The following is a 48,575-nucleotide window of genomic DNA, read 5'->3' on the forward strand; positions in this document are numbered from 1 at the left end:
TGCAAATCTGTATAAGAATTGCAAAAGTTAAAATTGAAATCCGTTTAATCGAAAAACCTCTGTAACTAACTATATTTCAAATATTTCAAAGAACTATTTTAGATTTTAATGGGACAGTAATGGTTTTGGGCATTAACTCCCCTCTACCTAGCGGCACAACCCCTAGTCCTGGATGGGGAAGGTGTTAATTTGGAATTGTTGCCAAAAACCAATTTCAAGGATGCACCACAGGATGTGGTTAAAGTTACCTTCGCTTCGGGAACAGGTGATGCTCCGGACGATTATTATATTTTGTATTTGGATGCCGAAACTCATTTGTTAACGGCACTTCGATACATAGTGTCTTACCCAGGATACTTTCCCAATGGTGGAAATAACCCGGAAAAAATTATGGATTTGGTAAGCAGAAAAACTGTTAATGGGATCAATTTGCCCCTAAAATTTGATACGTATTGGTCAACCGGGGACGGGCAACCTAAAGGAGAACCTATAACAACCATTGAATTGAGCCATATCGAATTCCAAAATACCTTGGAGGAAGGTTTTTTTGAACGTCCCGAAGGGGGAAAGCTCTTGGAAGGTTTATGATAGATATAAGGGGATATCTCCAAAATGGACAATACCCTTTTTTCTTGCCCATGCACTGAAATAACAATGTATTTTTAGGGGATCTATTTAGGTGGAAAATAGGCAGTTAAAACAGCTGCTTTTATTTTAGCACGCCCTTTTTGTTATAAGCCGCGGCCGCCGCGCCAATAATCCCGGCATGATTTTGCAGTTCTGCGGGTATTACAGGGGTTTCAATATTGATATAGTCCTTAAAATCGTTCCAGTCCTTGGAGGTGCCTCCCCCGAGGATTATTAGATCTGGAGATACGATCAATTCTACGAACTCCAAGAAAACATTGAACCGCTTGCCCCATTTTTTGTAACTGAGTGATTCCCTTTCCTTGGCTGAAGCTGCGGCCCATAATTCAATTTTTTCATACTTTTTATAAGGAATCTGGCCCAATTCAAAATTTGGTATCAATTCCCCGTTGTAAAAGGCACCGCTACCTAATCCGGTTCCTATAGTGATCATCAGCACAAGGCCTTCCTTTCCCTGGCCTACACCAAAATTCATGGATGCGTATCCTGCGGCATCAGCATCGTTTACCACGGTCACTGGTAATCCCGTTACCTCACTGAACAGTTCATTTACATTTACACCGGCCCACCTTTTATGAAGATTTCCAGGTGTTTTACAGATGCCTTTTTTAATGACGGTTGGAAATCCACAGCCTATAGGTCCGCTATAATCAAAATGTTTTACAATTTTGGCAACTACTTCGGCCATAGGTTTTGGTTTTCTCGATTTCGGAGTGGGTATTCTAAACCGCTCCGATATCATTTCACCAGTTTCCATATTTACTAAGGCTCCTTTTATGCCCGAGCCACCGACATCAATTCCGAGGATTTCCATGTATAATATTAATATATTTGTGAACAAAGTAACAAAAAACTTTCGGGAGTTGTGGTATGCACACTTCTTGGTCGGATTTTCGTGCTTTTAATAGGTCTATTTATGGGCGATAACCATTTGGGTTTATACTAATTCTTTAGTTTCCTATATACAGGCCGGTATTTCCCTTTTCCAAAACAGGCATAAGTTCCATAACAAGGTCTGGATTTAGGTCGGCAATATTTTTGGTTTCATAAGGGTCTGTGCTATGGTCGTAAAGTTCAATGGTAGGTTCGTCCTGTCTATAATATTTGGTTAATCTGTACCTGTCTGTCCGCAGGGAAATACCATTTCTAAAATAGCTGTATGCCACTCCATCTTCTTTGGATGATGCCTCAGTTAAACTATCGATAAAGCTTTCGCCGTCTATTTCATGGGTCATACCAATATTGCACAGTTCCATTATCGTTGGGTAGATGTCTACCGTCTCTACAATGGTTTTTACTTTGTTGGTTTGATGCCATTTAAAAGGGGATTTGATGATCAAGGCACTTTTTAAGGCATTTTCGAAAAGGGTATGTTTTCCCCAAACCCGTTGATCTCCCAAATGCCAACCATGGTCTCCCCATATCACGATAATCGTATTCTTGTCCAAGCCCATCACTTTTAGCTCCTCCCAAATAAGGCCTATTTGGGCATCGATATAACTTATTGAGGCCAAGTAGGCATGCCTTAATTTTTTGGCGTATTCCTGGGAAACCGGTTGGGCTAGACTTGCCTTTTCCTCCCCTAGGGCATATTGGTTAAATTCGCCGCTTTCATGTAGGCTCTTTAAGCTTATGTTCTCCGGAACCCGAGGGTTGGGCGAAAGGGGTATTTGTTCCCTATCGTATAGGTCCCAATACTTTTTTGGGGCATTAAATGGTAAATGGGGTTTAAAAAAACCTACTCCCATAAAGAAAGGTTGCTTCTTATCTTTAAGCTCCCTAAGCTTTGAAATGGCCAACTTGGTGGTCAATCCATCCGGATATCCCTCATCATCTACTTCCCCCGCCTCATATGGTCTTACCTGTTTCTTTAGGCTTTGCCTATTTTCTCCGTCCGCATACCCGAAAAATGCATTCCAACCCGTTCCCCATTTTCCAGCATCAAATAATAGCTCGTTCCAGCTATGCGGCAATTCTTTTTTGGTGGAAACCGGTTCTTCATAACCGTAGACCAAACCATCTGCGGAGTGACTTATCTTCCCTATGCCAACGGTATGGTATCCATTCCTTTTAAGATGGTGGATAAAAGATTCTGGCACTTTATTTTCGGTTGCATTGGATATTTCCTTTTCAATGGCATTATTGCCCAAATGTAAAGGCTTACAGGGGCGCATACCGGTTAAAAGTGCATATCTCGATGCACCACAGGTTGGGACTTGGACAAAGTGGTTCGTAAAAATAGTTCCTTCAGAGGCCAGTGCATCCATATTGGGAGAATGGACAATGGGGTTGCCATATGCTCCTAATTCTGTTCGCAGGTCATCCACGGCAATAAACAACACATTGGGCGGTCTTTGCCCTTGCTTGCATTGTAGATTACTTCCCAGAAAAATTAGAAGAGGGAGTAGGATAAATAATCTTTTAAAACTGGTTGGCATAGGTAGTTTACATTAATGGTGTTAAAATGACTTTAAATACTATGGCAATATATAATTAAATCAATTGGCCGGTGTCTTTAAGCAAATCAAAGATAATTTTATCGACTTCGGATACCTTTTCCCTGTCCCTGTAGTTCAGCCAACATATTTCGCCTGCTTCGGGCTTAATGGCGATGGTTCCCGTATACTCGGCCGAATAATAGGTAGATCTCGCTAAAATAAAGGGTTTGCTGTCATCGGCCCTTGCTTCAAAAATCCCCAAATGATCAAAGGAAGGGATTTCTAGAATTATTCCCAGCACATTTTTTATTACCCGGGTCAGTGTCATTGCATCGGACTCTTTCGGTATTCTTTCTCCTCCTGGAAGAGAATAGGTAGTCTTTCCTGTAGGTCTAATAGCCAGTAACTTCTGGTCTACAATATGGATCCATGTTAATTGGTCTATGATTTCGTCCGAAGGTTCAATATAGTAATCAATGGAATTAAGGGAGTGGCCCTTATCTATAAGGTCCAATAGTCTATCTATGGCCGTTCCAAATTTAGTGAGGGTTCCCAATTTGTTGTTACGGCCAAGGGCGCTGGAAATAGTTTCGTCCCGATTGCCAAATTTGTAACCACCCTTTTTGACCCAGACGAGGTTTAAAAGATGCTGCATCCCAACATTGCCCAATTGGTCTATGGAAATGGCAATTTTAAGAAGGTATTCTCCCAGTCCTACAATACCCTTTTTTAATAGTCCATGGAAAAGGCCATAAACAAAGCCAAGGGGGAAGGTGAGTACAAATAAAAATATGGAGATAAGGAATAGTAGTATCCCTATCAAGGGATTCATTTTTTTGTCCGCCCTATAGACTTGTTTTTTTAAAATCATCGGTTGTAGTTGGTTGCTTAAAGGTATAAAATAATTTTAGCGGAGGGGAAGGGTTTTAAGACCGATAATGTAAATGTGTAAAATGAAATTGTGTCAATAATTAATAGTGTAGCTGCAATACTATCAAATAAATACTATATTTGAGAAATTCAAAATTTGGGGCATGGCCAATTATTTGTTAATTAAAAAATGAGCAATACCCTTTTGATATTACTACCTCTAATTCCGTTATGTAAAATTTAAGCTTCTCCGTTAATCCAAATAATCTTTTTAAAATTTTATTGATGAAAAATTACATTGCCCTTATCCTTGGTGTTTTTACATTGTTCCTTACTTCTTGTGATAGCAAGAAAAGGGAAGGCGAACCACGAATTTTGGTCTTTTCCAAGACCATGGGTTATAAGCATGCTTCCATACCCAGTGGATTGGAGGCAATTCAAAAGTTGGGAATGGACAACAAAATTGGTGTGGATACAACTAAAAATGCCGATATCTTTAATGATGACGACTTAAAAAAGTATTCGGCAATAGTATTTTTAAGTACCACGGGCAACATATTGGATGCTAAACAAGAAGCCGCCTTTGAAAGGTATATTCAGGCTGGTGGAGGTTTTGTGGGTGTACATGCCGCCACGGACACCGAATATGATTGGAATTGGTATGGAAGATTGGTGGGTGCTTATTTTGCCAGTCATCCTGCAGGTACCCCTGAGGCCGATTTTATTATTAAGGACAATACTTTTGGGGCTACCAATATGTTTGCCGACTCCATCTGGCATCGAACCGATGAACTCTATAATTTTAAGAAAATAAATCCGGAGGTGAATGTTTTGATGACGGTAGATGAAAAGAGTTATGAAGGAGGTATTAATGGAGATCATCACCCCATGAGCTGGTATCATGAATATGACGGAGGCCGTGCCTTTTATACGGCCTTGGGCCATACCGAGGAAAGTTTTTCCGAGGAATTGTACTTAAAACATTTATTAGGGGGTATCCAATATGCCATAGGAAAGAATGAAATTTTGGATTATACCAAGGTAACCACCCAAATTCCACCTGATTCCGATCGCTTTACCAAAGTTCCTCTGAAATATGGTGACTTTTTTGAGCCTACCGAAATGGTTATTTTGCCCAATAATGACATTTTGGTTTCCCAAAGACGGGGTGAAATAATGCTGTATAAAGCAGCTACCAAAGAATTGTCCCAAGTGGGGTTTTTGGATGTATATCATAAAACCCAAAATACACCAAATGTAAATGCGGAGGAAGGGTTAATGGGGTTGCAAAAGGACCCCGATTTTGAGACCAATCATTGGATATATTTGTACTACAGCCCAACAGGGGATAAGTGGGTAAACCGTTTGTCAAGATTTAAATTTGAGAACGATATTTTGGACACAACTACGGAGCAGATAATACTTGAAGTGGATAGTCAGCGTGAGATATGTTGCCATACAGGGGGGTCAATTGCATTTGGACCGGATAATATGTTGTATTTATCTACAGGGGATAATTCCACACCTTTTAGTGAAAAAGGGGTGAAATACGTGAACAGTGGCTTTGCACCCTTAAACGATATCCCAGGAAAGGAACAGTACGATGCCCGTAGATCTTCAGGAAACACCAATGACCTGAGAGGGAAAATATTGCGAATTAAGGTAAATGAGGATGGTAGTTATAGTATCCCCGAAGGAAATTTATTTCCGGAAGGAACTGCCAAGACCAGGCCTGAAATATTTACCATGGGCCACAGAAATCCGTATAGAATATCTGTAGATCCCAAAAAGGGATATGTATATTGGGGAGATGTAGGGCCAGACGCCCGGGCAGATAGTTTGGACACCAGGGGGCCAAGGGGGTATGATGAAATGAATCAGGCTAGGGAGGCCGGAAATTTTGGTTGGCCATTCTTTATTGCGGATAATAAACCCTATCGTCAATATGATTATGCTACGGGGGAGAGTGGAGATACTTTTGAACCCGAAAAACCCATAAACGACTCTAGAAACAATACGGGCCTTAGGGAACTTCCAAAAGCTATGCCTGCCTATGGTTTTTATCCATATGTAGCATCTCAGGAATTTCCCCAAACCGGTACCGGAGGTAGGAACGCTATGGCGGGTCCCGTGTATTATTCGGATCTCTACAATGGGCCCAATGCACTGCCGGAATATTATGATGGAAAAGTATTGGTCTATGATTGGATACGTGGCTGGATGATGGCCGTTAGCCTGTTCCCTGATGGGGAATTCAATAAAATGGAGCCATTTGCAGACCAAATCAAAGTAAACAATCTTATAGATATGGAGGTTGGTCCTGATGGTAGGGTATATCTATTGGAATATGGTAGTGGTTGGTTTTCCAAAAATGATGATTCTGCATTGTCTTATATAGAATACAATGGGGGCAATAGACCACCGTTGATAGAGAATATTTCTGTGGATAAAACATCTGGAAAACTTCCTTTGACTATTACTGCAAAAGTAGAGGCAAGGGATAGGGAGCAGGATGAAATGTCCTATGTGTGGCATTTCGGGAATGGTGAAACCAAGGAAACCACAACTCCCCATATTACCTATACCTATGATAATGTGGGGGACTATATTTTGTCCGCTACTGTTTTGGATAACAAGGAAGCTTCGGCCAAAAGTCAAGTTATTAATGTGGTGGCTGGAAATTCAAGGCCGGAAGTATCCATAGATATCAATGGGGGCAATTCATTATTTTTCGAGCCAGGGAGGCCTATGAACTATAAGGTCACCGTTACCGATCCAGATGGTTCCGCAATAGATGAGGACAATATTTTTGTTTCCATAGATTATCTGGAAGGCATGGATGAAGCCTCACTGTCATTGGGGCATCAAGAAGTTTCGGCGGTTGTTACCGGCAAGGCGTTAACAATGGCATTGGATTGTAAAACCTGCCACAAGGAAAAGGAAAAATCTGTTGGGCCTATGTACCGGGATATCGCTGAAAAGTACAAGAACGATAAAAAGGGATTAAGCTATCTGCAGTCTAGGATAATTTCGGGAGGTAGTGGCGTTTGGGGAGAAGTAACCATGCCTGCACATCCCAACCTTACCAAGGATGAATCTAGGCAGATAGGGCTCTATATCCAATCCCTTGCAAGTACGGCCGATAAAAAGAAATCCTTACCAGCTACGGGAAGCATAGTTCCAAACCCTACCAAGGGTGCAACTGTTATGGTAATTACGGCCAGTTATACAGATAATGGGGAAAACAATGTTAAACCCTTGACGGGTTCTAAATCGGTGGTATTGCAATTGGATGCCAATGCCGACAACGCAGGGGCCAAGTAAAAATAGTTATAGATCTGTGGAACTTCCGGCTATTGTTGTAAAAAGAACCATTCCTATGGTTAAAGTTGGTTGATGGATGCTTTATAAGGAGGTGGTGTGTTTTGGGATTCGGTAAAGGAAATTTAGGGATGACTTATGCTTATTTTTACGGTTCCAGCCAAAGATTGTTCCCGGGTCCATAAAAGGGGTAGCTACATTTTCTGGATGGAACAGGAGTAGCTAATCTAAGATATTTGGTTTTCAGGGAATTTTTATTGGTTCATCCAGTTTTTAAATTCGGAGGCTTTTGCCTTGCTTACGATTACTTGTTCCGTATGGGGTGGGATAACACCAATGATCAGCTTCCCGTTAAAATATTGTTTTATTCCGGCAATGGCATCCCTTTGCGCTATGAACTGTCTATTTAGTCGGTAAAAGTTAGACGGGTCGAGGTCGTTTTCAATATCCTCCAATTTCTGGTCAATAGTATGGGTCCGCCTGTCTTTTGTGACAGCCTTAACTATTCCGTTTTCAATGAATAGATAGGCAATTTTATCAGTTTTCAAAGGAATTAGTTCATCGCGATAATGCACTAAATACATGGATTTATAGGTCTTTTTTTGATCCTTCAATAGGCTTAGGAGTCCTTCCACTTGATTGGTGATAAGCCCCTTGCCCTTTAATTGCCCTTTGAACTGTTCCAAGCTAACTTCCAATTCGTCCTCGTCTATTGGTTTTAACAAATAATCAATGCTATTGAGTTTAAATGCCTGTAAGGCATATTGGTCATAGGCCGTGGTAAAGATAATTGGAGCATCAATTTTAACGGCATCAAAAATTTCAAAAGATAGTCCATCGGCTAGATGGATGTCCATAAAAACTAGGTCGGCTTCCTGGTTTTTGGTAAAATAATCAATAGCCGTTTTTACTGAATCCAAAACGGCCAATATCTCAAGCTTATCTTGGAGGTTTTTAAGCATGTAGGCAAGATTTTCACTTGCAGCCAATTCATCTTCTACAATTACTATTTTCATGTCATTCTGTTCAAGGGTAGTTTTACTCTAAAAATATCACTCTGCTTGTCTATGATAATTTGTTGTTTACGTATCATATAATAGCGTTTGTACAGGTTTAGAAGCCCATTTCCCGTGCCTTCTGCCAGGGTGGAGCGAGGCCGTACCTTGTTTTCCACATAAATGCATTCATCTTGCGAATAGATGTTCACTTTTAGCGGGTGCGTTTCCGAAATTTCATTGTGCTTCACGGCGTTTTCTGCCAATAATTGTAAGGCCAATGGGGGGATTTTTCTGTCGAGATAGCTTTCGTCAATGGCAATATCAATTTGAAAACGGTTCCTGTATCTTGTTTTTATTAAGTAGGTATAGCTTTCCAAAAATTTAAGCTCCTCTTTTAAAGAGACCAGATCCCTATCCCCGCTTTGTAATATATAGCGGTACATAAAGGAAAGTTTTTTAACAAACATAGTAGCCTCCTTATTGTCCCGAATAAGGGAATTGAGTGTATTAAGGGAATTGAAAAGAAAATGCGGGTTGATTTGATTCTTTAATGCAGAAAGTTCATTTTGAAGGTTCTGTTGTTTCAAATATTCATTTTCCAGAATATTTTGCCGCTGAATAATTTGAAGTCTTAAAATTCTGGATATAAATATTATGATAATGAGGACTACTATAAATACAAAAACCTGAAAATCCTCCTCCCTATTGGAAATGTCTTTGTCAACTAAAAACGGATAAATAAAATCTAACAATAGAATTGTTGATACAAGGATTCCAATATTGCCCGAGAGCCTCAGTACCCATACAATTAAACGGTTCCTTTTGGGGATACGATAAATAAAATTGGTATTGAATTGCAGTGCAGACCATGAAAAAAGGAAGAAAAACCAGAATTTAAGATCAAGATCCACAAACAGTTCACTGGAGAAAATCTCTTTATTAAAGCCGGTCGATCTGAAAAGGGATATGGTAAGCGGAAGGGTCACTAAAACAGCAATCAGGATGGCAATTTTTATTATTTCAAGCTGTTTTACCCGTTTTATAGTGTCCATATTAGCTAAGTTGTTTTAAATATACTTCATTACGTCTCCTTATCATAGTCCTCGAGATGGATTTTCTTATTCCCCCAATTTAGTGTAAAAAAAAAGCCCCTGAATAAAGTCAAGGGCTTGTTGGTGATAAACTCATGTATCTTTGTTATTGTTATTTGGCATAAGCGTCAAATCCCTTGGGTAGATAGTTCATTACTTCAAAGCCAAGATCAATTTCTTCTTCAATCTCTTCTATGATAATATTGTTTAGGTTCAGTTCCATGCCTTGGTACGCATTGAAACCAATTGGCAGGTATTGTGCAGGATCAAAGCCGAGAACAATTTCTTCTTCCATCTCCCTAACAACAATTTTGGTAAGGTCAAATCCCATGCCCCTATATGCGTTGAAGTCTAATGGTAAGTAGGGAGTAGGGTCAAAATTGAGTACAATTTCTTCCTCTTCTTCAATAAGGTCAATATCCTCCAAGCTTAAATTTCTTACTTCTTCATCCATAAGCAATCCTTCGGCAAAGGGGTTATGGGATTCAATATAACAATTAATGTCATCTGAATTTAAACATTTGTCCTTCCCTGAAAATGAGAACAATGAGAGGGATACTAACATGGTACTTAATAATAAAGCTATGTTTTTCATGATATGTAATTTTATGAATATTTGGATATGCATCTTATTTCAGGTGCAAAGATAATGGGCGTATCCACTTTTTTTAGGTAGATACTAAGTGAAGTGGACTAAATGGGGGGTGAAACGGCTATGGGGTAAACTGAACCGAACCTGATTTGGTAAACAAAGTGATAATAATGGTGCCGTATGGCCCTTTCACAACAAGATCTGCCGGTAAACGGCCAGCTGTTTATGGTTGGTTTAACGTAGGAAATGGTGGGTCTGGACTAGGGTGTCTACCCATGATCGTTAAACGGCCCTTTGTATTACTTCAAAAACCTTGTTGCCATCACACTTCAAAGTTTTGGATGGATATTTAAGAATAAGGGCGTAGTCATGGGTGGCCATTAGGATGGTCCTTCCGGTCTTGTTGATATCCTGAAGAACCTTCATTACTTCCACACTGGTCTGTGGGTCAAGATTCCCTGTAGGCTCGTCTGCCAGAATTAGGTCTGGATCATTCAGTAAAGCTCGGGCTATTGCGATACGTTGTTGTTCCCCGCCGGAAAGTTCATGGGGAAATTTAAAACCTTTCGTTTTCATTCCCACCTTATCCAGGACATCTTCAATCTTGGCGTTCATTTCGCTCCGGTCTTTCCAGCCGGTAGCCTTTAGAACAAAAAGAAGATTGTTATTTACATTGCGATCCGGTAATAATTTAAAATCCTGAAAAACTACCCCTAATTTTCTTCTCAGATAAGGAATCTCCTTTTCCTTTAAGGTGGTTAGATCGAAATCTACAATATGGCCACTTCCTTGTTTTAATGGAAGATCGCCATATAAAGTTTTCATAAAGCTGCTCTTTCCGCTGCCTGTTTTTCCAATAAGGTACACGAATTCCCCTTTTTTGATTTCAAGGCTGATATCGTTCAATACCAAATTTTCTCCCTGAAATACCGCTACATCCTTCAGCTGCAATATGCTTTCGCCCATAGTTTTTAATGTTGATATAAAAGTAATAAGTTCCTTTGGAATTAAGTCAAATCTTCTTGAAAAATCTTTTTCTTTATCATATACTTAGGGACAATATTTATCGTTATATAATTTAATTACGGTAATTCTTAACTTCTAGAGAACACTATGCTAAGAAAAAAAACCGCTGTTATACTGTGTTTTGTTGGGTCTTTGTTTTACGTAAGTGCCCAAGAATCCGAAATCTATACTTTTGACCAAAAGGACTACCAGGAAGCTTTGGCCTTGTATAACAATAAACAGTATCAGGCAGCCCAGACTATCTTTGAAAAGGTAAAAAATAATACCAGGGATGAAGAGACCCAGGCCAATAGTGCGTATTATGCCGCTACTGCGGCAATTCGCCTGAATCAGTTGGGGGCCGATAGGTTGATGGAGGACTTTGTGGAAAAGTATCCAACTTCAACCAAACGCAATTCTGCCTACCTCGATGTGGCCGATTATTATTTTGCAACCGGAAAGTATCCGTATGCCTTAAAATGGTATACCAAGGTAGATCAGAGTTCCATGTCCAGGAAGGATAAGGAGCGTTTCAATTTTAACAATGGATATGCCTTGTTCTCCTCCAACAAGCCAAAAGAGGCGGAACGATACTTAAATCAGGTGACCACCTCTCCAACCTATGGTTCCCAAGCCAAGTATTACTTGGGGTATATTGCTTATCAGCAGGACGATTATGCCCAGGCCAATCAGCGTTTTGATCAGATTACCGACCAAGAATTGTTGGAAGAAAAGCTGTCCTATTATCAGGCGGATATGAACTTTAAATTGGGCAAGTTTGAAGAGGCTATTGCCTTGGCTAAAAAACAATTGCCCAAATCTGACCGAAATGAAGTTTCGGAGCTCAATAAAATTATTGGTGAGAGTTATTTCAACCTAAAACAATATGCCAATGCCATACCCTATTTGGCCGAATACAAAGGGAAAAGAGGCAAGTGGAGCAATACCGATTATTATCTATTGGGCTACTCCTATTACATGCAGGGAGATTATGCCAATGGAATACAGCAATTCAACAAAATAATTGACGGTAACAATGAAGTTTCCCAAAATGCCTATTATCATTTGGCGGAATGTTATCTAAAGCTGGACAAAAAACAAGAGGCCTTGAATGCCTTTAGAAATGCCTCCCAAATGGATTTCAATACAGAAATTCAAAAGGATGCCTATCTCAATTATGCGCGACTGAGCTATGAAATAGGGAATGCGTACGAACCTGTACCCCAAGTTTTGACAACATATTTGGAAAAATATCCCAATGATTCCCATAAAGCGGAGATGCAGGAACTTTTGGTGGACTCCTATATTACTTCTAAAAATTTTGCCGGTGCTATGGAGTTATTGGAGAAAAACAAAAATTTTGCCAGTAAGGCTACTTATCAAAAGGTGGCGTTTTACAGGGGAGTGGAATTGTTCTTGGAGTTGAATTATGAGGAAGCATCGGCAGTGTTCAATAAATCCCTGGACAATGCGGAAGATCAATACTTCAAGGCCAGGTCTAGCTACTGGAAAGCGGAATCGGATTACAATATGAACCGCTTTGACGATGCCTTGGCCGGATATCTTCAATTCAAATCGATTCCCAGCGCCAAATCAACCCCTGAATTCAAGGATTTAAATTATAATTTGGCATACACCTATTTTAAACTGAGAAACTATACCAATGCCATTGCCGCGTTTTCCAGTTATGTGGAGACCAATAATGGCGATAGCGAAAAACTCAACGATGCATACCTACGCTTGGGGGATAGTTATTTTGTAAGCAGTAAGTATTGGCCAGCTATAGAAACCTATAACAAGGCAATTGCGCGAAATAGTCCTTCCAGCGATTATGCTGCCTACCAAAAAGCATTGAGCTACGGGTTTGTGGACAGAAGTGCTACCAAAATAGAAGAGCTTTCCAATTTTGTGTCCAGGTATCCCAATTCGACCCTAAAGGACGATGCCTTGTTTGAACTGGCCAATTCCTATGTGAGGGCCAATAATACGGAAAGAGGCTTGCAGTTATACGATCAGCTTACCATGGATTATAAAGGTAGCTCTTTGGTGCCACAGGCCATGCTGCGTCAGGGATTGGTACATTATAATGCCAACCGCAATGAACAGGCTTTGGCCAAATTTAAAACGGTAGTTAGGGACCACCCCAACACTCAGGAAGCGTTACAGGCCGTAACAACGGCCAAGCTGATATATGTAGACCTAGGTAGGGTGAATGAATATGCCCAATGGGTTAAAGGTCTCGATTTTGTTGAGGTTACCGATACAGAACTGGATAATGCTACATTTGAATCTGCGGACAAGCAATATATTGAAGGTAATCAAGATGCAGCCATAAGAGGGTATGAGGCCTATGTTAAACAATTTCCAAACGGATTGAATGCCTTAAAAGCCAATTTTAATTTGGCGCAATTATATTTTGGTAAAGGTCAGAAGGATAAAGCACTGCCCTATTTTAAAAATGTGGCAGGCAAAGGGGCCAATGAATACGCTGAACAGGCACTTACAAGGGTATGTGAGATCTATGTGGGCAAAAATGATTATACGACAGCCATTCCTTTCTTGGAAGAACTGGAATCCAAGGCGGAAATTCAACAGAATATCACCTTTGCCCGGTCCAATTTGATGAAGGGTTATTATGAGCGGTCAGACTACGCCAAGACAATTCAATATGCTACCAAGGTGTTGTCTAACACCAAGATCGATAACCGTATAAAAAGTGATGCGCAAATAATGATCGCAAGATCGGCTATTCAGACCAAGGATGAGAACAGGGCAGAAAAGGCGTATTCGGAAGTGCTTAAGATTGCAACGGGAGATTTAGCTGCCGAGGCACTTTATTATGATGCTTATTTTAAGAATAAGGCCCAAGAATACGAGGCTTCCAATGCTTCGGTACAAAAATTGGCCAAGGACTACGCAGGATATAAAGAGTGGAGTGCCAAAGGTTTGATCATTATGGCCAAAAATTTCTATGCTTTGGGTGATGCCTTCCAAGCAACCTATATTTTGGATAGTGTTATTGCCAATTTCGGGGATTATCCGGAAATAGTGGCCCAAGCCAAACAGGAGTCATCCATTATTAAGGCAAAAGAAGCACAAAGTAATTCCTCTATCAATCCAGAGGGCAATTAAAATTTCCTTGCAAAAAGAACACAATATGCACAAGCACATTAAATTATCCATATTTGCTATTCTAGGTTTTCTACAGATCGGTTTGGCACAGGACGATAAAAAGGATTTAGGTACGGAAACGGTGACCGTGGTAAAGGCATATTCCCCTACCATTTCGGACGCGTTTAAGGTGAAGTCGGTTCCTACTTTGAACGATTCCATTGTTTTACAAAAAAAACCTATCAACTACAGTATATTTTCCGTACCTGTTGCCTCTACCTTTACTCCTTCCAAGGGCAAGGCTTCCGGGGTTGAAAAGCTCCCTCCGGAAAAAATATATAATTCCTATGCCTCCATAGGTTTGGGCAATTATAATAACGCCCTTGCGGATTTTTATACCAGTAGCGCCCTCAACAGGGATGAAAGATTGGATATAAGCCTAAACCACCACTCCTCTAGGGGGGAAATAGACGGGACCGCTTTGGATAACGTATTCTACAATACCAAATTGGACGCCAATTATACTAAAAGGGACAGGGATATAAGTTGGGGCGCCAATATAGGGGCACAACATCAACTATATAATTGGTACGGAATCCCCAATGGATATTATACAGAGGAACTAGTGAACGGTATAGAGGAAAAGCAGAACTATTTTAATGCATTTGCAGGTGGTTTTGTGGAATTGGAAGATTCCTTTTTTAAGAGTGCCAGTTTATTGTATAGACGTTTTTGGGATGCTACGAAATCAGGTGAAAATAGGGCCGTACTAAAGCCTGCCTTTGAATTTCCATTGGGGGACGAGTTATTGACACTGAAGGCCAAGGTGGATTATGTAGGGGGTAAGTTTAAAAATGGCCAAGTGCGGAATGATTCCAATGTTCCCGGAATAGATTATTCGCACTTGCAAGTTGGTTTAAATCCCAATATTAACATTTTGGGAGACGATCTTTCGCTTAACCTGGGCGTTAATTTAGTGTATGGGATGGATTTGGAGAACAGTGAAGGCAATTTTTATATCTATCCCACAATAACGGCTTCCTATCGTTTGTTGGATGAGGTAGCCATAGCTTATGGAGGGGTGGAAGGAGAATTGAAACAAAACTCGTTCTATGGATTTGTAGAAGAGAATCCATATGTTTCCCCCACTTTGGACATGCAGCCTACGGACCAACAATATGATGCCTACATAGGCTTAAAAGGGCAGCTGTTACCCAATCTAAGTTATAATCTTAAAGGGTCTTATATGGCGGAAAATAGAAAACCTCTATTTTTGTTAAATCCTGAAAATACCTCTAGGACAGATGAAAAGGGGTATTATTATGGAAATAGTTTCCAAGTATTTTATGATGACGTAAAGACCTTAGGCATTTTTGGGGAGTTGAATGTAGATGTAAACCGGAATTTTAGCCTAGGGGTAAATGCCCAAGTGTATGATTATGATACGGAAACCGATAACCCTGCCTGGAATCTACCGGGTTTAACCGCCTCTATGTTTATGGATTATCAGATAGGGGAGAAGTGGTTCATGGGTGCCAATCTTTTTTATGTAGGGGAACGCGACGATCTTTATACCGTTGCCTCTCCCGGAACCTTGCCGGAAGACTTTGCAATGACTTCGGTTACCTTGGATAGCTATTTTGATGCCAATGCGCATATTGGCTATCGCATAAATGGGCAATTGTCGGTTTTTGCAAAGGCAAATAATATAGCGAACCAGAACTATATGCGCTGGAACAATTACCGGGTACAGGGATTCCAAGTGTTGGCCGGAGCCACGTACAAATTTGATCTTTAGGGCAAAAATGAATATCTAGCACAATAGGTTGGTCATAATCTTCCAAAAACCCCGTGGAATTTTATGGTCGCCAAATAGGTACCTTCTGCCTTTGGCTTTCTATTTGGAAGGCAAAAAGGCAGTAAGGTATTTTTGTTTGTAGTGGTGCCTGCCCATTGTATTTTGTAAATTATAATTTATAAAGGTGTCCCGTTCGTAACGCTTACGGTACATTTAGTCACAGAATAGAAAAAAAGACTAGTTTTTGATGTTCGATAACTTTCTTTTGTTGTCTTGTTAAATATTAATTATAAAACTTTATAAGAATGAAAAAAAATGTAAAACTGTTTTGCGCATGTATTTTATTTGTTTCCTGCAGCATGTCCCTTTTGGCAGTAAATCCAAGCAATAGTACCTTTTGTACCAGTAATGGTAACGAAGAATTTGAAATAGTGTATAAGTCCCCCATTGGTACATGGGATTATACCGTAGCTGATGTTCCTTATGAATATAGTGCCGGAGTGATGGTTATTACCAAGGACAAGGAGGGGTATAAGGTAGTTGTAAAAGTTAACTATAATACCTTGACGGCTTCCGAGGTAAAAGTGAATGGGAATAAAGTAAAATTTGCGGTTTTTATAGAGGGTAGTAAGGTTCAAGTTTCCTTGCAGGTAGAGGACGATGTTATAAAGGGCAATGCCAATTCTATGGAAGGCTCATTCACATTGAAAGGTAAAAGAAATAAATCCTAAAGGTCAAGTAAACAGGTCAGTTGTATATTTGTCATTTATTACAAACATCCCCTTTTGTGGGGATGTTTTTTTATTTTTGATAAAATGTACTTAAACTTTTTGCACAGTGGGGATTCCTTTTGTAGGAAGTTTTGCATACAATTTGGTTGGTATGGGGCACTTCATTGTAGGTTGTAGAAATTGGTTGTGGATTTTGTCCGTATTATGCCTTGGAGGGGCCATGTCCCAAAACCTTGTGGAAAATCCCAGTTTTGAATCTTTTTTGGATTGCCCGGATCATTTAGGGAACTTTGGGGAAGATCTAAAATATTGGTCCGTACCCACTTTGGGAACCACGGATTATTTTAACTCCTGTAGCCTTGGCATGGGCATACCCAAGAATTTTATGGGAGAGCAAATGGCAAAATTTGGGGAGGGCTATTCAGGATTCTATATGTATGCCCCTGAAGATTATAGGGAATATATCCAGGGTGGGTTAAAGGAGCCCCTGAAGAAGGGGGTTACCTATACCTTGTACTTTTATGTAAGCTTGGCCGAAAATTCGGATTATGTTGTTCGTGATTTCGATGTGTTATTATCCGCAAGGCCAATTGAGCTTACAATTAAAAAGGGACTTAGTAAATGGCAGCTTTCCAAAATTGAAGGTAATGAATTTACCCTGGTCGAAATTTTGGGCAACCAATTTATTTCTGATGATGCCAAGTGGACCAAGATATCCGCTACCTTCCTTGCCAATGGTGGTGAACAGTTTATAATTATCGGTAATTTTAAGAACAATGCCTCTACAAGGCGACAGCGATTGGCAAAGAAAAAAAATGTAAATGGGGCCTATTATTTCTTGGATATGGTATATGTTGGGGAAGGAATGCCGTCCTATGCCCTGGACGAGGTACATGTATTTGAGAATGTACGTTTTAATTTCGATGAGTTTCAACTAGGGGAAAAGGGTGAGCAGGAAATAAAACGCGTTTACCATTATTTGCAATCCGATAGTACTTTGAACATTGTAATAAATGGATATACAGACAATTTGGGTACCACTTCCTACAATAACACTCTTTCTGTTAAACGTGCAATGGCGGTAGCAAATAGATTGATCCAATTGGGTTTGGCCGTTCAAAGAATTACCTACAACGGTTTTGGAGCAGCGCAACCGTTAGGGAATAATGGGGATGAAGAGGGCAGGGCACGTAATAGAAGGGTGGAGTTTATAATTTCAAAAACCCCTGAAAAGTAAGCTTTTAAAGGGGCAAGCGATTTTTTTTTACAGTGGTTGGTAAAATTGTTGGCTATAAATGATTGTGGTTCAAACTTTTGGAACTATATTTGATTCACAATAAGTAATTAATTTAAATTTTAGTAATGAGTAGAGGAACAGTAAAATTTTTCAACGATGCCAAAGGATTTGGGTTCATCACAGAAGAAGGTTCTAACAAAGAACATTTTGTACACATCTCTGGTTTAATAGACGAAATTCGCGAAGGCGATGAAGTTGAGTTTGAACTAAAAGAAGGAAAAAAAGGATTAAACGCAGTAAACGTTAAAGTTATTTAATATATACTTTTTTAATTTCCTAAGACCTAAGGCCTATCATTTGATAGGCTTTTTTTTGTTCGTGAGACCCGTATTTCAAAAGCCGCGGGCGCATTGGAATACGATAGTCGAACGAACCCCGCCAAAAGGCAGGGTCTTTTGTTCTAATATCCAGATCGTTGGTTGGATTCCTTATAGGAAGCAAGTATTCGGTTAAGGTTTTAATACCAATTATTATGAAGTGAAGTTGTAAATTAACGTTTCCCCATGTGATAGGTGAAGTATTATTTTTGGACCATAGCTGGGCCAAGTTTTTATTCTCTATCTTGGTTTAAGAAACATTAATTGGTATTAGGGGTAAAGGAAAAGGCCAACCTAATATTAATGCCATTGGTTTCCATCCTTAACTTAAATTCTATAGTTCCTATGTTTGAATATTTGGATAAAATAAAATTGCTGATAGACAAAATGGCCATAGACCAGCAGGATCAATTGATCACTGCCTCAAAAATGGTAGCGGAGGTTATTAAGAACGATGGAATAATTCACACTATTGGTACAGGTCATTCCCAAATGATAGGCATGGAAATGTTCGGTAGAGCGTCCAATCTGGCCAATGTAAATGCCATTATGGATGACATGGTACTTATGTCCAGTGGGGCAAGGAGATCGGCCGCAATGGAGCAAATAGGTGGTCTTGCCGAAATTCTTTGGAACAAATATCAATTTAACAAAGGAGATGTATTGATCGTTGTATCGAACTCCGGTAGAAATGCATTGCCATTGGAAATGGCCATGAAGGCCAAGAAGGAAGGTTTAAGGACTATAGCGATCACTTCTTTGGAACAATCAGGAAAGTATGCTTCTAGGCATGAAAGTGGAAAGAAACTGTATCAGATTGCAGATTTGGTTATTGATAATTGTGTTCCGTCAGGGGACGGGGTTATTTCCATTAAAGATCTACTGATCGGTCCGGCTTCATCCGTACTTGGGATGATCATTGTAAACATAATTTCAACCGAAGCCATAAAGATTAATTTGGACAGGGGAGTGGATGTCGCTGTATTTCAAAGTCAGAACATAGATGAGGCGGACAACGAAGCACTTTATCAAAAATATGAATCCCGGGCAAAACATCTTTAGTACCCATTTGGGTTATCTAAAGAAGTCCAAAAGAGCTACGATTCCATTGTAAGAAATGATAATTGAAAAAATTAAGGCGGCATATAATCCTATATTTAGGAATTTACTTGCTTTGTGTTGCCCCATCAGCTTTTTATTATTGATCAGTAAAATAATTCCAAGTATTACCAAGGGCAGGACAAATACGTTAAATACTTGGGATAAAATCTGCATTTCTATAGGGTTGGCACCAAAAATGGGCACAATAAGTGCAAACAGACATGCAATGGCCGTAATTATCTTAAATTGTTTGGAAGTGGTATCCAATTCCCCGGATTGATAATCGGCCAAAAGAATGGGAGCTATCAATAAACAGGGGAATATAGAAGATAACCCTGCACTTAAAGTTCCAAAGAAGAAAAGGGTCAAGGCGAATTTTCCGGCCACCGGTTCCAAGGTGTTCACCATATCCAAAACTTTGGTCACCGGCTGGCCTTGGTGAAACAAAGCTCCACTAGCTACGGCCATTACCGATGCACTAATTACAAAGACCAGACAGGCGGCTATTATGGAATCTTTTTTTTGCTGCTTTAGATGATTGATATTCCAGCCTTTGCCCTTTACGAATAAAGGTCGCGATAGGAAAGTAGCGGCGGCCATGGTGGTACCTACAAAGGCGGCCACCATCATTTTACCCCCTTCCACCTTTGGTATGGACGGTATTAACCCTTTAGCGACCTCTATAGGCAAGGGGTAGACCATAAAAAGTGAGATAAAAAAGGATAGTCCCATAATGGTGACGAAAATGACCAATATTTTTTCAAAGAAGGCATACTTTCCTACTAGAAGGAATCCATACATGATTATAATGACCACAATGGCAATTAATAGAACAGACTCATATTGATAGCCCTCCAAATTGGGAAAATAGATAAGGAATATCTCAAATATAATGTTGGCTGAAATCCCTAGTATGCCCATAAGGGAATTCCATTGTCCAAATGAAATACCAATAATTATCATTAGGGCAATAAACTTCCCCCATCTTAGATGCTTTTTAAAAGCAAATAAGGCTGTTTCTCCCGTAACCAGGGCGTAATTACCATAGGAGAACATTAAGATTCCAGAGAAAATGCAACTCAGCATTAAAACCCATAACAATTGCATACCGTAGGTACTTCCTGCAACGATCATGGAGGTTACACTTCCTGTGCCAATAGTGTACCCAATGGCAAATATGCCTGGGCCAAAGGCCAATACCAGAGCCAAAATCTTTTTTAGAATTGATTTTTTAGTGGTCCGGATTTCCATATTTTATTTTCTTAGTTTTCTAATGGACACCAAAGTTTCTCGAACGGTATATTCCAATCCTATAAAATCTTTGTTGTCTAATATTTCCTTACTGATAAGTTGGGAGCCCAGCCCTACACAGGTTACACCAGCATCGAACCACGCTTTTAAATTGGAAGCATCCGTAGTAACTCCTCCTGTGGGCATGATACTTGTCCAAGGTTGTGGTCCTTTTATAGCCTTTACAAAAGAGGGGCCATAGGTAGCGCCGGGAAACAATTTTACGATTTCGCAACCCAATTCCTCGGCCTTGTTAATTTCGGTAAGGGAACCACATCCAGGGGACCAAAGGACCTTTCTTCTATTACAGGCAATCGCAATATCTTCCCTTAGGGACGGGGTTACAATAAAGTTAGCTCCCATTTTCATATATAGTGATGCCGCTGCAGCATCGGTTATGGAACCAACTCCCATCATCATTCCTGGAAGTTCTGTGATGGCAAATTTGTTAAGTGCCGAAAATACTTCGAAAGCGAAGTCGCCCCTAGCGGTAAATTCCATTAATTTAGCGCCCCCGTCGTAGCAAGCTTGCAACACTTTTTTGCCAAGTGCTATATCTGGATTGTAGAATAAGGGGACCATTCCGGTTTCCTTCATTGCTGTTGCTACTTCTATTCTTGAATATTGTGCCATTCTTTGTTACCCTTTGTTTAATATTTTGTTGAAATCATAGTCCGATGGATTGTCCAAATAAGGACTTGCCCGTTCATAATCCTTTTCTTCCAAATAGTGTAGATTTTGAAAACAAAGTCGGATAAATTCGGAATCGATATCAACCAATCGCGGAGCTATTTTTCCATCTTTGTCCTGTAGGTCCGTCAAAAAAAGAGGTGATACCTCTCCCCTCGAATTGGCGGTAACAATACATCCACTTAGGCCTTCATCGTATAATTTTTTGACTCCCAAACCCAACAGGGTGCATAGGGTTAGGTCAAATCCAATGGGTCGACAACACCTGAGCTCGTAGCCCAGCTCAACGGGTCTACTTTTAATGTGTATATCCAGTTCTTTCAATTGTCGTTGCACCAGCATATTAAAAATATGGGACTTACTAACATTGCCCAATTCAGGATGACCGTGGTCATCGTAGGTGAAATTTATACCACAATGCTTGATTTCAGATTCTGGCATTATATGGAAAACACCTTCGCTAATGAGGGCTACACCATAATTTATATTTTCAATTTTTCTTTTGACCATCGAGGAGATAATCAGTCGGACTACCTTATCGAAGGTAATGCTGGTCTTGTTGAACATTTCAGGAATAACCATCATTGGAAAATGGCAGCTTGCCGCGATGCCTAGGGCCAAATGCCCTGCAGACCTTCCCATGGTGGACATTACAAACCAGTTTTCACTGGTACGTGCGTCTTCATAAGTAGTTGTGCCAATTCGTACTCCCTCGTCCTTTGCTGAATGAAAACCAAAAGTGGGATTCCTATCCGGTAAAGGAAGGTCATTGTCAATGGTCTTGGGAACATGAATGTTCGATATTGGAATGTTTTCTTTCTTTAAATAGCCCGTAATTCTATTGGCAGTTGAGGCAGTGTCGTCACCACCTATACTCACCAATAATTTTACATTGTTTTTGGAAAAAAGGGTAGTGTTCAATTTTTCATTGCCAGGTTTGAACCTACTCATGATCAAAGTGGATCCACCTCGGCTAAAGATTCGATCTGCATGGGGGAAATCGAATTCTTTAATTTTGGGATGCTCTGAAAAGATTCCTTTAAAACCTTCATGTAGTCCAATTACCCTATATCCGTCTTTTAAAAAGATTTTGGCCACTGTGCCGATAACAGCATTGATACCGGGCGCAGGACCTCCTCCGCATATGATTAATATGGATTTTTTTTTGGACATTTCGATCTTTTTTAGAACAGCACTACAATTACAGGGACATTTTGACCCCATAATTTTTCAAAATTGAGACTACCCTTTTTAATGTGTATAATGATTAAGTGTTGGCCAAGTGCCCGCAAACTTTAATGTCTTCAATTGGATTCCAGTAAAGAAAGAAGTCCCGCTGAAAGCCTGGTACAACCTTAAAACCACAACTGCCGTAGTGCCTTCTTAACTTTTTGAAAGTGTTCCGTCAGTTGCTTTAATTTCAACTCATAATCTATGAATAGTTATCATGGTATTTATAGACGATAAGCCTTGTTGCCGTTCCATTAAATACCTAAGCCCTGTCCTCCACCAATTTGGATGGTTTCGGCTGTAATGAAAGCGGCATCTTTACCAGCTAAAAATGAAATTACGGATGCTACCTCTTCAGGTTGTCCTAATCTTCCCAATAAAATATTGTTTTTCCAAGAAGCAAAAACTTCGGGCTTGGTAGATTTAATTTCGGTATGGAAAGGAGTATCAATGGTTCCTGGTGATACCGCATTTACTCTAATTCCATATTCGGCAAGGTCTTTGGCCAACGCCCTGGTAATGGCATGAACACCTGCTTTGGATGTTCCATAAATCCCTGCTCCGGGTCCACCGGCATTCCAACCCGCAATGGATGTATAATTAATGATGGTAGGTAGATCTCCTTTTTTTAGATAAGGTATGGCAGCTCTTGAAGCAAAGAATACAGAATCCAAGTTCAAGGCCATTACAAATCTGTAAAAATCCGTTGTCATTTCTTCAAACCTGGACCTACCTCCGAGTCCACCTGCATTGTTCACTAGGACATCAATTTTACCGTATTTCTTACCAATTTTATTAATGTTGGCTGTTACTTCGTCTTCCTTTGTAACATCAAATCCGTAATACTCGGCAGTGATACCTTCTGCCGTAAGCTCTTTAATTCTTTTGGCCCCTCCTTCATCATCTATACCGTTCAATACTACTGTGTATCCGTCCTTGCCCAATCTTTTTGCTACTTCGAAACCAATGCCCCCTGTGGCTCCGGTTATTACTGCTACTTTTCCCTTTGAATTACTCATATTCCAATTTTTATATTATTAATTTTAATTTATTCTACTGACTTTATATTATTTGCGAAATAATAGATAGATCCTACTCCGAGAGGTACAAAAATTGCTATGGCCACAAAAATGGGGGTATATGAAACTTTCGCGATAACTGGCACCAAAAAGTTCATGACAATAACAGAAAACACGCCTACCATACCACCTAAACCGGCCAATGACCCTACAGATTTACCGCTAAAAAAGTCGCTGGGCAGGGTTTGGATATTTCCAATGGCAAATTGAAATCCGAACAAGACAATAAATACGATCGAAACAAATTTTTCAGGCGTATCCGCAAATAAAATGGTTGCAATAAGGCCTAGGGCCATAATGACCCCGCCTATGAAAATGGTAGTTTTCCTACCTTTATCAATTGAATTTGTTCTGGAAATTATAACTCCAGAAACGTAGCCGCCTGCAATACTCCCTATGGCCGCACCTACATAAGGAACCCAAGCGAACATTCCAACCTCTTTTACATTAAAGCCATACACGTCAAATAGATATATGGGCATCCAGCCTACGAATAGCCACCAGATAGGTTCTAGGAAAAATCTACTTGCAACGATGGCCCAGGATTCTTTATAGGAAAGTATCTCTTTAAGACTTAATCCTTTTTGATCCTCAGTAGCATTTTGATCGGCCAAACTTTGTCCTTCGGAAATATATTTTTGTTCTTCCTCTGTTATCCAAGGATGTTTTTTAGGTCCTGCCTTATTAATTATAAGCCAAGGAATAATCCATAAAAGCCCAATGGCCCCCACTATTATAAAGGTAACTTCCCAACCATAGGCCACAAATAGGAGGGCTATTAGGGGTGGGGCTATAACCGATCCAATGGAGGCACCGGCATTGAACAACCCTTGGGCAATGGCACGTTCTTTTATGGGAAACCATTCTGCATTACTTTTTACGGCACCAGGCCAGTTTCCTGCTTCTGACAATCCTAAAGTAGTTCTGAAAAAGGCCAATGATAAAAACCCTCTCACCGTGGAGTGCAATAAGGTGGATAGACTCCAAATACCTATGCTGATTACATATCCAATTCTGGTACCTACCTTATCGAACAGTTTGCCCGAAAATAATTGCCCCAAGGCATAAGCTACCATAAAAATGTTGAGGATGTAGCTATAGTGATCTTTGGTCAGGCCCAAGGAGTGGGATATGGAACCTTCAACATTTTCATTGCCCCACATAATGGACAAAGCACTTCTGTCTATATAATTAATAACAGTTGCTAAAAAGATAAGACCGATAATGAACCAACGTAATCCTTTAATTTTCATAGTATTTTGCTTTGTTATTATTGTTGCTATCTTATTTATAGGCCATAGAAGGTAAGCGGACGATATATCCGTGCTTTTTAATACTTGAATTAAAGCCGAAAATTTTGGGCGTATTTAATTGGAATTTTATATAACGCCTTCTTTTAGGGTATTGTTCTAAGTATTGGTTCCCTTCAGATTATTTTATAAAAAGTGATAAAAGTGTGCGATTTTACCACTTCTCAAGTTTAAATTAGTCTTTAATATTATAACAATATTGATAGAGCATTTTAAAATGTACTTTCATTTTTTCCTTGGCCAATTGGGGGTCCTGCTTCTTTATGGCCTCATATATATCCCTATGTTCTTGTATACCGATAAATGCAATATTCTTATCACATACATGATATTTGGTGAAATTGGTAATGATTTCCGGAGTTATGGTCAACATAAATGTGTTGATGGTACTGTTGCCACATGCCTTGGCAATTGCCAAGTGGAACAACAGATCTTCCTGTACGGCATTTTCCCCATTTTCCACCTTGGCAGAGTAGGCGTCCAAAGCCTCTTCAATTTGTTTTAAATCTTCATCGGTCCTCCTCAATGAGGCCAGCTTAACTGTCTTTAACTCCAATAATATCCTTGTTTCCACCAAAGATTTGAAATCTGCTTTTTCCAGTCTCAAAATATCGGTGATCATACCATTCATTGCCACGGGGCCAATATCGGCAATAAACGTACCGCTCTGTGGCTTTGATATTAGCAGTCCGTAAAATTCCAAGGTCTGTATAGCCTCCCTTACATTGCTTCTGCTCACTTCAAATTTTTCAGAAAGCTTTCTTTCCGAGGGCAACTTGTCTCCTGGTTCCAAGTTTTTATAATTAATAAAATCCCGGATTTTGGATATAATATCTTTCTGTATTACGTCGTTTTCGTTTTTAGGGAGAATGTCTATTTTCATTTCTATTTTATAAGTTCTAAATTGGTTAACCAAATTGGTTGATTAAAATTACACAAAAACAACAGCCGAAAGAAATTTTAAAAATTACGATTCCAAAATATGGGTTTATTTATTTCAGTTTTAAGAAATTTACCGGCCAGACCTTAAGCCGGTAAATTCCAATTAAAAAACCAACCGTAATACTTGTTTTTATTATCCTACTTATTTTTAGTAACCTTCATTTTGTGTTATAACCCCATCGCTTGCAAGAATTTCCGAGTTTGGTATAGGAAACACATTATAGTCACTGCTGATCGTTTCTCCCATTTCTATATTTACGGTACCCGTTCTCACCAAATCGAACCATCTATGTCCTTCAAGGGCCAACTCCACTCTTCTTTCGTCTGCTATTGCCTGTCTAACGTCGGCTTGCGAGCTTACGGTTCCGGTTAAACTATTTAAACCTGCCCTCGTGCGTATTGGATCCAATAATGGAAGTACAGTTGTTGCAGCAACGTTATTTTCGTTCAGTGCCTCAGCGTACATTAGAATTACATCGGACAATCTAAGGTCTATATAGTCTTGATCCAGGGCCCCGGTATATTTATTACTACCATTCATATTTTCCGTGTCAATGGTAAGCGCCTTTCTTAAATCCGTACCTCCACCGGCGGCACTACTGGCGTCAAAGGCGTCAATTAAGCGAGGATCCAAGGGCGTGAGCGATTTTGTATCGGCCCCGCTAAACCATCCTACAAAGGTGGTGGCAGATCCGTATGCGTTTGGAACCGAGGTTGATAATGGGGTAGCAAAAATGATTTCTGAATTACCATCCACTACCACGTTGGCAAAGTTGCTTTCCAAAGTAATCCCTGCAGCCGCTGCACTATTAACAACAGCTCCAAGCGTTGTTGCAGCTTCGGTAAAATTACCTCTATATAGGTATACTTTTCCGAGAAAAGCCTGAGCTGCTATTTTGGATGCGCGCCCACTGGTCAATCCAGAGTTATCCAATCCAGCTATAGCGTCTTGAAAGTCGGGAATGATTACATTATTGTACACATCTGCAGCTGGTTGCCTTGTTAAAATGGACAAATCGGATGGACTGGGGGCAGGGGATAAATTGACGGTGACATCACCAAAAACCATTACCAATTTGAAGTAGGACAAGGCCCTAAGAAATTTTGCCTCGGCTATCTCAGTGGCATCAGTTGAATTATCAATGACATTGTTGGTACTTAAGATCGCCTTGTATAAATTGCTATAGAAAGGTCTAAAGAATTGCTCTACCAAATCCAAACCACCCAAATCTGCATTGTAGGTGTCAAATGCCGTATACGGGCTTTCCAGCATCAACATATTGTCGGCCCTGAAGTCGCCCATCACCCCTAGTGGTGTTGAACCACCGGATTGATAGTAATACGCTGCATTTAAAACGGGTCCAAATTCCTCCAAAGCACTGGATTCAAGTAATAAGGGCGGCGTTTGGTCCAAATCGTTGTCACAGGCTGTTATCAACAACACGGACACTATTGCTAGATATATAGTTTTCATTTTTTTCATGATTTCTTAATTAAAAATTTACATTTATACCCAAGGTAAAACTTCTTACTATAGGGCTTGCACCTTCCTGGTATCCGTAGGTGGTTGGACCCGCATAACCGGAATTTTCAATCTCTACACCTTCAGGGTTGAACGAGGTATAATTATCTGCCATTATATACAACAAATTGGTAGCTGCCAGGTAAATTCTCATAGAACTTAAGCCTATTTTATCTGTTAAATCCGAATTAAGGGTATATCCTAAAGTAAGGTTTCTCAAGGCTACAAACGAGGCATCTTGGATCCCTGAACCATGTGCATTCCTGGTCTCCTGATAAAACTTGCCACTGGCATCGGCAATACCGTCATCATTGGCATCAAAACTGGATTTTAATCTCCCGCCAAATTGTGATTTCCAGTAAATTGGATCGATATTGTAAAGTTCTGCTCCCTGTGACCCTTGGAATTGGAAGGAGAAATCAAAATTCCTGATGTTCATTGAACTTGAAAGTCCCCAATAAAAATCAGGTGTTGCGGATCCCAACTTTACATAATCTTCCTCATAGGTAATTTCACCATCACCGTTTTGGTCTACAACATACCATTCCCCGCTTCCGTATCCAACGCCTCTGGAGGGATCTGACATATGTATCGTTTCAACCTCACCAGTTACTTCATACCCCCACATTTCACCAATTTCACCTCCTACATAGTTTCTAAACTCTGGACCTCTACCACTTGGACCACCGTAAATTTGCCTGGGCAGTTCGGTCAGTTCCCCTAGACTGGTAATTTCCGATTTGGCAGTTGATACATTGGCATTGATATTCCAAGAGAAGTTTTCATTGGAAACTATTTTTGTATTAAGTTCAATTTCCAAACCGGAACTGGTTACATCACCACGATTAAGTTTTATGGCAGGAGTTCCAAGAACTTCTGAAACACTTTGATTGATCAACATATCTTTTACATCAGAGGTATAATAGTCTACACTCAATCTGATACGGTTATTTATAAACCCTGTATCAAGACCATAGTTGGTCTCTTTATTGGTTTGCCACGTTAAATCCGGGTTTGCGATATCCTCAGGAATTAGAAAACCTGTGCCATAAGCGGTGGGTGAGGTACCCAAAATGCTTAATGAATTATATGAACCCAAGAATGAAGCTGTTCCCAAAGAACCAGTACTAAACCTCAGTTTAAATAGGCTAAACGTATCACGATCTCCGAAGAAAGATTCATTGTGAATATTCCAGCCTAAGGATAGTGCTGGGAAAACTGCGTATTTTTCATTGGCTCCAAATCGTGAATCACCGTCCCTCCTAATGGATGCCGAGAGTAGATAACGATCATCAAATGCATAGGCTATTCTTCCAAAAAATCCATTTCTTGATTGGGTTTCATCAATCTCATTGGTTATAACATCTGCAGGGTCGAAAAAATCATAATTTAAAGGCAGGCCAAATGGTACATTTGTTCCATTGTTTACAATTCCCTTGTAATAGGTATTTACAAACTCCATTCCAGCAACGGCAGAGATGTCGTGCTTCTCTGCAAGTACTTTTGCATAACTCAGGGTAGTCGTACTTAATACGGTGGATTTTTTAATATTGGATATGTCCAACTCTGTTTGATTGGAACGTTGTTGACCATCCGATAATATTCCATGGTATTCGTAGGTCTGTGTGTCTTCCAGATCTGCTCCAAAAACTGTTTTTATATTCAGCCCATTTATAATTTCATATTGCAAATAAGAACTTACGTTTCCAAAATAGGTCTTTTTCCATCTTCTGGAATTGTCAAACTTAGCGGCAACACCTGCATCTCCTGTTCCTCCAATACCGTTTTGATTTCGGCCGTATTGCCAATCGTGGACTACATCACCGGGTTGCAGGTCATAGATACTTGTAGGGTCCAGACCGATACCTCTATAATCCTGGTCAAACGATCTACCTATGTTATTTCCAGTAAATCCAGAATCGAATAAGGCCTGTCTATTACGATCCAATTGCTGAACGAAATCAATTGAGGCTTGCGTATGGTATATAGGACTAATGCTATATGATCTTAAAAGATCCCTCATTTCCCAAGGAACAATATCTTGTTTTCCATAATAACCATTCATGCTCAACCCGGCCTTTAACTTGGAACCCAAGTTGGCATCTAGGTTCATACGTCCGTTATACCTTTCATAGCCTTGCCCTTTTACGATACCATCGGTTTTTAAGTAACCAAGTGAAGCAAAGGCCTTTAGGTTTTCGGACCCGCCGCTCACACTGAAATCATGATTGGTTGTACTACCATTTTTGAAAAGCCAGTCTTCTATACTTACCACATCGGGCGCATTGGCGTATGCATCCAGTCTGTAAGCCAATAACCCTGGGTCGGTTTCGGAAAGATCATAAGCACTGGTCTGTAACTCTTTGGCCCATTCTCCTGCTGTCTTAAGCATTTCGATGTCCTTCACATACTTGCTTGAGGTACTTGCATAGGAATTATAACTAAAATTAACTTTGCCCGATTTTCCTTTTTTGGTAGTTACCAGAATAACACCGTTGGCACCTAAAGAACCATAAATAGCGGCAGAAGCTGCATCTTTTAATACCTCTAGACTTTCTATATCGTTGGGGTTAACGGTGGCCAAATTGCCTGAAATTGGATAACCATCCACAACAATTAGTGGTCCCGAATCACCGGAAACAGAAGAGGCCGCCCTTATTTGGATTTTTGGATCCGCACCAGGTTCTCCACTTTGATTTTGAATCCTCACTCCAGATAACTTACCTGCCAAAGCATCATCCACACGGGCAACTTGAACAGCAGCAACTTCATCTCCACCTACTTTTGCCACCGCTCCGGTTAGGTGCGATTTTTTAATGGTACCATATCCAACTACCACTACCTCATCAAGTTGACTTGCGTCTTCTTGCAGGGTGATATTTAATTGTTCTTGATTTGTAATAGTTATGGATTGGGTAACATATCCCAAAGATGAAAATTGTAATACGTCCCCATTTTTTATCATAATTTGATAATTTCCATCAAAGTCGGTTGCCGTTCCAGTGGTAGTATTGGCAATAATTACGTTCACTCCGGGCACTGGGACCATGGCAGCATCCGTTACCGTTCCGGACAGCGTACGACCATCTTGGGCGAACAGTGCAATATTGAATAACAATACTACTGTTAGAATTAAATTAGTTTTGAATTTCATTAGTGATTTAATTAAGTTAGTAACAAGTGATTAAAAATGGCTCATTGTCCATTGGTTCCTAATTATGTGATTTTTTCACATTAAGTCCTTCAACTTACTTAAACACATTACTGCACTAATATTCAATGAAATTGTTTAGTTTTGCAGTAGATATGCTTATAGTAATATTTGCATGTTTGGGTATTACTTCCCTTCAGAACGAAGTAATCTTTTTACAAAAGGATGGGTGTGCGCCCGTCCTTTTTTTTGTCTAATCCTTTAATCTGTTTTTTAAGTGTTTTTCTATAAACATGGTTCCTATCGTTATTGGTTTTTTGGTAAACCAAACTGGTAAACCAAATTGGTTTACCAAATATATGTTATTTAATTGTTAATTAAAAATTTAATTACAATTTTTGAGTGTTAAAATTTTATATCTGCTAATTGTAGGTTGTAAAAATTGGCAATTTCGTAATTGGTCTCTTTTAAGAAAAGGCGAGTCCACCGTTAATATCGATGTTGGCCCCTGTAATAAAGGAAGTTTCTGAAGATGCAAGGCAAGCCACGGTATTGGCAATTTCCTCTGCCGATCCTTCCCTTCGAAGTGGGGTCATTCCTGCTACTTTCTCCCTTACGTCATCGGTAGTGAAGGTATCATGAAAGGTGGTGGCGATCATACCGGGACAAAGAGCATTTACCCGAATGTTTTTCGGGCCTACCTCTTTGGCCAGTCCCCTTGTAAAGGTCATGATGGCCCCTTTGGAGGTTGCATAGGCTATGGATCCTCCGCCTCCGCCATCCCTACCGGCCTGGGAGGCTATATTTACGATGGAGGCCCCAGATTTCATATGGGGCAACACTGCTTGTGTTACCAAGAAGGTAGAATTAAGATTTAACTTAATAACCTTGTCAAAAAAAGCTTCGTCCATCTCTGCTATTGTTTTTCGGGCAACCAGGCCGCCGGCATTGTTTACCAGTACGTCTATTGTATCACCATAAGTACTTGTCGCTTCCAGCACGAGTCTGTCTACTTCTGATTTTTTGGTCACATCGGCCTTGACTATTATGGCATCCCCTCCGGCCGATTTAATTGCGTTTAGGGTTTCTGTGGCATTGGCCTCATTGCTATAGTAATTTACTACCACCTTGGCACCTTCCTTGGCCAATTTAAGGGAAATGGCCTTTCCAATATCCCTGGTTCCACCTGTAACAATGGCTATTTTTCCTTTTAAATCCATATGTGTTGTTTATGACATAAAGTCTTCCCAAAAAGGGCGTTATATTTATAATTACTGTTTATCTCCAAAATAAGATACCTCCCCACCACTTAAGAAATCTTCTCTTACAGGACTAAATGTGTCAATTAGTATCCCTTCTTCCAAACAAACTGCACTATGCAGTAGATTAGGTTCAATATAAACTCCATCTCCGGCTTCCACAATTTTCTTTTCACCATCAATTTCGAATTCAAATTTACCTGCAACACAATAGGTAGCTTGTGTGTTAAAATGCTGATGCGGGGCACCTAATGCGCCTTTCTCAAATTTCACTTTTACCATCATAATTTGGTTATCGTAACCTAAAAACTTTCTTGACACTCCTCCTCCAAGTTCTTCCCATTTCATTTCTTTTGAGATGATGTACTTTTCACTAAATCGTTTCATTTTTTTATGATTTTAATATGTCTTTACTCTTTTTTAATAGCGATCAACTGCTTTATATGAATCAATAAGATCTACTTTGGAGGTGTACCCGGACCAACTGTTGCTTCCCTAAACCATACTTCCGTATAGCAACCATTTTCATATTGTTGGGCGATATCCCCTCCATAGGTTTCCGCACCTGCAAACCAAACCATGTTGCTTGCCGGACTTTTCCCATTGGTCTGGTTGTACGCACCTTGTTTAAAATAATTCAACTCTCCACTATAGGCAGTGGGACGTTCAGTTCCATCTTGCCCAATAGGGACAAATAAATACTTCATCTGTTCAGGAAAATCCGATTTTTTCACATATTCAGATGATATTAAATTTTTGGTAAAAGTTTTGGTTTCGTGATCTTTGCTTTTGAAGGTTAGATACATGATTCCCTTGTAGACATTTACTTCATAACTGAATTCTTCTCCCAATTCAATTCCATTCCTGGGCTCTGCGGGATAGTCGTTTTTACCTTTTCCAAGCACGGACATATCGTGCCCCCAAACCGCATTGGAAAATTCCCACCTACCAGAATTGTCATCACCTGCTGGATTTATTTCATAATTCCAAAAGACGGAACCTTTAGTGTGACCGGGAAATTTTTTGTAAAATATTTTTAGGGGTTCATTTTCGTGTCCTTCACCACTGTGAATTTGTCCTACAACAGTTGAATAAGAGGCGGCAACTCTGGCATCGCCGGAAATGGAGACCTGCATTACCTTGCAGGTACCTGTTAGTTTACCACCTTCTTCAGGCAGCCATTCCCTTTTTTCGTGTAGCTCGGTTCTGGTATTACTGGAGTTTTTTGAAGTAACACCGGAATTTGGGGTTTTGTAGACTACCCAACGTCTTGTACCGTCAATCACGGTGTAGAAGAAATCCTTATGTTCAAACTCCGTAATATCTTCCACCTCCGTACCGTTGCCCAACAATATTCTAAATTTATCCATAAAAGGAATCACCTCATTTGGATAAACCGTTTTCGTATTTAGGCCGTCATTCGCTTCAAAATAACCAGCATTGGAAATGGCATCATCGCTGATTGTGATATCTGCAGATTTAAACCATACCTCGGCGTAATTGCCATCTGCATATTGTTTTTGTAAATCTCCACCATGGGTTTCGGCACCAGAGCACCAGACTTTATTAACCTTAGGGTCTTTTCCGTTCGTTTGGTTGTACGTACCCAATTTAAAAAAGAGGCCCTCACCGGTATACCCTTCCTTACGCTCGAGACCATCCTGACCTATGGGTACAAATAATTTCTTGGTTTGTTCTGGCATGTCTGAAGGATTTGTATATTCAGAGGAAATAAGATTTTTGGTGAATGTTTTGGTTTCATGGCCGTCACTAGTAAATGTTAGATGCATCATACCCTCCTTTATAACCACTTCATAACCGAACTCCTCGCCTAAGGCAATTCCATCTACTGGTTCTGGTGGATAGGTGTTTTCATCTGTTCCAACAACAGAAAAGTCATATCCCCATATAGGATGGGAATAATCCCACCTTTTTGAATTATCATCACCAGCGGTATTGATTTCGTAATGCCAAAAGACAGAGCCCTTTTCGTGGCCAGGAAATTTTTTATAAAAGATTTTAAGTGGCTCGTTTTCGTGCCCATCTGCACTGTGAATCTGACCAACCACTACTGAATAGGTTGAAGCAACGCGGGCATCGCCCGTAGTGGACACGTTCATTACCTTTAGGGTGGCTTTCAATGTGGCCTCGGTCAGTGGTGACCATTTCTTTAATTGGGCCAATTCGGTTCTGGTATTATTCGAAGTACCATGGGTATTTCCTGCATTTGGAGTTTTGAATACCACCCAATCGCCATGGTCATCACTCTCGGTATAAAAGAAATTTTTGTTTTCATAGTCAATGGCCTGACCCACATTGGAACCGTCACCTAGGATCAAATTCCAATGTTGAAAGAAGGGAATGATGTCGTTTGCACTTGGACCAATCGCTACTTTTTCAGTTTTGTCCGTAAATTTTTGCTTTTTGTTTTCTTTACAGCTAATAAATAGCAAGATGGTACTCATCATGAATAAGTAGGGTACAGAAACCGAATTGAATACTTTAAAGCTCATATTGTATGGGTTATGGTTACTATAAAAACCGAATAAAGTCTATTTTTAACGGCACGGATTATTTCTTGAACAATCTAAACAGAATCTTTTGCCAGATGGTTTTATCTGTACTTCCATGACAACGGAAGCTACTCAAAAACAGGGCGAAAGTGAATTAACAAAAAAATTGGTTTACCAGATTGGTTTACCAAAAATACGTAAATTTGTCGAACCACCAAATATTTAACAATAAATAGGCTTATTAAATTTGCTATTACTAATAAATGTAGGTGAAACCAATAATTCGGCAAATGTTTTATTTACGTTGGGCGATTGGTTTAATACATCAATTTCATTTGCAAATTCTCCTCAACCCTGATTTCTCCGGAATTGTGGAATTTATTGTCCGAATGCGAATTATTTTTGGCTCCCCAAAGCAAGGCTACTAGTTTAACCGGGTTATTGCTAAAGGTGTTTTTGGAAATATCCACATTTACAATGCCATGGGTGTTAAGCAGAATGCCATTTTTCTCCTGGGCTCCGCAATTGGTGAAGGTACTATTGGTAACCAACAGATTGCCTCCAATGGTAGATTCGTCATAACCCCCGCGATAGTAGTCTATCACATTTCCTTTAATATGCTGGAACCTGCAATTGTTTACGGTTAGATATTCAGCGTTATAATCTCCTTTATCGTTGGTTTCTTCGGATAATTCCAAGCCGTTTTCGCAATTGGATATGGAAGTATTTTTAAAACTTATGTGCTCTGCAAAGGACTCTTTATAGACTTTTAATACATAATTAAAATCACTGATATCGCAATCGGACACAGTTAACCCAAAATGTGTAAACATATTTTCTTTTAAACTGGCGAATGCATACTGGGAATTGTTTCCTTTTATGGTTATGTCTTTAAGGTTTAAAAATCCCTTAGGTCGAAGTTGGAATAGGGGTGATTTATCTTCTCCCAAATAGTTGAGCACCACTTTTGATGTATACAAAGATTGAATGGTCAGCTTTTTACTGATTATCAGGGATTGCGGTATTTCATGAGTTCCTGCTTCCAGCGAAAGGATATCCCCATTATCCGCTTCATTGATTTTGGATTGAAGACTTTCAGCAGTGCCTACCATTATGGTTTTCGGTTCTCTTGCTTCTGCTTCGGCAGTATACCAGCTTGGACCATATTTGGACCTATCCAATATATTCGGGTCTTTAAAATCCGTATAGGTGAATGCCCCAATGGAATTGTTGTCAGCTCTTGTATTTCCGACCAAATCCGTGGATATATTTTCAAATTCGAAGCCTTGATAAGGTTCAATAGTTATCTTGGTAGAAGGGATAAAAATATTTTCCCCAATTTTTTTAATATCAAAATTAACGGCCTCCAACCCGTCATAAGCTTTAAATTCCACACCTTGATTATGGATGGCATTGCTTTTAAAGCTAACACCATCGGCCTTATCGTGTTCAACAATCGGTGAAGCATCACCTATTTCATTATAAATTACGTTGTTGGCAATTATGGTCCTAATGGGTCTTGCCGAACGAATTTCCGAAGGAGGTAAAACATCTTCCTGACTTAAATTTTGACCAACTCCGAATTGCCAGGGGGAATCACAATTTACATAATTATTGTAAGCAACCACTACATCAGTAACCTGATTGTATCTGTTTAAGGGCGATTTTGGAATTCCGTTCATCACGGCCAAGGCACTTCTAAAATTCTTCCCTTTTATATTGTAGAAGTAATTGTTGGTTACCCAATGGCCGGTATTGATTATTCTGATACCTCCTATATTCTCGTTTTTACCATCGCCTATAAAGTAATTGCCCTCAATGATGCAATAATTCCCGTGTCTTGTTACCAAAGACCCCTCGCTTTTGTAGAAGACGTTATTTCTGAATTCATTGAAGTTGGTTTTGCTGGAAATAATTTCGACTTCACCGTTGCACTCTTCAAATAAATTATTGGCAACTCTTGTATAACTTGGGGACATAGAGGAGTAGCTATTGCCAATTTGAATGGTCTCCCCACTAGCACCCCCTTTGGGAGGTCTTGGTCCAAAGTGGTTGTTAATGATTTTGTGGTAATTGTTTATGCTCTCATTGCCTTCCACGTCCACCCTAATAGTTGGCCCGCGATTTGTTTTTCCAGCAATGTAGTTGTTGCTCAAGGTATTGTGCCTTCCCCAGAATTGAACCCACAGATCCGTGTCGTCACGCTGCATTTTATTAAAATCCTCAATAACACAATTGGTAATGGTGCAGTAGTTTCCAATTGTTAGTTCGTCCACTCGAAATTCCAATACAGCTTCACTGGGTGAAAAACCATTCCTAAAGTGCAGACCCTCGACCACTAGATACTCTCCACCAAATTTTAAATCGGATACCCCTTCAATAAAAACTTTACCAGGTGTTTCAGCTTTAATTGTAATGGGCTTATCTTCCGTGCCTTCACCCATAAATTTAATCTGTACATCTCTCCATACACCATTGGCCAGCACAATGTTATCACCGGCCTTTACATTTTTTATGGCTACTGCCAATTCTTCTGGTGTACTTACAATTTTAGTATGCGGATTGGTCTTATCCCCACACGCACCTATAAAAAATAAAAAGCACAGTATCGTTACTATTCTTGTCATAACTAGAAATTCTAAGGAAACACTAATAATTATTAATTGGTTAACCAATCTGGTTAACCAAAAATACGTATATTTGTTGGACTGACAAATTTTTAACATAAAAACTGGGTAATAATCTATAAAGCAACCTGTAAAATGAAGAAAAGGACAATTTACGAAAGAAGGGATTTTATTAAACTTGCCGCAATGGCTGGTGCCGCCATCCCATTGATGGGATTTGATGAATACATGGTTAACCCTATTTCCAAATGGGGCGGGAATCTGGAGGTACATTTGTTTTCCAAACACCTTCAGTTCCTTAACTATAAGGATATGTCCGAGGCTGCGGCGGAAATGGGCTTTAACGGATTGGATTTGACGGTAAGGCCAGAGGGGCACGTATTGCCAGATCGCGTATCCGAAGATTTACCTAATGCGGTCGAGGCCATGAAAAAGTATGGTCTAAACCCTAGACTGATGACCACCAACGTTATTGATGTTCAAAACAAGGAACACAAATCCGTATTGGAAACGGCCAGCAAAAGTGGTTTTTCCCATTATCGTACTGCTTGGCTAAGTTATCCTGAGAATAGGGGGATACCAGAAAGTCAGGCAATCTATGGCCAACAGTTGAAAAATTTGGAAGTATTGAATAAACAGCTGGTTCTTATTGGTTGTTATCAAAATCATGCAGGCAATCATGTAGGGGCGCCCATATGGGATTTAATGCCAATTCTTCAGGCCACCAAAAACGAAAATATTGGTTGCCAATATGATATAAGACACGCCGTTGTGGAAGGGGGTAGCTGTTGGGAACTTGGATTGCGACTTATTGGACCTTTTATTAAGACTATAGTCATTAAAGATTTTAAATGGGGCACAGTGAATGGACAGTGGAAGCCCATCAATACTCCGTTGGGGGAGGGGATGGTAGATTTTGACCGCTACTTTTCATTGCTTAAAAAGTATAACATAAACGTGCCTGTATCCCTGCACTTGGAGTATGGCTTGGGTGGCGCTGAACACGGAGCTGCCAAAATTAGCATTGACAAAAAAGAAGTCTTTGCACAAATGAAAAAGGATTTGACCTTCCTTCAGGAAGCTTGGCAAAGAGCCGAATAATTAGGGAGAACCAAAGAATAACAAAATGGACCACACAACAAATTCTACAAAAGAGAAATTAAGAAAAGTCAGTACCGCCACCATTGCCACCTGTCTTTTTAAAAAAGGATTGAAAAATCAATTTATTCAAGACATTAAACCTTTAAAATTGGGCAAGCCTACTATGGTAGGGGAGGCCTATACCCTGCGTTATATACCGGCACGTGAGGATTTAAATACTATTGAAGTGTTCAAGGACCCTAAACATCTACAGCGGGTAGCGGTGGAAGAGTGCCCTATAGGCGCTATTTTGGTCATTGATAGTAGACAGGATGCCCGCGCCGCTTCCGCGGGTTCCATATTGGTTACCCGATTGATGGTAAGAGGGGTCTCGGGAATTGTAACGGATGGCGGTTTCCGGGATTCGGCTGAAATTGCCGAGTTGCATATTCCCTCATATCACCATAGACCATCGGCCCCCACCAATCTTACCCTGCATCAGGCCATCGCCATTAACGAACCCATTGGATGTGGCGGTGTGGCTGTCTTTCCTGGAGATATTTTAGTGGGGGACGATGATGGGGTCATGGTGGTCCCTGCCGGCATTGCCGATGAGGTTGCCAACGAGTGTTTACAGATGACCTTATTCGAGGAATTCGTGATGGAAAATGTACAAAATGGACGATCAATTGTAGGACTATACCCTTTGGTGGATAATAATATTGCCGAAGAATACGGGAAATGGAAAGTTGATAAACAAGGTCTGTAAACCTATAATGTATATATTACCTGTTCCCTTCCCCTTTTTTTCCATCTTAAAAATTTTTGACAGGTTGCCATTGTGGGATAATTTGTCCTGGAACAAAACAGCCTTATCCACTAGTAGGTTGTGATGTATGATTCTTGGTATTTCCGGAAGTCTATGTTAGGGTATTTAATATTTATCCATCCCATAAAATCAATTTTTATGTGTAATAATGCCACTTAGGGGATTTCCTTTTAGGTGGTGGAACAATTGAATGGTTTTTTCTTTTTTAATAACGCCTTTATTTTATAAATTAGGAAGTTCATACCGTAGCTAGATGTTAGCTGTCTATGGTCCGTAGCATTTTTCCGATTTAAGTGATAAGGTGTGGGGAAGCGATTTTTACAAACCAACATTTAATTCATTGCAACCTTAATCCAGTCCAAACCCATAAAAATGAAAAATACACTAGTTGGCATTACCATATCACTTTTAATCCTTTTTGTTACGTTTAAGGGCATATCGCAGACCCTACCAAAGGGAATCAAAGTTTCTAAAATTTATTCCGATGAAAATTACAATGCCTTTACATCTTTAATAAGGTTCCATGGAGCCTTTTATTGTGCATTTCGCTCAGGGGAAAGGCATGTGTATGGAAAGGATGGAGTAATAACAATTATAGCCTCCAAAGATGGTAAGGTTTGGAAAGAAATAGATCAAATTGCTCTCAAGGGGTTCGATCTAAGGGATCCCAAATTATCAGTGACCCCGGAAGGGCTCATAATGGCCACTATGGGAGGATCTATTTATGAAGGTAAGACCCTGTTGGGAGGAATACCCCATGTAGCATTCTCCAATCCTAACGGGACCAAATTTTCCCCTCCACAGCCTATTAAATACGATGCCAATCTAAAATCGAAGTTCGATTGGTTATGGAGCTTAACCTGGCATGAGGGTACTGGATATGGGGGCATGTATTCCAGAAAGGAAAATGAGGCAGGTGAATATGGGACGAGCATAAAATTGGTCAAAACCACCAACGGAGTGGATTATCAGTTGGTTGCCGATCTGGGAATTGATGGGAATCCCAATGAATCTACAATTCGCTTTTTGCCCAATGGCGAAATGTTAATGCTGATAAGACGGGAAAAGGGCAACAAGAGAGCCTATTTGGGGAAAAGTAGTCCTCCATATACCGACTGGAACTTTACCGAATCGCCATACTTTATTGGTGGTCCCGACTTTGTAGCGATAGACGGGGGTAAATTTATTGGAGGGGGAAGGATTAATAGGGAGTATACCGGATTGGTTTCCTTTGGTGAAAATGGAGATTTTAAAGAGGTGTTGAAATTGCCTTCAAATTCCGATAGCAGTTATCCCGGTTTCGTTTTTGAAAATGATATCCTGTATATGAGCTACTACTCTTCACACGAGACCAAAAAAACTTCTATTTATTTTGCTGAAATTCCCTTGGATGAACTTAAATGAATTCTATAGCATAAGTTCATTTTATATAAATGTCCAACAATGAATATGAAATTACTTTTTAGTCCCAAGCTTTTCTGGGTATTCCTGCTACTTGCATCTTCTTGTAAAAGCAATAAGGCTAGCAACAAATTAACGGACTCCAAAGGGCCTGAAACCGTTTTGAGCCTAAAACCTTCGTCGGACAATCCTCGAAACAGTGAAGGGGATTTTATCAGGCTAAAAAATGGGAATTTATTATTTGTATACACCCATTATACACAGGGCACAGGGTCTGATCATGACCCTGCACATCTGGCAAGTAGATATTCCGTGGACAATGGACGTACTTGGAGTATGCAGGATAAGGTGGTGCTACCCAATGAAGGTGGACTGAATGTGATGTCGGTTTCCCTGTTGCGACTTCAAAATGGCGCTATAGCTTTATTTTACCTGAGGAAAAATAGTACAGAGGACTGTATTCCCATGATGCGAATTTCTACGGATGAAGCCAAGAGCTGGAGTTCACCAATTCCTTGTATCACCGATAAAAGCGGATATTTTGTTTTAAACAATGATAGGGTTATTCAATTGCAGGATGGGCGTTTAATGTTTGCTGTGGCCGAACACCCCACAACCGAAGAGGGTTTTAGGGCCAAGGGCAATTTATTTTCTTATTACTCAGATGATGATGGTACTACCTGGACTTCTAGTCAAATGGTTCCAAATACTTCTGAAACTATTACCCAGGAACCTGGCCTTATAGAGATGTCCGATGGCCGTATCATGATGTATATTAGAGCTAGTGGAGGTGTACAACAGTTGTCTTTTTCAACAGATCGAGGGGCAACATGGAGCCCTATAGAGCCTAGTTCCATTTATTCTCCCCTTTCGCCAGCTACTATAGAGAAAATCCCTGGAACCAAGGATTGGGTCATGGTGTGGAACAATAACGATGGTTCCGATGTAACTATAAAAGGTAAAAGAACCCCTTTAACGGTAGCTATTTCCAAGGATGAGGGGAAAACATGGAGCAATATTAAAAATATTGCAACCGATCCTGACGGCTGGTATTGTTATACCGCCTTGTATTTTACAGATCCGCAAAAACTTATTTTGGGTCATTGTGCCGGCAACAGGGTGCAGGGAACAGGGCTGGAGGTGACCAATATTACGACTTTGAATAGGGATTGGATTACTAATCATTAGATATGGGAATAGGGCTTAGTATATTTCCTTTGAATTTTTTTTGGATTAATAGGGAATTAGGTGTTTTAGCTTCCTTTTCATAATGTTTTAAATACTTATCAACGTAATTTACAAGTATGCACGGTCTATTGTTCCCTCGTATTTATTTGTATATGCTATGGTGAAAAGGCCCAACCAAAGCTACGGGACACTATTGTATTTGCCGATTTCCATTTTGACGTGCTAATCAATTATATCATAATGTTTTATATAGATGCTAATTTGGCGGTTATTAAAATTGTACCTTTTATTGGAGCGTTATAGTTAAAAATTTTGCTACTAGTTCTTAAGTATTAAAAATTATTCCAGTAAATGGCATCCGAGAGAAATAGATATTGATAAATAATGAAGTTCGGTTGAAATACAATTTCTTATCTTGTATTGCCAAACCTTAACTAAACTAAAGCCTACCATTTAGGTATAAAAATTTACTTTAATTTTCAGGGATATACATTATGGAAATGGAAAAGCATGACAATTTACACAAGGAATTGGATTTGATACAATCCGTAATAAATAGAATGGCCAACAATTCCTTTTTAATCAAAGGATGGGCAATGACCTTAATGTCGGCCTTAGCTGCATTTGGTAAGGATACCATACTGGGTAGTGCTAGCGGTATTTACTATTTATTATTGATGATAGGAATATTAATTCCTTTTTGGTGGTTGGATGCCTACTATTTAAAACAGGAGCGGTTATTTAGACAGATTTATAATACCGCAATCTCCGACCCGAAATCCTTAAATCGGACACAATATGATTTAACGCCTGCCAACATGGGAAGGGACGGAAAAAATGTGCTCAAAGGGATGTGGGCAAAGGCCTTAAGCTGGTTTTATTTTCCATTTATCTTATTACTTTTTGTTGGAATATTATTTAAAGTATTCGGATTACTTTAAATTTATAAGTGAAACTTAAACATGGATTTAGACAGGTACAATTTAAGATAATGGGCAAAGGCATTCAAAAAAATGATATTGTTAAAGAGGTTGAAAAAGGAAATTCATTAGAAATCCAACAGGAAATAGACGCTATATTTAGTCTTCTGGCTTATGCAATCGTGGCCAAAGATTGGCAACCCGATTCTATTGAGCGTAGTAAAAGAAGAGGTTATAATATTGGTGCCTTGCTGGTAAATGAAAACAATAATCCAGTACATTTTGGTTTAAATTGTATTAATTCTACGGATAACGCTACCCAGCATGGGGAGGTAAGGACTATTATTGGTTATCTGGATAAAACCAAGCGATTTGATTTAACCGATTTTACCATGTATACTACTTTGGAGCCTTGTATTATGTGTGCCGGGATGATGACCATGACTTCTATTAAACGAATAGTCTATGGCCAAAAGGATGTGGTTTATAGTAAAGCCTTTGAAAGATTGGCTTTTGATTCAAGTTCTATTGGTGGATATCCCCCATATCCACGTCAGGTAGAAGTGGATGTCTCAAAAACTGAATTCAGAGAGGCTTTGGATATGGGATATCAAAAATTCCTTAAAGAGGACAAAGAAAAATATTTAGCCAAATATTTAGCTTCCCAAGAGGCAAAAGATATTTTTGAGGAGGCAAAAAACACCTTCCTTCATTATAAGGTGATATTTTCAAGTAATCAAGAAATACTGGAAAAAGCCCAATTATTTTTTAATCAAATTCACATAGGGAATGGAAATTAGGGAGGAATTTAGAAATCAAAGACCCCATCAGGTCTTGCAAAAGGGAACGGTCAAAGAGCTTGAACAAAAAATCAGAAATTTTGAACTAGGTAAACCCAGTATTTTCATTGGATCCTCAAGGGAATCTTTGTATATCGCGGAAAAGGTTAAATCGCTTTTTGGAGACACTCTTTTTGAAGTTGATATATGGGATGAAGGAGTTTTTGGAAAAACACCTTCCAGTGAACGGGGCGAAGACCCAGTTACGGGGAGGGCATTGTCCAATGTGGAATGGCTTAAAAACTTTACGGATATCTATGATTATGCGATGTTTTTATTTGTTCCCGAAGACAAGATTGTTAGTGAGACCAGGGTAGTGAAAAATGACCAAGGTAAGGAAATTGTGCCTATGACCTTGGGGACCAGACACAATGTGGTATTTGAATTTGGCATGTTCCTAGGGCGTATTGGAGCGAAGAAGACCTTTGTGCTTTTTGATAAAGGAACTACAGATTTTATTAAATTATTTTTTACAGATATAATTGAAAACTTGTTAGATCCATACGACAGTAGTTATTTGGACCCTAGCGCTAATTATATTTCCCTGTATCCTTACGAAAGTGATTCCAGTTTAGGTAGCCAGGGAGCCTCCGCTATTTTGGATCGTAATTTAAAAATAGCAGTTGAAAAAATCAAAAAAGAAATCCTATTGAATCTTGAAACCATAGAAATCACCTTTTTGCCTTCAACTACTTTGGCGATCGGCTATTTCAATAATTTTATAAAGATATTTGTGGAGAATATTAATTTCTTAAGAGGGTTCTCTTTGTTGGATTCTTTGGAGCAAAAAAACAAACTGGAAGAAATTATGTCAATGGAAGCTTTGAACAGAGAATTAAGAATAATCAATTCCCTAATTAAGGCCAAAGGGAATATTATGTTGAAAATAGTAATTCCCAATTCTTTGGACGGAGCCGTTCAAAATCAGTTTACACCAAAATTCAATAAAGAAATATTTAAACAGGAAGAAATTTTAGGGGTCAATAGAAATTTAACGATAGATAGGTTGAGAAATTCAGAAAAAGTACTGCAAGACAGTTTAATTTTTTATGATGTGCCAACCACAATGAACTCTTCCATAGAGGCTTTGGAAATAATTAATCCCCATAAGGATATCAAAGAGTTGTTGTCTGAAAAAGAGCGTCAAAATTTTAAAAAAGTTCTGGATTTTAAAATTGCGGAATGCGAAAGGAGCTACCCGGAAATAAGAAAGAATGTTGAAATAATTTCATGGAGCCAATTCTTAACGGAAATCGGACAAGTGGGATAATGGAAATTTTTGATTTTCACAATTAACTCAAACTAAAATAGTATTCAATGAAGGTTAAAATTGTATTTATCTTACTGCCAATAGTACTTTTTGTTTCAACTTTTTATGGTTTAGCCCAGTCTAACCAACGCCCCAATGTAATCTTGGTGATTACGGATGATCAAGGGTACGGGGACTTGGGGTTTACTGGAAATCCACATGTAAAAACCCCTGTCATAGACGCCTTGGCACGTGAAAGCGTTAGGTTCAATAATTTTTACGTTTCCCCGGTTTGTGCACCTACTAGATCCAGTTTGATGACGGGACGTTATTCATTACGGACGGGTATGAGGGACACTTACAATGGGGGAGCCATAATGGCTTCCAATGAGGTTACCATAGCCGAGATGTTGAAGCAGGCAAATTACACGACCGGTGCTTTTGGTAAATGGCATTTAGGGGATAATTATCCAAGTAGGCCCAGTGACCAAGGTTTTGACGAGTCCGTGATTCATCTTTCGGGAGGAATGGGGCAGGTGGGTGATATTACTACATATTTTAAAGGGGATAGAAGTTATTTTGATCCTGTCCTTTGGCACAACAACCAGCAGGAATCCTATGATGGCTATTGCTCCGATGTTTTTACCGATCAAGCCATTAATTTTATTGAAAAAAATAAGGAAACCCCTTTTTTCTGCTATTTGGCGTTTAATGCCCCGCATACCCCCTTACAGGTACCGGATTCCTATTATCAAAAGTATAAGGACATAGACCCTACTGCTGGGTTTGGAAAGGACGGAAGGCCTTTTTCGGAAATGAGCGAAAAGGATAAGGAGGATGCTAGAAAGGTCTACGCCATGGTAAATAATATAGATGATAACCTCGGGAAACTTTTTAAGAAACTGAATGCCTTGGGACTGTCGGAAAATACACTTGTAATATTTATGACCGATAACGGCCCACAACAGACCAGATATGTGAGTGGTATGCGGGGACGTAAGGGAGATGTATACAACGGTGGGATTAGGGTGCCTTTTTATTTAAAGTGCCCATCACTTTTTAAAGGGAACAAAGATGTGGAAACCATGACCGCCCATTTGGATGTCCTGCCTACCTTATCCGAAATTTGCAATGTGGAAATGCCCAAAGACAGGATAGTGGATGGTAAAAGTTTAGTGCCTCTAATAAATGGGCAACCAGTGGAGTGGGCCGATCGTTCCTTATTTTTTTATTGGTCCAGACGGTATCCCGAGTTGTACAATAATATGGCCATTCAAAAAGAAGGCTATAAACTGGTGGGAAAAACGGACTATAACGCCACTATTGACGACTTTGAATTGTATCAACTTGGCAAGGATCCATATGAACAAACCAATGTGGTAAAGGAGAATAAGGCATTGGCCATAGATCTTAAAAAAGAATTGGATAAAATATATAATGAATTGATTATTTCTGAAAATCTAGTGAATCCGCCTAAAATTTTGGTCGGTACCCCAAACGAGAATCCCATCATTTTAAATAGGAATGATGCTGGTGGGGAACGGGGGATTTGGAATCAAGAGGAAATTTATGGTTATTGGGATACCGATATTGAAGAAGGTTTCTACAATATAACATTTAAGTTTGTTAACCCGGTAGTGGCCCATGGCAAAATGGTTTTGGAAGCCAATACCCTTGTTAGACAAGTGGTGAATAAAAATGGAAATACCGATATAATCCGGATGGAGAAGGTATATTTTCCAAAAATGACGGGCAAGCTTTTACCATTTTACGCGGTAAATAATAAAAACATCTTTCCATTTTGGATGGAAATGGAAAAGGTGGATTAAGATCCAGTGTTCTTTATCACTCATTTTTTAGGAAAAGGGATGATTTCTTTTGGGCTGGCTTCCCCTAGTGTGGCATATTAAATCACTAGTGTCCCATTAAAATTGGGACGTTTTAAAAATTAAATAAATTTGGCCCATTAAGCCTATTTCGTTCTTTGTCATTTTGAAATTTAGTTTTGCTAAAGAGTTCCCGAAGGTTCGTTTTATCGGTCAGGGAGATGCTTAATATCTGCAGCACTTCATAAGTACTTCTCTCCAGTTTCATATCGTGCTGAACGATGGCCACCAAACAATAGGTGCAGATGGCGGCATAGATCTGGATTCGCACGGCATTCTCGGTAGTACCCCAGAACTTTTTGATTTTAAGGTGTTGTTTCAGCCATTTGAAGAACAGCTCTACCTGCCAGCGGTTCTTATAAAGTTCAGCAACCTGTAGGGCTGAGATGTGAGTAGCATTGGTCAAAAAGACGAACTCCCGTTGTTGTAGTTCATCCCAGTATCTGACAAGCCGCAGTGACCCAGGATAGTACTGCTTTGGGTAAAATCCAGTCAACCCAATGGTCAGATCTGAAAGCACGTTCCTGGGCAATCTGCGTTTCCACTTGATGGATCTGTACTGCAGGTTATTCTTTGCCCTGATCACAAAGTAAGCACCTATCTGATGGATTTTATACAGCATCTTAAAGTTGTTATAGGCTCGATCAAATATATAGTAGGACCCTGGTTCATAAGGAATTTCTTTCATAACCTTTGAGTCGTGTACTGAAGCTTCGGTAATATGAAAAAATGCCGGTATCTGTGTTTCCACATCATACAAGGTGTGTACTTTGATGCCACCTTTTCTCCTTCTGAACTTTGCCCACCAGAATACGGAAAGACACAGGTCGATCGTTGTCGAATCGAAAGCATAGACGTGGCCACTCAGATCGAAGATGTTGGTAGTTCTGGTTTCTCTGGCCTGATTTACCAAATAGTAGGCATACTCCTCAAAGATATGGTAATCCCTGTCCTGATTGGCCCTTGCCAAAGATGATTTAGAGACATTCTTCCCCATTCCCAAATGATAACATTTGGATCGGTGGGCATCAAGTGCGATTACCAGATCCCTAAGGCTTTCACGATTGGAGAGCTGGCCGAACATCAAAGCGAGCAACTGGTTCCAGCAGGTGAAGTGTTTCACATATTTATCCCCCCGATAGGTACGAACAATATAATTGAACTTATTTCTATCCAAAAAGGAAACAAGCTGTGAGAAAACGAATTTGTCTTTATGCATTGCAAATCTGTATAAGAATTGCAAAAGTTAAAATTGAAATCCGTTTAATCGAAAAACCTCTGTAACTAACTATATTTCAAATATTTCAAAGAACTATTTTAGATTTTAATGGGACAGTAATGATATTAAATAATTGTTGTACGATTCCTTTATTGGCGTACATTCGCGTAAAAATTAATGTCCATGGAAAGTAGGGTTAAGGCAGTTGAGACATTATTCGATGGTTTGGATAGGGAGATAGCTATTTTTCAATCCCAAACCGGACTTGGTTGTAAAGCAGGCTGCGGCAAATGTTGTACCCACCCGGATATTGATGCTTCCCCTTTGGAATTTTTGCCATGGGCTTTCAATCTTTTTTTAAATGGGAAGGCAGAATCTACCTTGGAGGAATTAAGGGCCAATAGCAGTTCTCTATGCCATTTGTACAGGCCACTTTCTGTATTGGATAGTAATAGCGGCAGCTGTGGTGATTACAAGTATCGAGGACTAATATGCCGACTGTTTGGATATGGGGCAAGTAGGGACAAGTTGGGGCAACTCCGTTTGGCTACCTGTAAAATTATTAAAGAGAATCAGGCCGAGCGTTATGTGAATGCTCAGGAAGCTATGAAAAATGGACTCTATGTGCCTATTTTTACAGACTATTACATGAATCTGAATCAAATAGATTTTAGGATGGGCAATAGTATTCTTCCTATCAACAAGGCCATGAAGGCTGCCATTGAGGAAGTGCTTCAATATTATGCCTACCGTCCCTTCCCCGAAGGGCATAAGGTTATTGCCTAATAATTTGGGAAAACTTCACCAAAATTGAATTCAATTGTTAATTTCAGTCTACATAGTCCATTGTGGTTGAAAATCCATTATTGTCATCCTAGACTCATTTTGTCCGGTTTACTACGGGTGTTTTTGGGATCAAGTCCGAAATCTGGGTTTTTACCATTTTAAGAATATAATTTAATCAAGCGATATAAGAAGTATTCCGTATTCCTGACTCCCCTAAATTGTGATCTAAAAGCCTTTACTTTGGCAT

The 48,575-nt window shown here is 39.6% G+C and carries 37 protein-coding genes; 17 read left to right on the plus strand and 20 right to left on the minus strand.

Going from position 1 to position 48,575, the window contains the following annotated elements; translation table 11 throughout:
- Nucleotides 1–198 precede the first annotated feature (198 nt).
- Nucleotides 199–588 carry a hypothetical protein gene (locus QSE00_RS21660; protein WP_286107489.1) on the plus strand — a complete coding sequence of 130 codons (390 nt, stop codon included), beginning with the start codon at nt 199–201 and terminating at the stop codon, nt 586–588.
- Between the two features lie 121 nt (nt 589–709).
- Here QSE00_RS21660 and ppgK read toward each other — a convergent pair whose 3' ends face one another.
- From ppgK to QSE00_RS21675, 3 genes are all read right to left on the minus strand, one after another.
- A complete protein-coding gene (gene ppgK / locus QSE00_RS21665) occupies nt 710–1,462 on the minus strand; it encodes a polyphosphate--glucose phosphotransferase (RefSeq protein WP_110355693.1) in 753 nt (250 codons plus the stop codon).
- Between the two features lie 136 nt (nt 1,463–1,598).
- Nucleotides 1,599–3,086 carry a sulfatase gene (locus QSE00_RS21670; RefSeq protein WP_286107490.1) on the minus strand — a complete coding sequence of 496 codons (1,488 nt, stop codon included), beginning with the start codon at nt 3,084–3,086 and terminating at the stop codon, nt 1,599–1,601.
- Between the two features lie 55 nt (nt 3,087–3,141).
- Nucleotides 3,142–3,957 carry an NUDIX hydrolase gene (locus tag QSE00_RS21675; RefSeq protein ID WP_286107491.1) on the minus strand — a complete coding sequence of 272 codons (816 nt, stop codon included), beginning with the start codon at nt 3,955–3,957 and terminating at the stop codon, nt 3,142–3,144.
- Nucleotides 3,958–4,241: 284 nt separating this feature from the next.
- Between QSE00_RS21675 and QSE00_RS21680 the strand changes: the two genes are divergently transcribed.
- Nucleotides 4,242–7,280 carry a ThuA domain-containing protein gene (locus QSE00_RS21680; protein ID WP_286107492.1) on the plus strand — a complete coding sequence of 1,013 codons (3,039 nt, stop codon included), beginning with the start codon at nt 4,242–4,244 and terminating at the stop codon, nt 7,278–7,280.
- Between the two features lie 251 nt (nt 7,281–7,531).
- Here the strand turns inward: QSE00_RS21680 and QSE00_RS21685 are convergent, their stop codons facing one another.
- From QSE00_RS21685 to QSE00_RS21700, 4 genes are all read right to left on the minus strand, one after another.
- On the minus strand, nt 7,532–8,293 hold the full coding sequence (locus QSE00_RS21685; protein WP_110355697.1) for a LytR/AlgR family response regulator transcription factor: 762 nt from the start codon (nt 8,291–8,293) through the stop codon (nt 7,532–7,534).
- Nucleotides 8,290–9,327, minus strand: a complete 1,038-nt coding sequence (locus QSE00_RS21690) for a sensor histidine kinase (RefSeq protein ID WP_286107493.1) — start codon at nt 9,325–9,327, stop codon at nt 8,290–8,292. The genes QSE00_RS21685 and QSE00_RS21690 overlap by 4 nt, the downstream gene beginning before the upstream one ends.
- A gap of 151 nt (nt 9,328–9,478) precedes the next feature.
- Nucleotides 9,479–9,961, minus strand: a complete 483-nt coding sequence (locus tag QSE00_RS21695; protein ID WP_286107494.1) for a hypothetical protein — start codon at nt 9,959–9,961, stop codon at nt 9,479–9,481.
- A gap of 279 nt (nt 9,962–10,240) precedes the next feature.
- A complete protein-coding gene (locus tag QSE00_RS21700) occupies nt 10,241–10,924 on the minus strand; it encodes a cell division ATP-binding protein FtsE (RefSeq protein ID WP_110355700.1) in 684 nt (227 codons plus the stop codon).
- 147 nt (nt 10,925–11,071) lie between these two features.
- Here QSE00_RS21700 and QSE00_RS21705 point away from each other — a divergent pair, with 147 nt between their 5' ends.
- The 6 genes from QSE00_RS21705 (at nt 11,072) to QSE00_RS21730 (ending at nt 19,279) form a co-directional block, all read left to right on the plus strand.
- Nucleotides 11,072–14,095 carry a tetratricopeptide repeat protein gene (locus QSE00_RS21705; protein ID WP_286107495.1) on the plus strand — a complete coding sequence of 1,008 codons (3,024 nt, stop codon included), beginning with the start codon at nt 11,072–11,074 and terminating at the stop codon, nt 14,093–14,095.
- A gap of 25 nt (nt 14,096–14,120) precedes the next feature.
- Nucleotides 14,121–15,872: a TonB-dependent receptor domain-containing protein gene (locus QSE00_RS21710; protein WP_286107496.1), complete on the plus strand. Its 1,752-nt coding sequence runs from the start codon at nt 14,121–14,123 to the stop codon at nt 15,870–15,872.
- A gap of 305 nt (nt 15,873–16,177) precedes the next feature.
- A complete protein-coding gene (locus QSE00_RS21715; protein WP_286107497.1) occupies nt 16,178–16,603 on the plus strand; it encodes a hypothetical protein in 426 nt (141 codons plus the stop codon).
- Between the two features lie 106 nt (nt 16,604–16,709).
- On the plus strand, nt 16,710–17,840 hold the full coding sequence (locus QSE00_RS21720; RefSeq protein WP_286107498.1) for an OmpA family protein: 1,131 nt from the start codon (nt 16,710–16,712) through the stop codon (nt 17,838–17,840).
- A 125-nt stretch (nt 17,841–17,965) separates the two neighbouring features.
- Entirely contained in the window at nt 17,966–18,157 is a 192-nt protein-coding gene (locus tag QSE00_RS21725) for a cold-shock protein (RefSeq protein WP_031442744.1), read from the plus strand.
- 405 nt (nt 18,158–18,562) lie between these two features.
- Nucleotides 18,563–19,279 carry a sugar isomerase domain-containing protein gene (locus tag QSE00_RS21730; protein WP_110355837.1) on the plus strand — a complete coding sequence of 239 codons (717 nt, stop codon included), beginning with the start codon at nt 18,563–18,565 and terminating at the stop codon, nt 19,277–19,279.
- Nucleotides 19,280–19,291: 12 nt separating this feature from the next.
- Here QSE00_RS21730 and QSE00_RS21735 read toward each other — a convergent pair whose 3' ends face one another.
- The 12 genes from QSE00_RS21735 to QSE00_RS21795 all read right to left on the minus strand — a co-directional run bounded on the left by QSE00_RS21735 (nt 19,292) and on the right by QSE00_RS21795 (nt 36,931).
- The gene (locus QSE00_RS21735; RefSeq protein WP_286107499.1) at nt 19,292–20,569 is read right to left on the minus strand and encodes an Nramp family divalent metal transporter; all 1,278 of its coding nucleotides are present in this window, start codon (nt 20,567–20,569) and stop codon (nt 19,292–19,294) included.
- A gap of 3 nt (nt 20,570–20,572) precedes the next feature.
- A complete protein-coding gene (locus tag QSE00_RS21740) occupies nt 20,573–21,241 on the minus strand; it encodes a bifunctional 4-hydroxy-2-oxoglutarate aldolase/2-dehydro-3-deoxy-phosphogluconate aldolase (protein ID WP_110355706.1) in 669 nt (222 codons plus the stop codon).
- Nucleotides 21,242–21,247: 6 nt separating this feature from the next.
- Nucleotides 21,248–22,471, minus strand: coding sequence for a 6-phosphofructokinase (locus QSE00_RS21745; protein WP_286107500.1), 1,224 nt, complete (start codon nt 22,469–22,471; stop codon nt 21,248–21,250).
- A 311-nt stretch (nt 22,472–22,782) separates the two neighbouring features.
- Nucleotides 22,783–23,547 (minus strand): SDR family NAD(P)-dependent oxidoreductase, encoded by a 765-nt coding sequence (locus tag QSE00_RS21750; protein WP_110355708.1) that lies wholly within the window; start codon nt 23,545–23,547, stop codon nt 22,783–22,785.
- Nucleotides 23,548–23,576: 29 nt separating this feature from the next.
- Nucleotides 23,577–24,860, minus strand: coding sequence for an MFS transporter (locus tag QSE00_RS21755; protein ID WP_286107501.1), 1,284 nt, complete (start codon nt 24,858–24,860; stop codon nt 23,577–23,579).
- A gap of 232 nt (nt 24,861–25,092) precedes the next feature.
- Entirely contained in the window at nt 25,093–25,800 is a 708-nt protein-coding gene (locus QSE00_RS21760; protein ID WP_286107502.1) for a FadR/GntR family transcriptional regulator, read from the minus strand.
- 207 nt (nt 25,801–26,007) lie between these two features.
- Nucleotides 26,008–27,342 (minus strand): RagB/SusD family nutrient uptake outer membrane protein, encoded by a 1,335-nt coding sequence (locus QSE00_RS21765; protein ID WP_220020880.1) that lies wholly within the window; start codon nt 27,340–27,342, stop codon nt 26,008–26,010.
- 10 nt (nt 27,343–27,352) lie between these two features.
- Nucleotides 27,353–30,535 (minus strand): SusC/RagA family TonB-linked outer membrane protein, encoded by a 3,183-nt coding sequence (locus QSE00_RS21770; RefSeq protein ID WP_286107503.1) that lies wholly within the window; start codon nt 30,533–30,535, stop codon nt 27,353–27,355.
- Nucleotides 30,536–30,999: 464 nt separating this feature from the next.
- Nucleotides 31,000–31,752 carry an SDR family NAD(P)-dependent oxidoreductase gene (locus QSE00_RS21775; protein ID WP_110355712.1) on the minus strand — a complete coding sequence of 251 codons (753 nt, stop codon included), beginning with the start codon at nt 31,750–31,752 and terminating at the stop codon, nt 31,000–31,002.
- Nucleotides 31,753–31,803: 51 nt separating this feature from the next.
- Complete coding sequence (locus QSE00_RS21780) at nt 31,804–32,178, minus strand: cupin domain-containing protein (protein ID WP_110355713.1); 375 nt, start codon at nt 32,176–32,178, stop codon at nt 31,804–31,806.
- Between the two features lie 71 nt (nt 32,179–32,249).
- Nucleotides 32,250–34,304 (minus strand): polysaccharide lyase family 7 protein, encoded by a 2,055-nt coding sequence (locus QSE00_RS25270; protein WP_353477490.1) that lies wholly within the window; start codon nt 34,302–34,304, stop codon nt 32,250–32,252.
- 317 nt (nt 34,305–34,621) lie between these two features.
- Nucleotides 34,622–36,931 carry a chondroitinase-B domain-containing protein gene (locus tag QSE00_RS21795; protein WP_286107504.1) on the minus strand — a complete coding sequence of 770 codons (2,310 nt, stop codon included), beginning with the start codon at nt 36,929–36,931 and terminating at the stop codon, nt 34,622–34,624.
- Nucleotides 36,932–37,066: 135 nt separating this feature from the next.
- Here QSE00_RS21795 and QSE00_RS21800 point away from each other — a divergent pair, with 135 nt between their 5' ends.
- The 8 genes from QSE00_RS21800 to QSE00_RS21835 all read left to right on the plus strand — a co-directional run bounded on the left by QSE00_RS21800 (nt 37,067) and on the right by QSE00_RS21835 (nt 46,266).
- Nucleotides 37,067–38,032, plus strand: coding sequence for a sugar phosphate isomerase/epimerase family protein (locus tag QSE00_RS21800; RefSeq protein WP_286107505.1), 966 nt, complete (start codon nt 37,067–37,069; stop codon nt 38,030–38,032).
- 25 nt (nt 38,033–38,057) lie between these two features.
- A complete protein-coding gene (locus QSE00_RS21805) occupies nt 38,058–38,780 on the plus strand; it encodes a ribonuclease activity regulator RraA (RefSeq protein WP_286107506.1) in 723 nt (240 codons plus the stop codon).
- A gap of 432 nt (nt 38,781–39,212) precedes the next feature.
- Entirely contained in the window at nt 39,213–40,244 is a 1,032-nt protein-coding gene (locus QSE00_RS21810; protein WP_286107507.1) for a sialidase family protein, read from the plus strand.
- 39 nt (nt 40,245–40,283) lie between these two features.
- On the plus strand, nt 40,284–41,429 hold the full coding sequence (locus QSE00_RS21815) for a sialidase family protein (protein WP_286107508.1): 1,146 nt from the start codon (nt 40,284–40,286) through the stop codon (nt 41,427–41,429).
- 500 nt (nt 41,430–41,929) lie between these two features.
- Nucleotides 41,930–42,370: a hypothetical protein gene (locus QSE00_RS21820; protein WP_146216284.1), complete on the plus strand. Its 441-nt coding sequence runs from the start codon at nt 41,930–41,932 to the stop codon at nt 42,368–42,370.
- Nucleotides 42,371–42,378: 8 nt separating this feature from the next.
- The gene (locus QSE00_RS21825) at nt 42,379–43,149 is read left to right on the plus strand and encodes a nucleoside deaminase (RefSeq protein WP_146216285.1); all 771 of its coding nucleotides are present in this window, start codon (nt 42,379–42,381) and stop codon (nt 43,147–43,149) included.
- Nucleotides 43,139–44,458: a TIR domain-containing protein gene (locus QSE00_RS21830; protein WP_286107509.1), complete on the plus strand. Its 1,320-nt coding sequence runs from the start codon at nt 43,139–43,141 to the stop codon at nt 44,456–44,458. Before QSE00_RS21825 ends, QSE00_RS21830 begins: the two co-directional genes overlap by 11 nt.
- A gap of 47 nt (nt 44,459–44,505) precedes the next feature.
- The gene (locus QSE00_RS21835) at nt 44,506–46,266 is read left to right on the plus strand and encodes an arylsulfatase (RefSeq protein WP_286107510.1); all 1,761 of its coding nucleotides are present in this window, start codon (nt 44,506–44,508) and stop codon (nt 46,264–46,266) included.
- A gap of 112 nt (nt 46,267–46,378) precedes the next feature.
- Here QSE00_RS21835 and QSE00_RS21840 read toward each other — a convergent pair whose 3' ends face one another.
- Nucleotides 46,379–47,542 (minus strand): IS4 family transposase, encoded by a 1,164-nt coding sequence (locus QSE00_RS21840; protein ID WP_093980379.1) that lies wholly within the window; start codon nt 47,540–47,542, stop codon nt 46,379–46,381.
- Between the two features lie 183 nt (nt 47,543–47,725).
- Between QSE00_RS21840 and QSE00_RS21845 the strand changes: the two genes are divergently transcribed.
- On the plus strand, nt 47,726–48,328 hold the full coding sequence (locus tag QSE00_RS21845) for a YkgJ family cysteine cluster protein (protein ID WP_309148920.1): 603 nt from the start codon (nt 47,726–47,728) through the stop codon (nt 48,326–48,328).
- The last annotated feature ends 247 nt before the right edge of the window (nt 48,329–48,575 follow it).

It is taken from the genome of Arenibacter flavimaris, assembly GCF_030291335.1.
Taxonomy (GTDB): Bacteria; Bacteroidota; Bacteroidia; order Flavobacteriales; family Flavobacteriaceae; genus Arenibacter.

What these genes read in the sequence shown, in the direction of transcription:
- QSE00_RS21795 (WP_286107504.1), bottom strand. Translation starts at nt 36,931, where the DNA reads ATGACAAGAATAGTAACGATACTGTGCTTTTTATTTTTTATAGGTGCG.
- QSE00_RS21810 (WP_286107507.1), top strand. Translation starts at nt 39,213, where the DNA reads ATGAAAAATACACTAGTTGGCATTACCATATCACTTTTAATCCTTTTT.
- QSE00_RS21820 (WP_146216284.1), top strand. Translation starts at nt 41,930, where the DNA reads ATGGAAAAGCATGACAATTTACACAAGGAATTGGATTTGATACAATCC.
- QSE00_RS21680 (WP_286107492.1), top strand. Translation starts at nt 4,242, where the DNA reads ATGAAAAATTACATTGCCCTTATCCTTGGTGTTTTTACATTGTTCCTT.
- QSE00_RS21835 (WP_286107510.1), top strand. Translation starts at nt 44,506, where the DNA reads ATGAAGGTTAAAATTGTATTTATCTTACTGCCAATAGTACTTTTTGTT.
- QSE00_RS21730 (WP_110355837.1), top strand. Translation starts at nt 18,563, where the DNA reads ATGTTTGAATATTTGGATAAAATAAAATTGCTGATAGACAAAATGGCC.
- QSE00_RS21690 (WP_286107493.1), bottom strand. Translation starts at nt 9,327, where the DNA reads ATGGACACTATAAAACGGGTAAAACAGCTTGAAATAATAAAAATTGCC.
- QSE00_RS21830 (WP_286107509.1), top strand. Translation starts at nt 43,139, where the DNA reads ATGGAAATTAGGGAGGAATTTAGAAATCAAAGACCCCATCAGGTCTTG.
- QSE00_RS21670 (WP_286107490.1), bottom strand. Translation starts at nt 3,086, where the DNA reads ATGCCAACCAGTTTTAAAAGATTATTTATCCTACTCCCTCTTCTAATT.
- QSE00_RS21770 (WP_286107503.1), bottom strand. Translation starts at nt 30,535, where the DNA reads ATGAAATTCAAAACTAATTTAATTCTAACAGTAGTATTGTTATTCAAT.
- QSE00_RS21700 (WP_110355700.1), bottom strand. Translation starts at nt 10,924, where the DNA reads ATGGGCGAAAGCATATTGCAGCTGAAGGATGTAGCGGTATTTCAGGGA.
- QSE00_RS21840 (WP_093980379.1), bottom strand. Translation starts at nt 47,542, where the DNA reads ATGCATAAAGACAAATTCGTTTTCTCACAGCTTGTTTCCTTTTTGGAT.
- QSE00_RS21750 (WP_110355708.1), bottom strand. Translation starts at nt 23,547, where the DNA reads ATGAGTAATTCAAAGGGAAAAGTAGCAGTAATAACCGGAGCCACAGGG.
- QSE00_RS21715 (WP_286107497.1), top strand. Translation starts at nt 16,178, where the DNA reads ATGAAAAAAAATGTAAAACTGTTTTGCGCATGTATTTTATTTGTTTCC.
- QSE00_RS21745 (WP_286107500.1), bottom strand. Translation starts at nt 22,471, where the DNA reads ATGTCCAAAAAAAAATCCATATTAATCATATGCGGAGGAGGTCCTGCG.
- QSE00_RS21710 (WP_286107496.1), top strand. Translation starts at nt 14,121, where the DNA reads ATGCACAAGCACATTAAATTATCCATATTTGCTATTCTAGGTTTTCTA.
- QSE00_RS21800 (WP_286107505.1), top strand. Translation starts at nt 37,067, where the DNA reads ATGAAGAAAAGGACAATTTACGAAAGAAGGGATTTTATTAAACTTGCC.
- QSE00_RS21685 (WP_110355697.1), bottom strand. Translation starts at nt 8,293, where the DNA reads ATGAAAATAGTAATTGTAGAAGATGAATTGGCTGCAAGTGAAAATCTT.
- QSE00_RS21740 (WP_110355706.1), bottom strand. Translation starts at nt 21,241, where the DNA reads ATGGCACAATATTCAAGAATAGAAGTAGCAACAGCAATGAAGGAAACC.
- QSE00_RS21735 (WP_286107499.1), bottom strand. Translation starts at nt 20,569, where the DNA reads ATGGAAATCCGGACCACTAAAAAATCAATTCTAAAAAAGATTTTGGCT.
- QSE00_RS21845 (WP_309148920.1), top strand. Translation starts at nt 47,726, where the DNA reads ATGGAAAGTAGGGTTAAGGCAGTTGAGACATTATTCGATGGTTTGGAT.
- QSE00_RS25270 (WP_353477490.1), bottom strand. Translation starts at nt 34,304, where the DNA reads ATGAGCTTTAAAGTATTCAATTCGGTTTCTGTACCCTACTTATTCATG.
- QSE00_RS21765 (WP_220020880.1), bottom strand. Translation starts at nt 27,342, where the DNA reads ATGAAAAAAATGAAAACTATATATCTAGCAATAGTGTCCGTGTTGTTG.
- QSE00_RS21755 (WP_286107501.1), bottom strand. Translation starts at nt 24,860, where the DNA reads ATGAAAATTAAAGGATTACGTTGGTTCATTATCGGTCTTATCTTTTTA.
- QSE00_RS21705 (WP_286107495.1), top strand. Translation starts at nt 11,072, where the DNA reads ATGCTAAGAAAAAAAACCGCTGTTATACTGTGTTTTGTTGGGTCTTTG.
- QSE00_RS21805 (WP_286107506.1), top strand. Translation starts at nt 38,058, where the DNA reads ATGGACCACACAACAAATTCTACAAAAGAGAAATTAAGAAAAGTCAGT.
- QSE00_RS21775 (WP_110355712.1), bottom strand. Translation starts at nt 31,752, where the DNA reads ATGGATTTAAAAGGAAAAATAGCCATTGTTACAGGTGGAACCAGGGAT.
- ppgK (WP_110355693.1), bottom strand. Translation starts at nt 1,462, where the DNA reads ATGGAAATCCTCGGAATTGATGTCGGTGGCTCGGGCATAAAAGGAGCC.
- QSE00_RS21780 (WP_110355713.1), bottom strand. Translation starts at nt 32,178, where the DNA reads ATGAAACGATTTAGTGAAAAGTACATCATCTCAAAAGAAATGAAATGG.
- QSE00_RS21695 (WP_286107494.1), bottom strand. Translation starts at nt 9,961, where the DNA reads ATGAAAAACATAGCTTTATTATTAAGTACCATGTTAGTATCCCTCTCA.
- QSE00_RS21815 (WP_286107508.1), top strand. Translation starts at nt 40,284, where the DNA reads ATGAATATGAAATTACTTTTTAGTCCCAAGCTTTTCTGGGTATTCCTG.
- QSE00_RS21760 (WP_286107502.1), bottom strand. Translation starts at nt 25,800, where the DNA reads ATGAAAATAGACATTCTCCCTAAAAACGAAAACGACGTAATACAGAAA.
- QSE00_RS21675 (WP_286107491.1), bottom strand. Translation starts at nt 3,957, where the DNA reads ATGATTTTAAAAAAACAAGTCTATAGGGCGGACAAAAAAATGAATCCC.
- QSE00_RS21725 (WP_031442744.1), top strand. Translation starts at nt 17,966, where the DNA reads ATGAGTAGAGGAACAGTAAAATTTTTCAACGATGCCAAAGGATTTGGG.